Annotated in this window: 54 protein-coding genes and 7 pseudogenes (1 of these 61 cut by a window edge); 31 read left to right on the plus strand and 30 right to left on the minus strand. The window is 70.5% G+C overall.

Annotation, left to right across the window (positions count from 1 at the left end):
* Window positions 1–708 precede the first annotated feature (708 nt).
* From PV419_RS44935 to PV419_RS44945, 3 genes are all read left to right on the plus strand, one after another.
* On the plus strand, window positions 709–2,187 hold the full coding sequence (locus PV419_RS44935) for a helix-turn-helix domain-containing protein (protein WP_319699052.1): 1,479 nt from the start codon (window positions 709–711) through the stop codon (window positions 2,185–2,187).
* Window positions 2,188–2,455: 268 nt separating this feature from the next.
* On the plus strand, window positions 2,456–2,851 hold the full coding sequence (locus tag PV419_RS44940; RefSeq protein WP_319699054.1) for a hypothetical protein: 396 nt from the start codon (window positions 2,456–2,458) through the stop codon (window positions 2,849–2,851).
* Window positions 2,852–3,343: 492 nt separating this feature from the next.
* Complete coding sequence (locus PV419_RS44945; protein WP_319699056.1) at window positions 3,344–3,541, plus strand: hypothetical protein; 198 nt, start codon at window positions 3,344–3,346, stop codon at window positions 3,539–3,541.
* A gap of 17 nt (window positions 3,542–3,558) precedes the next feature.
* On the opposite strand, the pseudogene PV419_RS44950 reads toward PV419_RS44945, so the two are convergent.
* Both PV419_RS44950 and PV419_RS44955 read right to left on the minus strand, forming a co-directional pair.
* A pseudogene (locus PV419_RS44950) lies at window positions 3,559–3,642 on the minus strand (tyrosine-type recombinase/integrase); the annotation flags it as partial.
* Window positions 3,643–4,113: 471 nt separating this feature from the next.
* Window positions 4,114–4,692 (minus strand): TetR/AcrR family transcriptional regulator, encoded by a 579-nt coding sequence (locus PV419_RS44955; protein ID WP_319699058.1) that lies wholly within the window; start codon window positions 4,690–4,692, stop codon window positions 4,114–4,116.
* Between the two features lie 91 nt (window positions 4,693–4,783).
* On the opposite strand from PV419_RS44955, the gene PV419_RS44960 reads away from it, so the two are divergent.
* From PV419_RS44960 to PV419_RS44985, 6 genes and pseudogenes are all read left to right on the plus strand, one after another.
* Window positions 4,784–5,230: a DUF1772 domain-containing protein gene (locus tag PV419_RS44960; RefSeq protein WP_319699060.1), complete on the plus strand. Its 447-nt coding sequence runs from the start codon at window positions 4,784–4,786 to the stop codon at window positions 5,228–5,230.
* A gap of 181 nt (window positions 5,231–5,411) precedes the next feature.
* Complete coding sequence (locus PV419_RS44965; RefSeq protein WP_319699062.1) at window positions 5,412–5,762, plus strand: antibiotic biosynthesis monooxygenase family protein; 351 nt, start codon at window positions 5,412–5,414, stop codon at window positions 5,760–5,762.
* A gap of 140 nt (window positions 5,763–5,902) precedes the next feature.
* Window positions 5,903–6,289 (plus strand): VOC family protein, encoded by a 387-nt coding sequence (locus tag PV419_RS44970; protein WP_319699064.1) that lies wholly within the window; start codon window positions 5,903–5,905, stop codon window positions 6,287–6,289.
* Window positions 6,290–6,353: 64 nt separating this feature from the next.
* Window positions 6,354–6,529: pseudogene (locus tag PV419_RS44975) on the plus strand (transposase); the annotation flags it as partial.
* Window positions 6,530–6,706: 177 nt separating this feature from the next.
* Window positions 6,707–7,132 carry a DUF4267 domain-containing protein gene (locus PV419_RS44980; RefSeq protein WP_319699066.1) on the plus strand — a complete coding sequence of 142 codons (426 nt, stop codon included), beginning with the start codon at window positions 6,707–6,709 and terminating at the stop codon, window positions 7,130–7,132.
* Between the two features lie 74 nt (window positions 7,133–7,206).
* Window positions 7,207–7,619 (plus strand): annotated as a pseudogene (locus tag PV419_RS44985) (IS5 family transposase); the annotation flags it as partial.
* Between the two features lie 15 nt (window positions 7,620–7,634).
* Here the strand turns inward: PV419_RS44985 and PV419_RS44990 are convergent.
* Window positions 7,635–8,270, minus strand: a complete 636-nt coding sequence (locus PV419_RS44990) for a DUF4352 domain-containing protein (protein WP_319699068.1) — start codon at window positions 8,268–8,270, stop codon at window positions 7,635–7,637.
* Window positions 8,271–8,419: 149 nt separating this feature from the next.
* Window positions 8,420–9,139 (minus strand): annotated as a pseudogene (locus tag PV419_RS44995) (IS5 family transposase); the annotation flags it as partial.
* 165 nt (window positions 9,140–9,304) lie between these two features.
* Here PV419_RS44995 and PV419_RS45000 point away from each other — a divergent pair.
* Entirely contained in the window at window positions 9,305–9,493 is a 189-nt protein-coding gene (locus tag PV419_RS45000) for a hypothetical protein (protein WP_319699070.1), read from the plus strand.
* Window positions 9,494–9,502: 9 nt separating this feature from the next.
* Here PV419_RS45000 and PV419_RS45005 read toward each other — a convergent pair whose 3' ends face one another.
* The 7 genes from PV419_RS45005 to PV419_RS45035 all read right to left on the minus strand — a co-directional run bounded on the left by PV419_RS45005 (window position 9,503) and on the right by PV419_RS45035 (window position 17,132).
* A complete protein-coding gene (locus PV419_RS45005) occupies window positions 9,503–10,282 on the minus strand; it encodes an alpha/beta hydrolase (RefSeq protein ID WP_319699072.1) in 780 nt (259 codons plus the stop codon).
* Window positions 10,283–10,427: 145 nt separating this feature from the next.
* Window positions 10,428–11,060 carry a transcriptional regulator gene (locus PV419_RS45010; protein ID WP_319699074.1) on the minus strand — a complete coding sequence of 211 codons (633 nt, stop codon included), beginning with the start codon at window positions 11,058–11,060 and terminating at the stop codon, window positions 10,428–10,430.
* The gene (locus PV419_RS45015) at window positions 11,057–12,172 is read right to left on the minus strand and encodes a threonine synthase (RefSeq protein WP_319699206.1); all 1,116 of its coding nucleotides are present in this window, start codon (window positions 12,170–12,172) and stop codon (window positions 11,057–11,059) included. Before PV419_RS45015 ends, PV419_RS45010 begins: the two co-directional genes overlap by 4 nt.
* Before the next feature lie 97 nt (window positions 12,173–12,269).
* The gene (locus PV419_RS45020) at window positions 12,270–13,217 is read right to left on the minus strand and encodes an HAD family hydrolase (RefSeq protein WP_415925519.1); all 948 of its coding nucleotides are present in this window, start codon (window positions 13,215–13,217) and stop codon (window positions 12,270–12,272) included.
* Window positions 13,218–13,397: 180 nt separating this feature from the next.
* Window positions 13,398–14,288: a phosphatase PAP2 family protein gene (locus PV419_RS45025; RefSeq protein WP_319699076.1), complete on the minus strand. Its 891-nt coding sequence runs from the start codon at window positions 14,286–14,288 to the stop codon at window positions 13,398–13,400.
* Window positions 14,289–14,404: 116 nt separating this feature from the next.
* A complete protein-coding gene (locus PV419_RS45030; protein ID WP_319699078.1) occupies window positions 14,405–15,445 on the minus strand; it encodes a LacI family DNA-binding transcriptional regulator in 1,041 nt (346 codons plus the stop codon).
* A gap of 25 nt (window positions 15,446–15,470) precedes the next feature.
* Complete coding sequence (locus PV419_RS45035; protein WP_319699079.1) at window positions 15,471–17,132, minus strand: glycoside hydrolase family 13 protein; 1,662 nt, start codon at window positions 17,130–17,132, stop codon at window positions 15,471–15,473.
* A gap of 265 nt (window positions 17,133–17,397) precedes the next feature.
* Here PV419_RS45035 and PV419_RS45040 point away from each other — a divergent pair, with 265 nt between their 5' ends.
* The 4 genes and pseudogenes from PV419_RS45040 to PV419_RS45055 all read left to right on the plus strand — a co-directional run.
* Window positions 17,398–18,681: an extracellular solute-binding protein gene (locus tag PV419_RS45040; RefSeq protein WP_319699081.1), complete on the plus strand. Its 1,284-nt coding sequence runs from the start codon at window positions 17,398–17,400 to the stop codon at window positions 18,679–18,681.
* A gap of 12 nt (window positions 18,682–18,693) precedes the next feature.
* The gene (locus tag PV419_RS45045) at window positions 18,694–19,797 is read left to right on the plus strand and encodes a sugar ABC transporter permease (RefSeq protein WP_319699082.1); all 1,104 of its coding nucleotides are present in this window, start codon (window positions 18,694–18,696) and stop codon (window positions 19,795–19,797) included.
* Window positions 19,798–19,799: 2 nt separating this feature from the next.
* The gene (locus PV419_RS45050) at window positions 19,800–20,630 is read left to right on the plus strand and encodes a carbohydrate ABC transporter permease (RefSeq protein WP_319699083.1); all 831 of its coding nucleotides are present in this window, start codon (window positions 19,800–19,802) and stop codon (window positions 20,628–20,630) included.
* 72 nt (window positions 20,631–20,702) lie between these two features.
* Window positions 20,703–22,082 (plus strand): annotated as a pseudogene (locus tag PV419_RS45055) (alpha-amylase); the annotation flags it as partial.
* 58 nt (window positions 22,083–22,140) lie between these two features.
* Here the strand turns inward: PV419_RS45055 and PV419_RS45060 are convergent.
* Window positions 22,141–22,734, minus strand: a complete 594-nt coding sequence (locus PV419_RS45060) for a hypothetical protein (protein ID WP_319699085.1) — start codon at window positions 22,732–22,734, stop codon at window positions 22,141–22,143.
* Window positions 22,735–22,935: 201 nt separating this feature from the next.
* Here PV419_RS45060 and PV419_RS45065 point away from each other — a divergent pair, with 201 nt between their 5' ends.
* Window positions 22,936–23,463, plus strand: coding sequence for a DinB family protein (locus tag PV419_RS45065; protein WP_319699087.1), 528 nt, complete (start codon window positions 22,936–22,938; stop codon window positions 23,461–23,463).
* 16 nt (window positions 23,464–23,479) lie between these two features.
* On the opposite strand, the gene PV419_RS45070 is transcribed toward PV419_RS45065, so the two are convergent.
* Window positions 23,480–25,492 carry a hypothetical protein gene (locus PV419_RS45070; RefSeq protein WP_319699210.1) on the minus strand — a complete coding sequence of 671 codons (2,013 nt, stop codon included), beginning with the start codon at window positions 25,490–25,492 and terminating at the stop codon, window positions 23,480–23,482.
* Window positions 25,493–25,628: 136 nt separating this feature from the next.
* Complete coding sequence (locus PV419_RS45075) at window positions 25,629–25,901, minus strand: hypothetical protein (RefSeq protein WP_319699088.1); 273 nt, start codon at window positions 25,899–25,901, stop codon at window positions 25,629–25,631.
* Here PV419_RS45075 and PV419_RS45080 point away from each other — a divergent pair.
* Entirely contained in the window at window positions 25,900–26,892 is a 993-nt protein-coding gene (locus PV419_RS45080) for a hypothetical protein (protein WP_319699090.1), read from the plus strand. The two genes, PV419_RS45075 and PV419_RS45080, sit on opposite strands and share 2 nt — an antisense overlap.
* A 94-nt stretch (window positions 26,893–26,986) precedes the next feature.
* Here PV419_RS45080 and PV419_RS45085 read toward each other — a convergent pair whose 3' ends face one another.
* Window positions 26,987–30,121: an alpha-N-acetylglucosaminidase gene (locus PV419_RS45085; protein ID WP_319699091.1), complete on the minus strand. Its 3,135-nt coding sequence runs from the start codon at window positions 30,119–30,121 to the stop codon at window positions 26,987–26,989.
* Between the two features lie 172 nt (window positions 30,122–30,293).
* Here PV419_RS45085 and PV419_RS45090 point away from each other — a divergent pair, with 172 nt between their 5' ends.
* Together PV419_RS45090 and PV419_RS45095 are read left to right on the plus strand one after the other, a co-directional pair.
* Window positions 30,294–30,848 (plus strand): HXXEE domain-containing protein, encoded by a 555-nt coding sequence (locus PV419_RS45090; RefSeq protein WP_319699212.1) that lies wholly within the window; start codon window positions 30,294–30,296, stop codon window positions 30,846–30,848.
* 79 nt (window positions 30,849–30,927) lie between these two features.
* Window positions 30,928–31,611: a hypothetical protein gene (locus PV419_RS45095; RefSeq protein WP_319699093.1), complete on the plus strand. Its 684-nt coding sequence runs from the start codon at window positions 30,928–30,930 to the stop codon at window positions 31,609–31,611.
* On the opposite strand, the gene PV419_RS45100 is transcribed toward PV419_RS45095, so the two are convergent.
* The 4 genes from PV419_RS45100 to PV419_RS45115 all read right to left on the minus strand — a co-directional run bounded on the left by PV419_RS45100 (window position 31,593) and on the right by PV419_RS45115 (window position 34,361).
* Window positions 31,593–32,321: a hypothetical protein gene (locus PV419_RS45100; RefSeq protein WP_319699094.1), complete on the minus strand. Its 729-nt coding sequence runs from the start codon at window positions 32,319–32,321 to the stop codon at window positions 31,593–31,595. The two genes, PV419_RS45095 and PV419_RS45100, sit on opposite strands and share 19 nt — an antisense overlap.
* 157 nt (window positions 32,322–32,478) lie before the next feature.
* Window positions 32,479–33,138 carry a response regulator transcription factor gene (locus tag PV419_RS45105; protein WP_319699096.1) on the minus strand — a complete coding sequence of 220 codons (660 nt, stop codon included), beginning with the start codon at window positions 33,136–33,138 and terminating at the stop codon, window positions 32,479–32,481.
* Between the two features lie 87 nt (window positions 33,139–33,225).
* Window positions 33,226–33,426, minus strand: a complete 201-nt coding sequence (locus tag PV419_RS45110; protein WP_319699097.1) for a DUF397 domain-containing protein — start codon at window positions 33,424–33,426, stop codon at window positions 33,226–33,228.
* Window positions 33,427–33,437: 11 nt separating this feature from the next.
* A complete protein-coding gene (locus PV419_RS45115) occupies window positions 33,438–34,361 on the minus strand; it encodes a helix-turn-helix transcriptional regulator (protein ID WP_319699214.1) in 924 nt (307 codons plus the stop codon).
* A 92-nt stretch (window positions 34,362–34,453) separates the two neighbouring features.
* Here PV419_RS45115 and PV419_RS45120 point away from each other — a divergent pair, with 92 nt between their 5' ends.
* The 4 genes from PV419_RS45120 to PV419_RS45135 all read left to right on the plus strand — a co-directional run bounded on the left by PV419_RS45120 (window position 34,454) and on the right by PV419_RS45135 (window position 37,231).
* A complete protein-coding gene (locus PV419_RS45120) occupies window positions 34,454–34,888 on the plus strand; it encodes an ATP-binding protein (RefSeq protein WP_319699099.1) in 435 nt (144 codons plus the stop codon).
* A 104-nt stretch (window positions 34,889–34,992) separates the two neighbouring features.
* Window positions 34,993–35,208 carry a type II toxin-antitoxin system VapB family antitoxin gene (locus PV419_RS45125; protein WP_319699101.1) on the plus strand — a complete coding sequence of 72 codons (216 nt, stop codon included), beginning with the start codon at window positions 34,993–34,995 and terminating at the stop codon, window positions 35,206–35,208.
* A 48-nt stretch (window positions 35,209–35,256) separates the two neighbouring features.
* A complete protein-coding gene (locus PV419_RS45130) occupies window positions 35,257–36,636 on the plus strand; it encodes a hypothetical protein (protein ID WP_319699103.1) in 1,380 nt (459 codons plus the stop codon).
* Between the two features lie 220 nt (window positions 36,637–36,856).
* Window positions 36,857–37,231 carry a VOC family protein gene (locus tag PV419_RS45135; protein WP_319699216.1) on the plus strand — a complete coding sequence of 125 codons (375 nt, stop codon included), beginning with the start codon at window positions 36,857–36,859 and terminating at the stop codon, window positions 37,229–37,231.
* Window positions 37,232–37,281: 50 nt separating this feature from the next.
* Here PV419_RS45135 and PV419_RS45140 read toward each other — a convergent pair whose 3' ends face one another.
* The 3 genes from PV419_RS45140 to PV419_RS45150 are packed head-to-tail and all read right to left on the minus strand — an operon-like array spanning window position 37,282 to window position 38,718.
* Complete coding sequence (locus PV419_RS45140; RefSeq protein WP_319699105.1) at window positions 37,282–37,629, minus strand: VOC family protein; 348 nt, start codon at window positions 37,627–37,629, stop codon at window positions 37,282–37,284.
* 28 nt (window positions 37,630–37,657) lie between these two features.
* Entirely contained in the window at window positions 37,658–38,353 is a 696-nt protein-coding gene (locus PV419_RS45145) for a hypothetical protein (RefSeq protein WP_319699107.1), read from the minus strand.
* A gap of 26 nt (window positions 38,354–38,379) precedes the next feature.
* On the minus strand, window positions 38,380–38,718 hold the full coding sequence (locus PV419_RS45150; protein WP_319699109.1) for a putative quinol monooxygenase: 339 nt from the start codon (window positions 38,716–38,718) through the stop codon (window positions 38,380–38,382).
* 138 nt (window positions 38,719–38,856) lie between these two features.
* On the opposite strand from PV419_RS45150, the gene PV419_RS45155 reads away from it, so the two are divergent.
* Both PV419_RS45155 and PV419_RS45160 read left to right on the plus strand, forming a co-directional pair.
* On the plus strand, window positions 38,857–39,768 hold the full coding sequence (locus PV419_RS45155; RefSeq protein WP_319699111.1) for a hypothetical protein: 912 nt from the start codon (window positions 38,857–38,859) through the stop codon (window positions 39,766–39,768).
* A gap of 206 nt (window positions 39,769–39,974) precedes the next feature.
* Complete coding sequence (locus PV419_RS45160) at window positions 39,975–42,134, plus strand: hypothetical protein (protein WP_319699113.1); 2,160 nt, start codon at window positions 39,975–39,977, stop codon at window positions 42,132–42,134.
* A gap of 30 nt (window positions 42,135–42,164) precedes the next feature.
* Here the strand turns inward: PV419_RS45160 and PV419_RS45165 are convergent, their stop codons facing one another.
* The 3 genes from PV419_RS45165 to PV419_RS45175 form a co-directional block, all read right to left on the minus strand.
* Window positions 42,165–43,331: an ARPP-2 domain-containing protein gene (locus tag PV419_RS45165; RefSeq protein WP_319699114.1), complete on the minus strand. Its 1,167-nt coding sequence runs from the start codon at window positions 43,329–43,331 to the stop codon at window positions 42,165–42,167.
* Window positions 43,328–44,752, minus strand: coding sequence for a hypothetical protein (locus tag PV419_RS45170; RefSeq protein WP_319699116.1), 1,425 nt, complete (start codon window positions 44,750–44,752; stop codon window positions 43,328–43,330). Before PV419_RS45170 ends, PV419_RS45165 begins: the two co-directional genes overlap by 4 nt.
* Window positions 44,753–44,954: 202 nt before the next feature.
* Entirely contained in the window at window positions 44,955–46,232 is a 1,278-nt protein-coding gene (locus PV419_RS45175; protein WP_319699118.1) for a sensor histidine kinase, read from the minus strand.
* Between the two features lie 311 nt (window positions 46,233–46,543).
* Here PV419_RS45175 and PV419_RS45180 point away from each other — a divergent pair, with 311 nt between their 5' ends.
* On the plus strand, window positions 46,544–48,757 hold the full coding sequence (locus tag PV419_RS45180; protein WP_319699120.1) for an MMPL family transporter: 2,214 nt from the start codon (window positions 46,544–46,546) through the stop codon (window positions 48,755–48,757).
* Window positions 48,758–48,866: 109 nt separating this feature from the next.
* On the opposite strand, the gene PV419_RS45185 is transcribed toward PV419_RS45180, so the two are convergent.
* Together PV419_RS45185 and PV419_RS45190 are read right to left on the minus strand one after the other, a co-directional pair.
* Window positions 48,867–49,493 carry a winged helix-turn-helix domain-containing protein gene (locus PV419_RS45185; RefSeq protein WP_319699122.1) on the minus strand — a complete coding sequence of 209 codons (627 nt, stop codon included), beginning with the start codon at window positions 49,491–49,493 and terminating at the stop codon, window positions 48,867–48,869.
* A 103-nt stretch (window positions 49,494–49,596) separates the two neighbouring features.
* Window positions 49,597–49,851: a hypothetical protein gene (locus PV419_RS45190; protein ID WP_319699124.1), complete on the minus strand. Its 255-nt coding sequence runs from the start codon at window positions 49,849–49,851 to the stop codon at window positions 49,597–49,599.
* On the opposite strand from PV419_RS45190, the gene PV419_RS45195 reads away from it, so the two are divergent.
* The 3 genes from PV419_RS45195 (at window position 49,850) to PV419_RS45205 (ending at window position 50,919) form a co-directional block, all read left to right on the plus strand.
* A complete protein-coding gene (locus PV419_RS45195) occupies window positions 49,850–50,221 on the plus strand; it encodes a 5-carboxymethyl-2-hydroxymuconate Delta-isomerase (protein WP_319699125.1) in 372 nt (123 codons plus the stop codon). The two genes, PV419_RS45190 and PV419_RS45195, sit on opposite strands and share 2 nt — an antisense overlap.
* An 85-nt stretch (window positions 50,222–50,306) precedes the next feature.
* A complete protein-coding gene (locus PV419_RS45200; RefSeq protein WP_319699127.1) occupies window positions 50,307–50,450 on the plus strand; it encodes a hypothetical protein in 144 nt (47 codons plus the stop codon).
* 169 nt (window positions 50,451–50,619) lie between these two features.
* Window positions 50,620–50,919 carry a hypothetical protein gene (locus PV419_RS45205; protein WP_319699129.1) on the plus strand — a complete coding sequence of 100 codons (300 nt, stop codon included), beginning with the start codon at window positions 50,620–50,622 and terminating at the stop codon, window positions 50,917–50,919.
* A gap of 15 nt (window positions 50,920–50,934) precedes the next feature.
* Here PV419_RS45205 and PV419_RS45210 read toward each other — a convergent pair.
* Both PV419_RS45210 and PV419_RS45215 read right to left on the minus strand, forming a co-directional pair.
* A pseudogene (locus PV419_RS45210) lies at window positions 50,935–51,080 on the minus strand (trypsin-like serine protease); the annotation flags it as partial.
* 23 nt (window positions 51,081–51,103) lie between these two features.
* Window positions 51,104–51,685: pseudogene (locus tag PV419_RS45215) on the minus strand (hypothetical protein); the annotation flags it as partial.
* A gap of 122 nt (window positions 51,686–51,807) precedes the next feature.
* Between PV419_RS45215 and PV419_RS45220 the strand changes: the two are divergent.
* The 3 genes from PV419_RS45220 to PV419_RS45230 all read left to right on the plus strand — a co-directional run bounded on the left by PV419_RS45220 (window position 51,808) and on the right by PV419_RS45230 (window position 53,889).
* Complete coding sequence (locus tag PV419_RS45220; RefSeq protein WP_319699130.1) at window positions 51,808–52,257, plus strand: SPW repeat protein; 450 nt, start codon at window positions 51,808–51,810, stop codon at window positions 52,255–52,257.
* A 229-nt stretch (window positions 52,258–52,486) separates the two neighbouring features.
* Window positions 52,487–53,302, plus strand: a complete 816-nt coding sequence (locus PV419_RS45225) for a carbon-nitrogen hydrolase family protein (protein ID WP_319699132.1) — start codon at window positions 52,487–52,489, stop codon at window positions 53,300–53,302.
* A gap of 95 nt (window positions 53,303–53,397) precedes the next feature.
* Window positions 53,398–53,889, plus strand: a complete 492-nt coding sequence (locus PV419_RS45230) for an inorganic diphosphatase (RefSeq protein ID WP_319699133.1) — start codon at window positions 53,398–53,400, stop codon at window positions 53,887–53,889.
* Here PV419_RS45230 and PV419_RS45235 read toward each other — a convergent pair.
* Window positions 53,886–55,003, minus strand: the 3' portion of a protein-coding gene (locus PV419_RS45235; RefSeq protein WP_319699135.1) for an ABC transporter ATP-binding protein. The gene runs 808 nt beyond the window's last position; the window shows 1,118 of its 1,926 coding nt (coding positions 809–1,926); its start codon lies beyond the right edge, outside the window; the stop codon is at window positions 53,886–53,888. The two genes, PV419_RS45230 and PV419_RS45235, sit on opposite strands and share 4 nt — an antisense overlap.

Consider the following 55,003-nt stretch of genomic DNA (forward strand, 5'->3'; position numbering starts at 1 on the left):
TATCCCGAGACGCTTCGCGGCCTTGGACATGCGCAGCAACTCCATACCCACAACTATACGTGCACAACACTAAGGATGACTAATGAAGTTGATGAGCCTGCGCTGCGGGCCGAGGCGACGGCGTGTTCCCGGAGCGTCCGCCCCAGCCCGGTGCCGATCACCCCAGGTTCGGGGAACAGGTCTGCCAGCTCCCGCCGCGACCACACGACCTGCGGCTTCTCGCCCGCCTGATGCCATTCCCGAGGGTTAAGGTATGCCTGCGTGGTGGCCAAATCCTCATGCCCCAGAAGCCGGGCGGCGATGTGGACGGGGAGTCCCCCGGTGAACGCCTCGGTCGCGAAGATGGAGCTTGTGTCCGCAGAGGCCGTGTGCAGTCGGAGTCCTGTCGTGATGAGGCGAACAACGGGCAGGGCCCAGAACGCGGCAGCGGTGACCGCGAGTTCGTCTTTCAGGGCCTCGGTGTAGGCGAGCCGGAGTGGCTAGGACGGGCTTCGGTGAGAGCATCGGGGCGGACCGACGTGGCCCACCTGCGGGTGAGGCCTTCGTCATTCTGATAATGGAAGGTTTCACCGTAGGATCGGGCGCTGCATGAGCGGGCCGGCCAGGCACTCAACGAGCACCGCGCGGAGATCCGCCGGTACTCCAGGTTCCGGGAGTGCGCGCTGGCTGACTCGGACAAGGCGGCCGACAAGCTGGCAGGGGAGGGCCGTGCCGACACCTCAGGTACTCGATGAGTTGCTGCGCCAACTGAAACCTCGTGTCTGCCAAGATGCCGATCTTAATCCGCAGACGCTGATTGACTGGTTGGGGCGGCAGCTCGGCGCGGAGATCGCCCTGGTAGACCGCGCGGGCAAGGTGGAGCTGTCCACTGCCCGGCTTGCGCCGGACATCCTTGCCAGTCTCCAGCTGGTGCTGACGCAGTTATCAAGCGGACAGCTGGCCGCTGCGGCCTCGCAGGTGGGCGTGTTCCATGTGCGGTGCGAAGCGCTGGGACGGCAAGTTCCGCGTCCGGTGCTGGTGGTGGGCAGCCCGTTACCGCTGACGCGGGAGGCCCTGGCGCTCGCATCCCACGTCGGCTCCATGATCGAGGTGTTGCGACGAGCCCGGCAGGCCGACGACCTCGCACTCCGCTATCAGCAGGCGGCAACGCGGCTGCGCCTGGCGGTCTTCATGGCCCTGATGACTGGAGAACTGACTCTGGCCCGCCGCATGACGGCCGGTGCCGTTCCGCCGTTGCTGGACGCTGAACGTCTGCGCATCCACCTGCTCCGCTGCCCGCCCTCAGACCGCGACAGGCTCATCGACGCCTACCAGGATGCGTCCGGCTATCACGGTCGCGGCTTGATGGTGCGTTGCCCTGTCTACGACGATCACCTCATCTGTCTCCTGCCCATGGACCACGACGGCGACAGCGCGGACGGCGGCCTGGCCGCGCCCTTGCAGGCGCTGGTGCGAGACAACCCGGACTACGCGCTGGGCATCAGCGCCCCCATGCCCTTGCAGGCCACTGCCCATGCCTACGATCAAGCCCGCCATGCCCTGGCCGTCGCCTGCCACACGCCCGACCGGGTTGCCGACTACCACGGCCAGCCACCGCTGGCCGGACTGCTCCCTCGTCGACAAGCCCTCGCCTGGGCCCGTGCCTTCCTGGAGCCGATCAGGGAAGCCCCCCGGCTCACCCTCGACATCACCAGCCTTGCCCTGAACTTTCCCCGCTCCGGTGTGGCTCGGCTGCTCGACGTCAGCCGCAACACCGTCACCGCCCATCTGAGGCGTGTCCAAGACGCCCTCGGCCTCAACCTGCAGGACCCCCGCAGCCGCGCCGAACTCGCCCTGGCCCTGGCGATCACCGACCTCCCGTTACCCGACGGCAACGCCGCAGCCGAGCATGTGCCAACGCCTTCGGCGGACAGTCTGCTGTCCACCGAAGCGGCCATCACCTGGGCCCACGCCTTCCTCCAACCCCTGCAGCTCGGCACGGACCGCACCGTGCACCAGACCCTGCGAGCCTGGATCGAGGCCGACACCGATGCCCAGCGAACGGCCCGGAACCTCGGCATCAGCCGCACTACCGTTCGCGCCCACCTGCGCACCGCCGAACAGCTCCTGAAACGCAGCCTCCAGACCCCAGGCCCCGGCACCCACGAACTGGTCCACGCGTTCCGCATCGCCGACCGTGCACCGTGAACAGCCGCAACCCCGCAACTGCGCACCGTGCGCATTGCCCGCCACCCACAGCCCTCCCTACAGTCTGCTTCACCCGGCCTGCGATGACTGTCCGCAGGGCGACGAGCCGGCCACGGAGTGGCTGTGCACCCGGAGCCAGGCCGAACACCAGCACATTGAGGTCGGACGTTCAACCTGGACAGTTAGAGGTACTCCGCTTCAGCGCGGCACCCGGACATGGTGAAGCCCTGATGCACCGTGATGGCAATAACTACGAGGGGAACGCACTATGAAGAAACTGACCGCCCTGGCCATGACCGGCGCGATCGTCGGCGGCAGCCTGCTGGTCACCACGACACCTGCCGCCGCAGCCACCTGTTACGGCAGCGCAAAGAACTATGTCTCGACCGCCGGGGGATCCGTCCACCCCAAAGGCAGCGACTTCTTCAAGACGACGAGCAACTGCGCCGACATCAACATCAGGGTGAACGGGTTCGGCACACCCAAGAAGGTGAAGGTCTGCTTCTATCACAGCAACAACACCCTCAACTACTGCCAGAGCAGCTACAGCACGTACTACCCGGGGGACTCGTGGTGGGAGATCGCCACGGATGTCAAGGATGGCGTCAAGTTCCGCTTCTCGTTTGAGGAGGCCGGATACAAGAACTTCGACTGGGCGGCGTAAAACCGAGCTCTGCCCAGCGCCGGGAACGGGTGGGAGCGCCTATGCTCCCACCCGTTTCTCGTCGTGGTCTGGATCCTGCTGGAGGTGGTTGACCATCTGGATCTCAGCAGTCTCGAGGCGCGCTATTCGCTCGGCGGGGCCGGCCCAGGTGCTGCTGGTTTGCGCGAAGGCCGGACTCGGCCGACTCGGCACGATCGCGATCGACGGCACGAAGATCGCAGCGAGCGCTGCCCGGGGCGCGTCCTGCCGTCGCAAGTGGCTCGAGGAGCAGGTGGATGCCATTACCGCAGAGGCTGACGCAGCCGACGCAGCCGACGCAGCTGACGCAGCCGACGCAGCCGACGCAGCCGACGCAGCCGACGCGGCCGAAGACGCCAAGGCCGCGGACACTGCTCGCTTGGGTGAGACAGCACGGCAGCTGCCAAGGAGCGGGCGAGGGTTGCCCGAGCGCGCGAGGGACGAAGCGGTCGAGTCTGTGCGGCCGAGGACGGCGTGGCTGCGGCGAACTTCGACTTGCTGGAGGGCCAGTTCAGCGACGGGTGCGGGCAGGTCCACTGGGACGGCGCCGAGGCGGGTGGGGACGGCTCCGTCCGTCTCCTCGACGTGGTCGACGGTGAGCCGGGCGATCGCTGTGGGCCACTGGGCATAGAGAAGCAACAGCAGGCCGGCGAAGCGGCCTCGCCCACCTGATGCAATTCCCGAGGGTTGGTGTAGAGCGAGGTGGTACTGGCGTGCTCGTGGCCGACCTGCTCCTGGACGAAGCGCGGGTCCCAGCCGTCCTCGATCAGGTGGTGACGTAGGACAATTCGGGGGGCTCGGCCTGGTCCTCAATGCCGCCGTGCTCTCGACAACGCGCTACCTCGACGCCGCCGTCGACCACCTGCGGGCCCTGCCGCCCGAGGAGCGGGAGCATGACGTCCTGGACGAGGATGTGGCCCGGGTCTCCCGCTGAAGCACGCCAACCTCAACTGCGTGGGCCGCTACAGCTTCGCCGCCCGCCCGCCACGCGAGGGCCTGCGCCCACTGCGTGACCCGGCGACCGTCCACCTCGACGAGGACGACGAGGGCACCGGCGAATGACGTGGCGGGTCGTGATCAATGAGCATCGCAGCTTCCGGGGCGGGTGCCCGTCTGGGTACGGGGCCGGGCGATCTGCGGCTGCGCCGTGTGGGCGCGAGTGGCCAAAAGCGATGCCGCAGGCGGGCAGCGGCGGGCTCCGAGGGCCCAGGGGGGCCCGGCTGTGTGCCCGCCGGGATGGTGTGTCAGACCGTGGCGAGCCGGTCCACCAGCAGCTCCACCCTCGGCTCGGCGTCCTCGGGCAGCAGCCGTCCCGTCCGGGTCAGGGTCGCGAGGCCGTGCAGGGCCGCCCAGAACGTCTCGGTGAACAGCGCCGGGTGGACGCCGTCACCGGCGACCTCGCCGAGGGTCTCCAGCAGGGCGGCGAAGGCGTCCTTCAGCGGCTCCGGGGTGTCCTCCTGCGCGTACGCCAGGCCGCCGTCGAGCTGGAAGATGGCGTCGTAGACGGCCGGGTTGTGCTCGGCGAAGTCGAGGTAGGCGCGGGCGAGGGCGGCGACCCGGGCGCGCGGACCGTCCGCGGCGGAGGTCGCGGCACGCACCGCGACGGCCAGCTCGGTGGCGCCCTCCAGGGCGACGGCGCCGATGATCTCGCGCTTGCCGCGGAAGTGGCTGTAGAGGACGGGCTGGCTGTACTCGATGCGCTCGGCGAGGCGGCGGGTGGTGACCGCGTCCCAGCCCTGCTGCTCGGCGAGTTCGCGGGCCGTCGCCACGATGAGGCGCTCGCGGACCGCCCGTTCGCGCTCCTTGCGTTCCTGTACCGACATGCTTCGAATCCTAGCACCGCTAGACAAGCGGTCGGTAGTAGTACTAGCGTTGCCTCATCATCTAGCAGTACTAGATACCGAGAGGGTCGTCATGCTCAACGCACTCGAGGTCGTCACCACCGTGGTCGTCGGCGTGATGGTGGGGGTGGAGTTCTCCGTCGCCTTCGTCATGAACCCGATCCTCAACGCCCTGCCCGAGGACAGCGGCCAACTCGGCCACGCCCACGGGGGCCGGATGCTCGGCGCTGTGATGCCGGTCTGGTACATCGGCTCGCTTGTCCTCGTCGCGGTCTGGGCCGTCGCCGGATGGCACCGCGACGGCGCCGGCCTCGTCGTCACCGCCGGCGCGCTGCTGATCCTCAGCGTGATCATGTCGATCCTGCTGCTCGTCCCGATCAACAACCGGGGCAAGACGTGGACCCCTGACAACCGGCCCGAGGACTGGAAGGAGCAGCTGAACCGCTGGAACCGCTGGCACTACGCCCGCGTCGCCGTCATCATCGCCGCCTTCGCCCTGCTGGTCGCCGCCCTCGCCTGAGCCCGCGGGCTCACCCGCCCGGTCGTCAGCCGCAACCGCTCGGCCCTGCGCCCGAAGTGCGGCACCGCCACCTCCATCTACATCCAGGGCCCGGACACCAACATCCTCGAACTCCGCTGGCATCCGCAGGACGCGGGCCCCAGCGACACCCACTGACCGATAGCCAGTGGAAGTACCGAAAATGGCCACGCTGCAGAGTCTTGACCCGCACGCGCCGATGTTCGCGCAGTTCAAGGAGAAGACCGGGCCCATCGTCCTGGCCAACACCTTCTTCGTCCCGAAGGAGAGGACTGAAGCGTTCCTGGCCCTTTTTCGCAGGCAGGCCGAGTTCATGAAGGCTCAGCCGGGATTCGTCTCCCTGCAGATGCACAAGGGAACGGCGGACAGTCGGCTTCTGATGAACGTCGCGGTCTGGGAGTCGACCGAGGCGCTCGCCACGGCGTTCGGCAGCCCGGAGTTCCAGCGCATGGCGGCCGAGTTCCCCGACGACATCGTGTCGTATCCGCACATCTTCGAGCAGATCGACGAATGACACGGCAGCTGTAGCAGGGGGAGGGCAGCCGGGGAAGCCCTGCCCTCCCGCGGGCAGTCACGCATCCATGCACCATGCCGGGTCGCCGAGGCCGCCGAGCACCCCACCACGCGTAACCCCGTCCCTGAAAAGGAGCCACTATGGCCGTGGAACTGAATCACACCATCGTCCCCGCCCGTGACCCGCAAGCCTCGGCGCAGTTCCTGGCCGAAATCCTCGGCCTGAGTGTCGATCCGCCGGTAGCGCACTTCACGCCGGTCACGCTGGCGAACCAGGTCAGCCTGGACTACGACCAGCTGGACGACTTTGAGCCACACCACTACGCGTTCATGGTCAGCGAGCAGGAGTTCGACGCCGCCCTCGCCCGCATCCAGCACGGTGGAATCACCCACTACGGCGATCCCGCATGCCAGGAGCTTGGGCAGATCTATCACAGCAAGCGCACCAAAGGCCGCAGGGGTACTTACTTCCACGACCCCGACGGACATCTCATGGAAATCCTCACCCCGGGCGGCGCCGGGTCATGAGGCCGATGGCGGCCCAGCGGATCATGGCTTCGCTGGTGGCGGGATCGCGTTCGTCGTCGCGACCGACGCGGTGCTGTGCGCGGACGGTCCGGTGGCACACCGGTCGACCTGACGCTGCTGCCCGAACACCGACGGGGGCACGGCGGGCCGTACGGCGATCTCAACCGGGGCCGCATCGACGGCGACCGGCTGCGCGTGCTGCTGGCCGGGCTGCCACTGCCGCGCTCCCCGGACGGCCGGCCGGCCACCGACATCCCAACATCCGGGAATGCAACTGCCGTTCAGATCCCACAACCGTGATCCCGGCGAACCACGCCCCTCGATCAGCCGCGCACGCGCGGCCTGACCAGGCCCCACAGGACTCCGCAAGCTCCACGAAGCTCACCAAGCCGACGTAGACTCGCAAGGAGAAGAACAATGTCGCTGAAGAAGATCAACACCGTCCTGGCCGCCGCCTTCATCCTCTTCATCCTCTGGTTCGGGACGGAGTTCATCCTGAGCCCGGAGACGACGGCGCCGGGCTTCGGCCTGCCGAGCTGGCCGTCCGGCGACGGCGACGGCTTCCTGATCATCAAGGGAATCCGCGACGTCGTCATGGCCCTGGTCCTGGGCATCCTGCTGGTCACGGGCCACCGCCGGGCGCTGGGCTGGGTGCTCCTGGTGGAGGCCCTCGCCGCGTACGGCGACATGGCCACCGTGCTGGCCCACCACGGCTCCGTGGCCACCGCGCTCGGCGTCCACGGCCTGACCGCGACACTGATGGTGGTCAACGGCCTGCTGATAATGCGCGAGACCCGCAAGGCCGCGGCCGCTCCGGCAACGCCCGTCCCGCAGCCCGCCTAACGCCGCCTTGGCGCGTTGTCGGTATTCGCCTTCCCCCGCCGAGTCCGCATCCGGCGCCCGGTGCCGGCTGTCGGCCTCTGGCTTTCGTCCTCACTGCCGGACAGGCAGGCGATGCACCCGCCTTCACCGAGGTCATGGCCCGCCTGCGTGTTCCCCGCCGACGGGGCCGGCCGCGCACCAGACCGGACGTGGTCCTGGCGGACAGGGATATTCGTCCCGCGCGATCCGCGAGCACCTGCGCCGACGCGGCATCCGGGCCGTGATCCCCGTTCCGGCGGACCAACGCGGCCACCGACTGCGACGCGGCAGCCGAGGCGGCAGACCACCGGCCTTCGATCGCGAGACCTACAAGCAGCGCAATACCGTCGAGCGGTGCATCAACCGCCTCAAGCAGTGGCGAGGCATCGCCACCCGCTACGAGAAGACAGCCACCATCTACCTGGCCGGACTCCACATCGCCGGCATCTTCCTCTGGTCCGCCCGATGATCCAAACGAAACCGCCTAGTCGAGGGTCCACTTGCCCGTGCGCTCGGGGTCCGGCCCGACCTTTTCCATCACGTACGTCACGGACGTGATCTTCGCGTCCTTCGGCACCTCAAAGACGATCCAGCCGGAGACCCGCTGACCCGGCTTGACGTTCAGTTGGAGGCCGCCAAGGGACTTGCCGATGGTGGGGCTTCCGGGCTTGCCCTGATATCCCTGCCCGTTCGCGTCGTAGACCATCGCCTCCGCGAACCCGGAGTCCTGGTAGGTGCCGGTGCCGGTCTCGACGATGGTGAACTTGGCGGCCACGAGGTGGTTCCCGGCGGCAGGCTCGGGTGCGCCGAGCGCCGGCTTGGCGTTGTTCTCGAACTTCTCCAACGTGAAGTCGGCCTCGATCGTACCCGTGCCGTTCAGACTGCCTTCCATCCCCACCAGCTTCAGGGTGTCGCCGAGCTTGCCGACCGGCGCCTGCGTGCTGCCGGCGGTGGCGCCGGGCGACTGCTCGCCGGTCGGCTGGGCGGTGCTGCTGGAGCCGGCGCCCTTCGTGGGCCCCGTGGGCCCGGCCTTGTCGCTGCCCCCGTCCGAACCCCCGCATGCCACAAGGGTGGCGGTGAGCGTGACGACCGCGGCGGCAACCGCGATGGAACGGCGCATGGAATCCCCCCGTACATTCCCGATGGACCAGGTGAGTATGACGACTGATCCAGGTCAGTGTGTCGATGCCTGGAATCCTTGTACAGATCGGTGGTGCGGGGAACGGCCGTTCTGTAACCGAACTGCACCAGGGTCCGTCTTCCAACGGATCTTACCCAGAGCAGGAAAGACGCGAGTGTGACCGCTGCTTCGTAGGAGGTGGCGGTCTTCTCGTATCTCGTGGCGATGCCGCGGAAGCCCTTGAGCCGGTTGAAGCAGCGTTCGATGGTGTTGCGTCGGCGGTAGGTCTCGCGGTCGAAGACTGGCGGCCGCCCGCCGCGGCTGCCGCGATTGTGACGGTGCTTTTGCTGGTCGGTCTTCTCGGGGATGGTGTGTGCGATGCCGCGTTTGCGCAGGTAAGCGCGGAGGCCGCGGGAGCTGTACGCCTTGTCCGCGATGATCTGGCCGGGTCGGCAGCGTGGTCGGCCAAGGCCGAGACGAGGAACCCGAATGCGCTCCAGCAGGGTGCGTGCGCAGATGCTGTCGTGTCGTTGGCCCGGTGTCACGAGGATGGCCAGGGGACGCCCGCGGCCGTCGCAGGCGAGGTGGATCTTGGTGGTCAGTCCGCCGCGGGACCGTCCGATGGCATGGTCGTCGGGTTCGCCGGCCGGGGCCCCTTTTTGCGGCCCCCGGCCGCATGCTGGTGGGCTCGCACGATCGTGGAGCCACCGAAACCGCCCAGTCGAGGTCCTCATCGGTGTCGGCCTGGGCCATCAGAGCGGTGAACACCCGCTCCCAGGTGCCTCGACGGCCCACATCCGCAGCCGGTTGTAGACGCCGCGCCAGAGCAACGGCTCGATCCGTGCCCACTGCGCATCAGTCAACGACACATCAGACCAACGATCCGATGATCCAAACGACACGCCCTACGGGCGGCCGGTGCTCGCGCCGATGACCACGGTCCGCGCTCAGTACGCGGAGGAGATCTGCGGCCCGCTGCGGGCGGCAGGGGTGCCCGTGCACCACTTCTTCCTCAAGGCCTCCCCCGGAGGTCCTTGCACGCGGATCCGGCGCGTGACGAGGAGGTCAAGCAGTGGTGCAAGGCCCAGATCCCGTTGCGTACGGCCGTGGCGGACGCGCTGCCCGCGGACACGGTCTTCCTGGACGGGGAACGGCCCGTGGGCGAGTTGGCGGACGAGGCGTTGGCCCGGGTGGGCGGGGCGCCGCGGCCCGATGGCGGATAACGCGGCCGGTCAACCCTGGACAGGAGCCGCGAGTGCCGCCGCCGTGGCGCGGGCGAAGGCTTCCGGGTTGTCCAGCATGATGTTGTGTCCGCAGTGCGGGATGGCGACGACGGACACTCCGGCCTCGGTGAGAGCTTCGGTGCCCGGGAGCGGGGCGTCGGCTTCCGGGAGCAGGAAGGTGCGGGGGATCTTCAGGTCCAGCAGAAGTTCACGCATGGTGGGGACGGTGCCGCGGGTGAGGTGGACGGCGCTGCGGTGCAGCGCCTCCCGGCCGGCCAGGCGCATGGTGGACCACCAGTGAGGGCCGACCCGGTCGCGGACCTCTTCCCAGCCGCCCGTGAGGAACTCCTCCTCGGTGTAGGCGGCGATACCGCTGCTGCCCGAAGAGCCGGGCGTGCGGGGGATCGGGTCGAGGTTGGCGTCGATGAGGACCAGGCGGGAGACCAGGTGGGGGTGGCGGGCGGCGAGGACGATGGCGACTGAGCCGCCCATGCTGTGCGCGATCAGTTCGGCGCCGGTGACACCCGCGCGGGTCAGCGCCGTGGCGAGCGCGTCGGCGTGTGATTCCAGCGTGTAGTCGAAGCCCGTAGGCCGGTCGCTGATGCCGTGACCCAGCAGGTCGATCAGCAGCGAACGGTGGCCGGCCAAGAGGGGGTGTACCGCGATCTCGGCGAAGTAGGCGGGCGAGGTGGCGCCCAGGCCGTGCACATAGACGCGTGTCGGCTCCTGTCCGGGCAGCTCGACCCACCGGATCCGGTCGCCTTCGGGCGTTACGGCGGCGTCGCGCATGGTCTGCTCCCCTGCGGTCGGGATCGGTGGAGAGACGAGAATAGACACACCAGAGGACCCTGGACGCCGCCGGCGGAGAGCCAGGGCCGCGGTTGAGCGTGTGGTCGGCGGAATTGCGCTGGTCGACAACCCACACAGGGCACGTCTAGCCGGGTGAGCGGAGGTAGTTGTAGACCGTCGCCCGGGAGACGCCCAGCAGCTCCGTCACCACCTGCACGGAGTGCTTGACCTGCAGAAAGCCGCGGGTCTTGAGGGATCGTACGAGCTCCTTCTTCGCGGCGGAGCCGAGGCTGCGCGGGGTGTGGCCGCGGGCCGCGGCGAATTCCTCGATGACGGTGCGGAGTTCGTCGGCGGTGCGGGCGCGCAGGGTTTCGGTGAGGGGCTGTTCCTGGTCGTCGGTCCTGACCAGGTTGTTGAGGCTGCGGGCGACGCTGGCGAACAGCGAGACGTCGAGGTTGAGGCAGATGGCGGCGACGTACTCGCCCGCGCTGTTCTTGATGCCGATCGAGGTGCTCTTGGCCGGGCGGCCGTCGGGGAAGCGGCTGGGGTAGTTCTGGACGATGTCCGGGAAGCCGGGGGCCTGGATGCGGGCGATGCCGAGCTCGGTGGCGGGGTCGCCGACGGAGCGGCCGGAGAGGTTGTTCTCTATGGCGCGGATGGCGTGTTCGGGGTCGCGCAGATCGTGCAGGACGACCTCGCACAGGCCCGGGAACATCCGGCCGATGGCGACGACGATTTTCTCGGCCTCGCGCAGGAGCAGGTCGTCCTCGGCGGTCATGGTGTGCCTCTCTGATCGGCGAAGAGGGCGCCCATCGTGGTCGCCGCCTTGAGCCCCGAGCCCGTCAGCAGCACGACGGTCGTCTCGCCCGGGCGGATCGCGCCCCGGGCGCGGAAGACGTCGATCGCGGCGGCCGCGGTCGCGCTGGTCGGCTCCGCGTACAGGCCCATGGCGGCCAGCCGGCGGGCCGCGGTGGCGATGTCGTCCTCGGGGACGGCCGCCATGTCGCCGTCCGAGCGGCGGACGGCATGGACGACCTCCGGCAGCCGGATGGGTTCGCGGATGGCGGTGCCCTCGGCGATGGTGGGGGCGAAGGGGGCGGGGCCCTGCGCGTGGAACGCCGCGTGGATGGGGGCGCAGTTGGTGGGCTGGGCGACGAGCAGCCGGGGGCGGCGCCGGATCTGGCCGGAGGCCAGCAGCTCGGAGAACCCGATGTCGCAGCCCAGGACGGTGGAGCCCGCGCCGGCCACGGTGACGACATTGTCCGGGGCCGCGAAGCCCAGGTCCTCCCACAGCTCGTACGCGAGGGTCTTGGTGCCCTGCAGGAAGAAGGGGTGCCAGTTGTGGCTCGCGTAGTACGTACGCTCCGACCGGCGCAGCGCCTCCGCCGCGGTGGCGTCCCGGTCGCCCGGGACGAGCTCCACCCGCGCCCCGTACGCGCGGCTCTGGAGCACCTTGGCGGGGGAGGTGGCCTCGGGGGCGAGGATCGTGGCCCGGATTCCGGCCGCCGCGCAGTACGCCGCGACGGAGGCGCCGCCGTTGCCGGAGCTGTCCTCGATGACCTCCGGCACGCCCCGCTGCGCGAGCAGGGAGATCATCACGCTGGTGCCGCGGTCCTTGAAGCTGCCGGTAGGGCTGAACCACTCCAGCTTGAAGTGGACCGGGACCTCGCCCCAGGCCTTGGCGACCAGCGGGGTGCAGCCCTCGCCGAGCGACACCGGCGTGGCGGTGTCCATGGGCAGGGCCGCGCGGTAGCGCCACAGCGAACGGGTGCCGGCGTCCACGTCCTCGCGGGTGATGCCGGGCAGGGCGGAGACGGTCAGCGGGGCGCCGTCGTCGCCGCACCAGCGCGGGTCGGTGAGCGGGTAGCGGGCGCCGGACCGCTCGTCCAGGTAGTGGGGGGCAGGGCGGTCGGGTTCGGCGTGGTCGGGTTCAGAGTGCACTTTGGAAATTCTGTTTAGTTGTGGAGGATCGGTCAAGAGTGCCCGGTCAGGGGCGGCCGTACAGGCGCTCCAGCACCGCCGCCACCCCGTCCTCGTCATGGTCCGGCGCCACCTCGTCCGCCACGGCGATCAGACCCGGGTGCGCGTTGCCCATCGCGACCCCGTACCCGGCCCACTCCAGCATCGGGATGTCGTTCGGCATATCGCCGAAGGCGATCGTCTCCGCGGGTGAGAAGCCCATGTGTGCCGCCGCCCGCCCCAGCCCCACGGCCTTGTCCACCCCCGCCGGCAGCACCTCGATCATGCCCTTCTCGGAGTGCGTCACCGACACCTCGTCCCCGCCCGCCAGCGCCGCGGCCGCCGCGACCCGGCCGTCGGGCAGCTCGCGGTGGCGCATCAGCACCTTCTCGATCGGCTGCGCCCACAGCTCCTCCCGGCTGCCCACGAGCCCCCAGCCCGGCCGCACCCGGTCCGCGAAGCCCGGCGTGATCACGAAGCGGTTCTCGGGTGCGGCGGTGACCACCGCCAGCTCCAGCGGGCGCCCGCCCAGCTCCTCCTCGGTGCGCTTGACCACCGCCCGGGCCAGGTCCAGGTCCAGCGCCGCGGAGGCCAGCAGCCGGTCCGCCGAGGCGTCGTACAGCTGCGCGCCCTGGCCGCATACCGCGAGCCCCTGATAGCCGATGGCCACCAGGAACTCCCGGCAGGAGGCGGCGGGCCGGCCGGTGACGACCAGATGGCGCGCCCCGGCCCGGTCCGCGAGGACGAGCGCCGCGCGGGTACGGGCCGAGACGGTCAGGTCGGTGCGCAGCAGCGTGCCGTCGAGGTCGGTGGCCACGAGCCGGAAGCGCGACCCGTCGCAGGCCGGGCCGGGCGCGGAGCCCGAGCGGGGCCGCGGTAGCCGGAGTGCCGTGGTGGGTAAACCATCCGAACCGGTGAAGCTGTGCCCGGTGGCGGAGGGTGCGGGCGTGACTGGCGTGGCGTCGGCGGTGTGCACGTGCCGGTGTCCCTTTCGTGTCCTTGGGCCCGCGGCAGTGCCCCACAGGTACGAGCGCGGGTACGCGCGCGACGCGGACCGCCGCCCTCGCGCGATGGTCGCGCCGGTGATCGAGCCCCTGAATGCTGAGCCAGGATGGCGGCTCGCGCGGGTCCGATCAAGCGGCCTTGACAGCCGCGCTCACGCCGCCTTCAGTCCGGCCTCCGGTTCGGCCTCCACCCGCGCCGCCGTGACCTGCCTCGGCAGCCGGTAGGAGAGCCTGCCGTACCACAGCCGCGACAGGGCGAAGCCGAACAACAGGCAGACGACGCCGCCGATGCCGTCCAGCCAGAAGTGGTTGGCCGTCGCCACGATCACCACCAGCGTGGCCGTCGGGTACAGCAGCCCCAGCGCCTTCACCCACACCGGGCGGGCCAGCATGGCGATGGTGATGCCGCACCACAGCGACCAGCCGATGTGCATCGACGGCATCGCCGCGTACTGGTTCGACATGTTGGCCAGGTTCCCCGAGGCCATCGACCCCCAGGTGTGGTGCGCCACCACGGTGTCGATGAAGTGCCCCCCGGTCATCAGCCGGGGCGGGGCCAGCGGGAAGAAGTAGTAGCCCAGCAGCGCGACTCCCGTGGTCGCGAAGAGCACCAGCCGGGTGGCGGCGTAGCGGCCCGGGTGCCAGTGGTAGAGCCACACCAGCACGCCGAGGGTCACGATGAAGTGCAGCGTGGCGTAGTAATAGTTCATTCCTACGATCAGCCAGCCGACCGAGTCGATCGCGTGGTTGACACCGCTTTCGAAGGCCATGCCGAGCTGGTGCTCCCAGTCCCAGATCCACCCGGCGTTGCGCAGCGCCTCGTGCCGCTGCTCCGGGACGGCGTTGCGGATCAGGGAGTACGTCCAGTAGCTGACGGCGACGAGGAGGATCTCGAACCAGAGCCGGGGTCTGCGGGGGGTGCGCAGCCGGTCCAGGAACGTAGGGGGTGGCGCCGGACGTGCGCCGGTCTCCGCTCTGGTTCCCTCGATGGGTGACGGAGTGGCCGTCCGGCTTGCCAGAGTCCTCACAGTCGCTTCACCCATAGGGCAACAGTCTGCCAGAAAGCGGCCCAGCGACAGATCCTCCTTCAGTCCGGTCTTGGCGTCTTATGTCCTACTCCGGCCCGCCCCACATGCGGCGCAGTGGGGCGTGCGCCCGATTATGTCCCCCCGCCCCGCGCCCCCGCCCCGTGGGCCGAGGCCGTGGAGCCGCGGACCACCAGTTCCGGGAGGAAGACGAACTCGCTGGGCGGGGCCGGGGTGCCGCCGATCTCCTCCAGCAGGGCCCGCACCGCGGCCTGGCCCATCGACTGCACGGGCTTGCGGATGGTGGTCAGCGGCGGGTCCGTGAAGGCGATCAGCGGCGAGTCGTCGAAGCCGACCACCGAGATGTCCCGCGGCACGGCCAGGCCCTGCTGCCGGGCCGCCCGAATGGCGCCCAGCGCCATCATGTCGCTCGCGCACACCACCGCCGTGCAGCCGCGCTCGATCAGCGCGCCGGCCGCCGCCTGGCCGCCCTCCAGCGTGTACAGCGAGTGCTGGATCAGCTCCTCGGACTCCTCGGACCCGACACCCAGCTGCTCGTGCATCGCGCGCTGGAAGCCCTCGATCTTCCGCAGCACGGGTACGAACCGCTTGGGGCCCAGCGCCAGCCCGATCCGGGTGTGCCCGAGCGAGGCCAGGTGGGTCACCGCCAGCAGCATCGCCGCCCGGTCGTCGGGGGAGATGAAGGGCGCCCGTACCTTGGCGGAGTACCCGTCGACCAGGACGAACGGCACGCCCTGGCCGCGCAGCTGGTCGTAGCGCTGCATATCGGCGCTGGTGTCCGCGTGCAGCCCGGAGACGAAGATGATCCCCGCCACCCCGCGGTCCACCAGCATCTCGGTCAGCTCGTCCTCGGTCGAGCCGCCCGGGGTCTGGGTGGCCAGCACCGGGGTGTAGCCCTGGCGGGTCAGCGCCCCTCCGATCACCTGGGCGAGCGCGGGGAAGATCGGGTTCTCCAGCTCGGGGGTGATCAGGCCGACCAGCCCCGCGCTGCGCTGCCGCAGCCGTACCGGCCGCTCGTATCCGAGCACGTCGAGTGCGGCCAGAACGGATTCGCGGGTGGTCGCCGCCACGCCGGGCTTGCCGTTCAGGACGCGGCTGACCGTGGCTTCGCTGACCCCCGCCTGGGCCGCGATGTCAGCGAGTCGTGCGGTCATGGGGCTGGACTGTACCGGTCGCATATCAGATTGCCCACCACGCGCAGGAATCGGCGGGAATGCGCACCGTACCCGCCCCGTATTCGAGCGGGGCCGAGGACAGCAGCGCACGCCCGGGGATGGGCAGTTCCACCGCTTCCCCCAGGGTGTTGAGGGTGCACACGAACCCCCGGCGGGAGAGCGCGAGCACCCCCTCGGGGGCGTCCAGCCAGTCCATCGGGCCGTCGCCGAGGCCGGGCACCTCCCTGCGCACCGCGAGCGCCGCGCGGTACAGCTCCAGCGTAGAGTCCGGGTCGCCGGTCTGGGCCTCGACCGACAGATCCCGCCAGTCCGCGGGCTGCGGCAGCCAGCTGCCGCCGGGGCCGAACCCGTACGACTCCCCGTCGCGCGACCAGGGGATGGGCACCCGGCAACCGTCCCGGAAGCCGTCCTGGCCGCTCTCGTGGAAGGTGCGGAAGAAGGCCGGGTCCTGGCGGCAGTCGTCCGGCAGGTCCGTGACCTCCGGCAGCCCCAGCTCCTCGCCCTGGTAGATGTACGTCGAGCCGGGCAGCGCCAGCATCAGCAGGGCGGCGGCCCGGGCCCGGCGCAGGCCCTGGGCGGGGCTGTCCTCGGTGTAGCGGGTGAGGTGCCGGACCACGTCGTGGTTGGAGAGCACCCAGGTGGTGGGGGCGCCCACGGAGGCGGTCGCGGCCAGCGAGTCGTCGATCACCTCGCGCATCGCCGCCGCGTCCCACGGGCACCTGAGGAACTGGAAGTTGAAGGCCTGGTGCAGCTCGTCGGGGCGCACGTACAGGGCCAGCCGCTCGGAGGTGGGGGCCCACGCCTCGGCGACGCCGACCCGCACCGTGCCGCCGTGCTCCTGGCTGTAGGAGTCCAGCAACCGCCGCCAGGAGCGGTGGATCTCGTGCACCCCGTCCTGGTCGAAGAACGGCAGCACCTGCGCGCCGATCAGCTTGGCCTGCTCGGTGTGGCCGATGTCGGGCAGGCCCGCGGCCTTGACCATGCCGTGCGCGACATCGATGCGGAAGCCGTCCACGCCCAGATCAAGCCAGAACCTCAGGATGGACGCGAACTCCTCGGCGACCTCGGGGCAATCCCAGTTGAGGTCGGGCTGCTCGGGTGCGAAGAGGTGCAGATACCACTCGCCGGGGGTGCCGTCGGGGTCGGTGGTGCGGGTCCAGGCGGGGCCGCCGAAGACCGACTCCCAGTCGTTGGGCGGCAGCTCGCCGTCCGCGCCCCGGCCCGGGTGGAAGTGGTAGCGCTCGCGGGCCGCCCCCCGAGGCCGGTCCGCGAGCGCTTCCTGGAACCACACGTGCTGGTCGGAGGTGTGGTTCGGCACGATGTCCACGATCACCTTGAGGCCCAGCTCATGGGCGGTGCGCACCAGGTCGTCGGCGTCGCTGAGGGCGCCGAACAGCGGGTCGACGGCGCGGTAGTCGGCCACGTCGTAGCCGCCGTCGGCCTGCGGCGAGGCGAAGAACGGGGTCAGCCAGACCGCGTCCACGCCCAGTCGGGCCAGGTGCGGCAGCCGCTCGCGGACGCCGCGCAGGTCCCCGATGCCGTCGCCGTCGCTGTCGGCGAAGGACCGCACGTACACCTGGTAGATGACGGCGTCGCGCCACCAGCCGGTGCCATTGGACGGCTGCGCGGTCTCGGTCTGGGGGGAGGTGGTGAGCTCCTGGGTCATGCCGGTGAAAGTAACAGCTCTGCAATGCCTTGCGGAAGAGCTTGCAGAGGCTCATCGGCGCCTGTCGGGGCGGTCCGGGGGCGCCCGCCGGGGCACTCCGGCGCAGGTGTCAAGCGCTCAGGGGGCTACTGGAGGGACACGTGGAGGTAACGATCCCGAGTCCTTGCAGAAATTTGCCGCAAGGTCTTTCGGCTGGTTTGCATCCCTGTTACGTTCCTCGGCAACTCGGCGCCGCGATGGCGCGGCCGGCTATGGAGGAGTTCAGATGCGACGTGGCATAGCGGCCACCGCACTCGTCGCGGCGATGGCGCTCGCGGCGACCGCGTGCGGCGGTGATGATGGCGGCAGCGGCGGGGGCAAGAAGTCGGCCGGGGAGATCTCCGGCACCGTGACGTACTGGGACACCTCGAACGAAGCCGAGAAGGGCACCTACAAGAAGCTCGCCGAGGACTTCAGCAAGAAGTACCCGAAGGTCAAGGTCAACTATGTCAGCGTGCCGTTCGGTGACGCGCTGAACAACTTCAAGAACGCCGCGGGCAGCGGCGGCTCCGGCGCCCCCGACGTGCTGCGCGCCGAGGTCGCCTGGACCCAGGACCTCGCCAACATCGGTTATCTGGCCCCGCTGGACGGCACCGCGGCCCTCGACAACGAGTCGGACTACCTGCCCAAGGCCGCCGCCGGCACCAAGTTCAAGGGCAAGACCTACGCCGTGCCGCAGGTCATCGACACCCTCGGTCTCTTCTACAACAAGAAGCTGCTGAAGGAGGCCGGCGTCGAGCCGCCGACCAGCTGGACCGAGCTCAAGGCGGCCGCGAAGAAGATCAAGCAGAAGACCGGCAAGACCGGCCTCTACCTGCGCGGCGACGACGCCTACTGGTTCCTGCCCTTCATCTACGGCGAGGGCGGCGACCTCCTGGACACCGGCGCCAAGAAGGTCACCGTCGACGACGAGGCCGGTGTCAAGGCCTTCGCGACCGCCCGCGACCTGGTCAAGTCCGGCGCGGCGGTCACCGACGCCACCGATGGCTGGGACAACATGCAGAACGCCATCAAGAACGGCGACGTCGCGATGACCATCAACGGCCCCTGGGCGATCGAGGACACCCTGGCCGGCAAGGCGTTCAAGGACGACAAGTCCAACCTCGGCGTGGTCCCCGTCCCGGCCGGCAGCAAGGCCCAGGGCTCCCCGCAGGGCGGCCAGAACCTCACCGTCTACGCCGGGTCCAAGAACCTCGACGCCTCCTACGCCTTCGTCAAGTACATGAGTTCGGCCGAGGTCCAGGCCAAGACCACCGAGAAGCTCAGCCTGCTGCCGACCCGCGCCTCGGTCTACACGAACAAGACGGTCGCGGCCAACGCCAACGTCAAGTTCTTCAAGGCGGCTGTGGACAAGGCCGTCGAGCGCCCCTGGATCCCCGAGGGCAACAGCCTCTTCCAGGCGATCCTGGTCGAGTTCCCGAACGTGGTGACCGGCAAGACCTCGCCCGAGAAGGCAGCCAAGTCGGTCGGCGCCGCGTACCGCAAGCTCCTCAAGGGCGACTGGAAGTAGGGACTGGCGACGATGGCTGTCGAGACCGGGCAGTCGGCAGGATCGGCCGCGGGCGCGGAGGGCGCCCGTGGCCGGGTCCGCGAGACCGCCGAAACCGACAAGACCGGCCAGGCCGGCAAGGCCGATAACGCCGGCAAGGCCGAGAACACCGGTACGAGCGGCAAGACCGGCAAGGCGGGCAAGCGGCCCCCGGGCCGGGTCCGCAACGCGCTGGGCCGCCACTGGTACGCCTGGGCCATGGTCGCGCCCGTCGTGCTCGTGATCGGGGTGATCATCGGCTATCCGCTGGCGCGCGGCATCTATCTGTCGCTCACCGACGCCAACGAGGCGAACGTCGAGCGCAACATCGGGATGAACCACATCCCCGCGACGTACAAGTTCGTCGGCCTGGACAACTTCACCGCGATCCTCAAGGACCCGATCTTCTGGGACCGGCTCATCTGGACCGTGACCTGGACCGCCGGCTGCGTCGCCCTCACCTTCGCCATCGGCCTCGGCCTGGCCGTCATCCTCAACCGCAGATTCGCCGGCCGCACCCTCTACCGGTCGCTGCTGATCCTGCCCTGGGCCGTGCCCGCCTTCGTCTCGGTCTTCGCCTGGCGCCTCCTCTACAACGAGAGAAACGGCATCCTCAACAAGATCCTGGACGGCGGCGGCATCGACGCCGTGCCCTGGCTCAACGACCCCACCATGGCCAAGATCTCGGTGATCGCCGTGAACATCTGGCTCGGGGTGCCGTTCATGCTGGTCGCGCTGCTCGGCGGACTGCAGTCCATCCCCGGCGAGCTGTACGAGGCCGCCGAGATGGACGGGGCCGGGCCCTGGCAGCGGTTCCGCCACATCACCCTGCCCGGGCTGCGCTCGGTCAGTTCCACGGTGGTCCTGCTCTCCACCATCTGGACCTTCAACATGTTCCCGGTGATCTTCCTGCTCACCCGCGGTGGACCGGGCGACAGCACGGAGGTCCTGGTCACGTACGCCTACCGGCTCTCGTTCGTCAACAGCCCGCGCGACTTCGCGGGCGCCTCGGCATGGGGCGTGCTCATCCTGCTGATCCTCATGCTCTTCGCGGCGGTCTACCGCCGCGCACTCCGCAGGCAGGGAGAGGTGTGGTGACCATGCGCGACCAACGACGTTCCCCGCTGGCCTCGGTCGGGCTGCACGCGACCCTCATCCTCGCCTCCGCCGTCGCGGTCTTCCCGCCGCTGTGGCTGCTGGTGACCTCCTTCAAGCCGAAGAGCGAGGCGTTCTCCACGGATGTGGTGAAGAGCCCGACGCTGGACAACTACCACCACGTCCTCGCCGATACGAAGTTCCTCACCTGGTTCGGCAACTCGCTGTTCATCGTGGTGATCACGACACTGCTCGGCGTGTTCGTGGCGGCCACCACCGGATACGCCGTCAGCCGCTTCCGCTTCCCGGGGATGCGCCCGCTGATGTGGCTGCTGCTGATCACCCAGATGTTCCCGGTGGCCATCCTCATCGTCCCGCTGTACAACATCATGTCGACGCTGGGCTGGCTCAACCAGCCGGTGGCCCTCATCGTCACCTACCTCACCGTCGCCGTGCCGTTCTGCGCCTGGATGATGAAGGGCTTCTTCGACACCATCCCGGTGGAGATCGACGAATCCGGCCGGGTCGACGGGCTCAACCCCTTCGGCACCTTCTGGCGGCTGGTGGTGCCGCTGGCCAAGCCGGGCCTGGCGGTGACCGCGTTCTACACCTTCATCACGGCCTGGGCCGAGGTGGCGTACGCCTCCGCCTTCATGACGGGGGAGGAGAACCTCACCCTCTCCGCCGGGCTGCAGACCTTCGTCAACCAGTACACCTCGGACTGGGGCTCCATGACCGCGGCCGCGGTCTTGATCGCCATCCCGGCGACGCTGGTGTTCTCCTGGGCCCAGCGCCACCTGGTCGCCGGGCTCACCGCCGGCGCGACCAAGTCGTAAGGCCGACCGAGGCTCGATCGTCTTCTGCAATCCCCCCCACAAGCAGCAGTCCCCCCACAAGCAGGAGGAACGATGGCCAGCAGACCCCTCGCGGCCGCCCTCGCCCTCGCGGCGGGCGCGGCCCTGCTCATCGCCCTGCCGGGGCAGGCGCAGGCCGCGCCGCCCGGCGACAAGGACGTCACCGCCGAACTCTTCGAGTGGACATACGACTCGGTGGCCAAGGAGTGCGCCAACACGCTGGGACCGGCCGGTTACGGCTATGTCGAGGTGTCCCCGGCGACCGAGCACATCCAGGGCGGCCAGTGGTGGACCTCGTACCAGCCCGTCAGCTACAAGATCGCCGGACGGCTCGGTGACCGCGCCGCCTTCAAGAACATGATCGACACCTGTCATGCGGCGGGCGTGAAGGTCGTCGCCGACGCCGTCATCAACCACATGTCAGCGGGGTCCGGCACGGGCACCGGCGGCTCCTCGTACACCAAGTACACCTACCCGGGCATCTACCAGCCCCAGGACATGGACGACTGCACCGCGCAGATCAGCAACTACCAGGACCGCGGCAACGTCCAGCGCTGCGAGCTGGTGGGCCTGGCGGACCTGGACACCGGCGAGTCGTACGTACGCGACCGGATCGCCCAGTACCTGAACGACCTGCTCTCGCTCGGCGTCGACGGCTTCCGGATCGACGCGGCCAAGCACATGGCGGCCGAGGACCTGGCCGCGATCAAGGGCAAGCTGAGCGACCCGAACGTGTACTGGAAGCAGGAGGTCATCTACGGCGCGGGCGAGGCCGTCTCGCCGACGGAGTACCTGGGCAACGGCGACGTCCAGGAATTCCGCTACGGCCGCGACCTCAAGCGCGTCTTCACCAGCGAGAAACTGGCCTACCTCAACAATTTCGGCGAGGGCTGGGGCTATATGGCCTCGGGCAAATCCGGTGTCTTCGTCGACAACTGGGACACCGAGCGCAATGGCTCCACCCTCACCTATAAGGACAACGCCAACTACACCCTCGCCAATGTCTTCATGCTGGCCTGGCCGTACGGATCCCCGGACGTCCACTCCGGCTATGAGTTCTCCGACAACGACGCCGGGCCGCCCAACGGAGGCACGGTGAACGCCTGCTGGCAGGACGGCTGGAAATGCCAGCACAAATGGCCCGAGATCATCAAAATGGTCGCCTTCCGCAATGCGGCGCGCGGTACGGCCGTCACCAACTGGTGGGACAACGGCAACAGCGCCATCGCCTTCGGGCGCGGTGAGGCGGCCTACGTCGCCATCAACCACGAGAGCGGCTCGCTGACCCGGACCTTCCAGACCTCACTGCCTGCCGGCGACTACTGCGACGTGCAGAGCGGCAAGGACGTCACGGTGGGCTCCTCCGGCCAGTTCACCGCGACCCTCGGCGCGAACACGGCGGTGGCCCTGCACGTGGGCGCGCGGAGCTGCGGCTGAACTTTGTCTGCCGGAAGCGGAGCCGCACATCGAGGGATGTGCGGCTCCTTCGCCGTTACGCGGGCTTGGTGCGGACGAACACGTCGGGGTTGCCCTCGCTCCAGTTGAAGGTGAGGGTCTGGCCGCCGTTGCTGACCTGGGCCGTGCCGTTCGTGCTCTCGCCCCCGCAGGTGAAGGTGGCGGCCATGGAGGCGTTGATGGTCCCCGAGCAGGTCCCCTTGTTGCCGTTCGCGGACATGGAAGTGCCGCTGATCCTCAAGGTGATCACGTTGCCGCTCGAGTCCCGCACCGGGTAGTACCAGGTGCCCTGGACGCTCGCCAACTTGCTGGGGGTGGCGGGCGGGGCCGCGGTCGTGCGGCTCGGGACCGGGGCCTTGGCCGGGGCGCTGGTGGTGCGGCTGGGGACCGGGGCGGCGGTCTTGCTGGGGGCCTTGCTGCGGCTCGGGGTGGCCGTCGGGCTGGAGGACTTCATGTCGCCCGAGGCGCCGGTGCCGGAAGCCGCGGGCTTGCCTGTGGCCTTGGACTGACTGGCGCCCTTGTCGTCCTTGGCCGGCGCCGCCGACGTTCCGTCGCCGTCGCTGCCGCAGCCGGTCAGGGTGAGTGCCAGCACCGCGACAGCGGTGGCGGCGATCGAAGTCGTTATCCGCACGAGAAATCCTGCCGTAGCCAAATCAATATCGGAATTCCATGGACGCTGGCGAGCCTTCCACACGCGACAAGACGAAATCCAGCGGTCAAACACGTTCTCTGGATCAGTTCCGCTGAACTGCGGGTAAGGAACGACATTCCGGGCCCTTTCGCCCCGGAAAATCGGTTTCGGGTACGGGTGATGGTGTGTCAGGGTCGTCGGATGGATACATCCCCATCCGATCTGGCGCGCCGGCAGTTCGACTTGACCTGGACCCTGTTCGAGTACCACGTGGAGCGGCTGGAGCCGGAGGACTTCCTGTGGGAGCCCGCCGATCACTGCTGGACCGTGCGTCAGCAGCCCGACGGGAGCTGGGTGCCCGACTGGGCGGACACCGAACCCGATCCGGTGGCGATCCCCACGATCGGCTGGCTGAGCTGGCACATCGGCTGGTGGTGGAGCGTGACCCTCGACCACGCACAGGGCCGGGCGCCCCGGGACCGCACCGAGGTCACTTGGCCGGGTGATGGGAAGGCGGCCATCGAGTGGCTGCGCCGCCTGCGCGCGGACTGGCTGGCGGTGCTGGACGGGCTCACCGACGCCGACCTGGCCGCCGTCGCGCCTTTCCCCTGGCGACACGACCCCGAGCACAAGGTCGCCCACATGCTCGGCTGGGTGAACTCCGAACTGATGAAGAACGTCGCCGAGATCGGGCAGCTGCGGATGCTGCGCGCCGCGTCACCGCGCTGAGATCATCGCGCTGAGATCACCGCAGCGCCGGCAGCCGCCCGCCGGAGGCCAGGCGGCCGCTCAGCCGGGCCTGGTCGCCCGCCTGGGCGGGCAGCGTCAGCAGCCGTCCCGCAGCCGTGCCCCGGACGTCGCCGCGCGCCGCGACGGAGGTCACCTGGCTGCTGCCCGCCGCCAGCAGATACCACCGCCCGGTGCGCGACTTCCACAGCGCGCCCGCCAGCACCCGCGGCGCGCGCGGCCCGCAGGCCGGGGAGCCGTCCGCGCTCGCGACGACCGCGGCCGGGGCAGCCGGGTCCGTGGCCGGGGGCTGGAACTGGGCCAGCACCCGGCCGCCCGCGCCCCGCCAGGTCTCCGCGCGGGTGCACACCCAGTCCGCCGCGCCGCCGCCCTCGGGCAGCCGCTGGGCCGCGAACCGCCAGGCGTTGACCGCGCGCACGCCCCGCGAGTGCAGCAGTGGCAGGCGGCAGGCGGTGTGCGCCCAGGCCGCGCGGGCCCTGGCGCCCGCCACGTCCCGCGGCCCGTCGAGCCGCCCTCGCCCGCCCGGAGAGCCGTACGTCAGCCGGGCCGGGACGATCTCGCCCAGGTCCGTCACCAGCCGGGAGCCCAGCCGCAGCGCCGTCCAGCTCTCGCAGTCGGGCGTCTGCCCCGAACCGCGCACCAGACCCGCGCCGCCCGCCCGCACCGGCTCGGTCACCCCGTCCGCGGCCAGGCGCAGCGGCCGCGCGGCCTCGTCGGGCCGTACCAGGTCGCGTACGGAGGGGTGACGCACCCAAGGGGCCGTCAGATAACGGACGTTGCCGTCCGCGCGGGTGGCGACCAGCCCGGTCGAGGAGGCCGCGTCGGCGGCGTCGGCCCGCGCGAAGTCCAGCGCCACCGCGCCGCCGTCGCCCCGGCCCGTCTCCGCGTACCGCACCACCCGCAGCCCGTCGTACAGCAGCACCACCGTCACCTGGTCCACCTCACCCGCGTACAGCAGCTGCGGCGGCCCCGACGGCGGGCCCGACTGGGTGCCGGGCGTGGCCGACACGTGCACCGAGCGGCCCGGCCGCGCCCACACCGCCAGCGCGCGGCGGAGCAGCGGCGTGTCGTCCCTGCGGTCGCCACGCGCGGGCCAGGACGAGAAGTCGGCGCGGGTCGCGGTGCGCCACGTGTCGGGCGCGGCGCGGGTCAGCTCGGCCGGGTCCAGCGCCCGCTCCGAGGACGGGTTCCGCGCGTACGAGGGCGCGGCCGCGCCGCTGGGGCCCCAGCCCTCGCCGGGCAGACCGAGCAGCGTGCCGCACACCACCAGCGCCGCGGCGGCGGCGAGCGCCGCCCGTACGTGCTGGCGGCGCCGCAACAGATCGGTGGGCCGGGCCTGCAGCGCACAGGGGTCGAACTCGGGGGACTCCAGCAGCGCCCCGTCCCGGCTGCCCGCCGGGTCGTCCACCGTGTCCGCCTCGGCGAGCGCGCCGCGCGGATCGGCGACCCCGGCGGCCTTCAGCACCTCGCGCGCCTCGCGGTCGCCCATCCGCTCCAGCTCGCGCAGCACGTACGCGGCGCGGCCGGGGCCGGACAGCTCCGACAGCGCCTTGTCCAGGGCGAGTTCATCGGCCCCGCCCGGGCGCGGGACCAGCCGCAGCCCCCACACCCGGGGCAGGGCCGGCGCCAGCGGCCCGCGCCGCCGCCGCGCGGCCCGCAGCGCGCCGCGCAGCACCCGCAGCCGTACGAAGGCATACCCGCCATCGCCCGCCGCGCCCGCCGTGTCCTCCGGCCCGCGCTGCCCGGGCACCCTGGGCCCGGCTCCGGCCTCGGCCGGGGCCGCCACCGGGTTCTCGGCCTCGGCGCTCGCCCGGCCGCGGGGCAGCGCGCGCTGGGCGAGCGCATGGGCCGCCAGCACCCTGCGGGTGCGCCCCATGCCTGGCGGCAGCACCAGGTACCCGAGCCGCACCAGGCGCGGGTAGTGCTCGACGATGGCGGCCTCGGCCTGCTCGACGTCGATGAGGGTGGGGGGATCGCCCGGGAGGTCTGCTGTCGCCTGCTGCTGCTCCACGGTTGGAGAACGAGCGCCGGATGTGTTGGTCACCACCGGCTCCCCGGCGCCCTTGACCACGGCGGCTTGATTGTCGCCTCGGCGAATGTCGGCGGGAACCGGCTTCTCGCTGCGAACAGTTGAGGGTGAGGCGCCTTCAGAAACCGGTCCGGGAGCCGCCTCCGACGTCCATCTGAAAGGCCGTACACGTGACAATGTTCGACAGCAGCCGCGGCGTCCGCGGTGCGATCGTGGTGAGTGCCGCGATCCTGGTCGCCGCGAGCACGACCTCGGCGTTCGCCGCCGCCTCGACCTCGTCCGGGAGCTCGCCGCGCGCCTCGGGGTGGAGCGAGTCGCAGGTGACGCCGGGTGACGCTTCGCCCATCAGTTCGACCCGGCCCGACGCGCGAACCACCTGGGTGGCCGGCATGCGGTTCGTCCCCAGAGGGGACAGCGTCGCCTTCGTGCCCACCCTGTGGGAGCGTGACGAGCGGAAGGGCCCGGGCTGGAAGCGGGTGCGGACCGCGCCCGTACCCCAGTCCTTTGACATCCGGTTCAACGACGTCGACGCCTCTTCGCCGCGCAACGCCGTACTGGGCGGTGACTATGCCGAGGAAGCCGGTGGTGTGGTGACACAGCGCTGGAACGGCAGGGACTGGAAGTCCGCGGTCGCTCCCGTGCCCCGAGGGACCATGAGCGCCGGATTCCTCTCCGTCGACACCCGCGCTCCCGGCGACGCCTGGGGTGTGGGCTGGGCGCAGGTCCCCGTCACGGAAGGCGACTCCCGCAGCGTGGGCCTGCTCCGGCACTGGGACGGCACCCGCTGGAAGGCGCAGAAGCTCCCGGACGTCGGTGCGGGCGAGAGCGGCGGCTGGAATTTCGAGAGCGTGGCCGCAGTCGCGGCCGATGACGTGTGGGCGGTGGGCAGTACGTACGACGCCGACTCCGCGGAGCCGCTGCTGCTGCACTATGACGGTGCCCGCTGGAGCAAGGCCCCCGCTCCGGACATCGATGCCACACGCGCGGGCCTGAGCGCGGTCGCCGCCGGGCCTCGCGGGCAGGTGTGGGCCGTGGGCCAGGTCAAGAAGCCCGACGGCTCCTGGGAGGGGCTGGCCCTGAGATACGACGGCAGGAAGTGGGTCGACGTCCCGCTGCCGAAGGGGACCGGGGAACTTCGGTCGGTCACGATCAGTCAGGGTTCCCCCGTCGTGCTGGCGGGTGCGACGGACGACACCCCCAGCGCGGTGCTCCGCCGCACCGGCGGACAGTGGGTGTCGATGGACCTGCCGAACGGCGGTGCCGAACCGCTGGAGGCGATCGGCGTCTCGGCCTCGGGCCGGACGATCGACGTCACGGGCGTGTACCCGCCGGGCGACTCCCAGCAGGTGGGTCCCGGAGTGGTGCTGACCGCGCGCCGGTAGCGGCGCCCGAGCGGGGGACGGGCGGGGGACGGACGGGCACTCGCCGTCCCCCGCTTCCGGTCACCGTGTCACCAGACCTGAAGCTCCCGCGCGGTCACCCCACGCGCCACCCGCTGAACTCCACCGTCCCGCGCGCCACGTTCCCCCCATGCGTCGCGCTCATGAAGATCCCCACGTCCTGCGCGGAGCCGGAGCCCCCCGGCGCCGTGACCGTCGCCACCGTCCGCCAGGTCGTCCCGTCGTCGGTCGACAGCTCGCCCTTGTACGAGGTGGCGGACGCGCGCGTCAGCCGCAGCAGCACGGGCGCCTTGACGCCGGTGATCCGCTTGTACGCGTCCAGCGTGCCGTCCCCGTTCGTGTCGTACGACAGCACGACCCCGTTGGACGGGGTGGCGGCCAGGTTCACAAAGCCCAGGGAGCCCGCCGTCGCCAGGCTGTCGCGCGCGATGATGCCCGCCCGCGCCCATGCGCCGGTCACGGCCTGGCTGTCCACCTTCACCGTGACGGCGGTGCCGACCGCCAGCGCCCCTTCCCGGTACACCGACCCGAACTCGGTCGTCGCCTTCCACAGGTCGCGCCCCGCCCCGTCGATCGCGAAGCGGTCCGACAACTGGCCGAAAACCGCGCCGTTGTTGGTGACCGTCTTCAGGCCGGAGTCCAGCGGCCCGGCCACCCACAGGGTGCCGGTGCGCAGCAGCCGCACCCGGTCCTCACCGCGCGGCCCGAACTCCACGCCGAGCCGGTACGGCAGCGGCTTCAGCGGGTCCTGGAGCGGCTCGTCGGGCGCGGTGGCCCGCCAGTGGACCTCGCCTGTCCTGGCCGCCGGGATCGAGCGGAGCCAGGTGTCGCCCTGCGGCTTCGGGTCGAGCCCGGTCACGGTCAGGTCGAAGTCGACCCGGCCGGTGGCGCGCAGCCCGTTCATGTTGCGCAGGGCCGCGGCGATGTCGGCGGCGCCGCCGGGCGGTACCTGGGGCGGGGTGGTGGAGACGGTGGCCGTGCCCTGGTACGGGGCCTTGGCCAGCGCCTCGTACACCCGGCGTGCCGTGCGGTGGGCGTCCGTCGTGGGCCGGACCGGGTAGCTCTTGCGCTCGCGCGTCCAGGGTTCCTCGACCGCGAACCAGTCGAAGTCGCGCGGCTCGCGCCCCTCGGCGAGCGCGTCCTCCAGCTCGTCCAGGTAGCTCTGCCACTGCGGCAGGTGGAAGTCGCCGATGAGGCCGTTCCAGTCGCGGTTGGCGTAGTTGGCGAGCTTTCCGGGGGCGTCCGCCGTGACCCGGTCCGCCCAGGTGGTGATGAGGGTGCGCGCGAGGTGTTCGAAGTGCGCGGCCTCCGCCTCGTTCGACGCCATCCGCTTGGCGTCCTCCAGCCAGGGCCCGAGCAGGAAGCCGCGGTGCGCGCCGGTCATGTCGTCGCTCAGCCGCATCAGTTTCAGCCACAGCCGGGCCAGTACCCGGAAGGTCTCCAGGTCCTTGCGCTCGTACGCGTCGTGCAGATGCGGGATCAGCGTCCAGGAGCGGTCGGCGAGCGCCTGACGGGCGATGTCGGTCAGATCGTGGCGGTAGGCGTCGGAGTCGCGCAGCGCCGGGCGTACGTTCAACAGCGCGGCGAAGGCGGCGTCGAAGTCCGCCAGGTCGAAGGCGGGGATACGGGTGGCGTAGTTGGTGCCGGAGCGCGCGGTCACATCGGGGCGGGCGGAGAAGACCGAGTCGTGCGGGCGGCCGTCGGAGCTGGTGATCTGGTACGCGGTGTCGCGCAGCGCCGCGTACGCCTGGCGGCCCCGCTCGTCCCGCCCGCCCAGCCGTACGTCCGCGTACGTACGGAACCACTCCTCGCGGTCCACCGCCGTATCCCGCCACGCCAACTCGCTGAACAGCTCGAACGCCGCCGGATCGCGCCCGACCGCCTCCGCCATGTAGGCGGTGCCGACCAGCTTGCTGCCCGGCTTGTCGCGCCACTGGGTGAACCGCCGCGCCCAGATGTGGGTCTTGGCGCCGATCGTGGTGCGGCCGCCGAAGTTCGGGATGGTGCCGAAGGCGTACGGCACCGAGCCCCAGTCCTTCTCCCGGTCGCCGATCGAGTCCAGGTCCGAGAGGCCGTCCACCACCAGCATGTGGTCGTGGTTCACGGCGTCCAGCAGCTCCCGGCGGGGGTTGGCCTGCCAGCCGAGGATCACCCAGATCGCGCCGGGCCGGGCGGTCTGCAGGGCGGTCTCCACGGCGCGGGCCGCGCCGGCCACCGGGACGTCCCCGGCGGCGCCGCCCTCATGCAGCAGATCCATCTTGAACAGGTCGCACTCGCCGAACAGCTCCTGCTGGTGGCGGTAGAACGCGGCGGCCACCTGCCGGAACGGCTCGGTGCGCGGATCGAGCCAGTCGGGGCGCTGGAGCCCGTTCCAGGTGCCCTGCGGGACCGTACGCGCCCCCGGGTTGCGCTCGACGAACCCGTCCGGGACGGTTCCGAAGTAGCCGGGGAACACCGGCCGCATGCCCAGCTCACGCAGCCGGTCGGCGATCTTCTGCCCCAAGTCGATGCGCTTGGCCAGCAGCTCTGGGCTCACCGGCCCGCCGTACTCGCTCATGTTCTGCAGCAGCCACCAGGGCTGGTGGGAGGGCGCGGGCAGCCAGGCGCGCGCCTCCTCGTCGGAGTAGCCGAAGTCCTTGAGGAGGAGGTGGTAGACGGCCTCCTGCCCGGCGGTGACCAGCAGCTCGTTGCAGCCGTGCAGGGCCGCGACGTCGATCAGGTGCTCCCAGTGGTCCCAGCCGGCGAACGGCGCGGTGTAGCCGTCGTGGGTGTCGTTGAACGCGAAGCGGTGCGGGAGCGCGGTGGACTGTTCGACGCGGCCCCGGGGCGCGGGCAGCGTCTTGGGCAGGTCCAGCTGGTCCCCGGCCCAGGTGATCAGGGCATGACAGGTGTACTTCAAATACCAGTGCACGCCCGTGAGCAGCACCGCCGGGCTGGTCCCCGCCACCTCGATCCGCCCCGGCCGCCCCGAGACCTCGAACCGCTCCTCGCCGCCCTCGCGCTCCAGCGGCACCAGGCGGAACTGCTCGGCGTGCTCCGGCAGCAGGCGCTTCAGCGCGGCGCGCGCGGGCGCGGTGTCGAACACGGCGCCGTCCTCCGCGGTTTCTCCTGTGTTGTCCGTCCCTTCGGCCGCCGCCGGGCCCCCGAGGGCGGCCCCGACGCCGAGTGCTCCAGCGGTTCCGATCAGCGTGCGTCTGCTCAGATCGCTCATGATGCCCCCAATGACGCCCGGCCCGGGCCAACGGTCGTATGTGAGCGGCACGTTAACGAGGGTGACGGGGTGCCAGCAATGGTGCGTACGAGACGTCACCCTGTTCGCGGCAGGGGGCTCCCGGGGTCCGGGACGCGTGCTGCCAGACTTCTCATCCGTGAGCGGAAACACGATGACCACTGACGGCAAAGGGACCGGCCCTTGCGTCACTTTCGGACTGCTGGCCGCATGGGCGGTCCATGACCTGGAAGAGGTGGCCACGGTGCCGGGCTGGGCCCGCGCCCGGGTCCCCGAACTACGGAAGCGCTTTCCCCAGGTGCCCGAGCGGGTATGGCAGCGCCTGGCATCCGTCGACGGCCGCGAATTCGCGACGGCCGTCGCCGGGATGGCCGTCATCGTGGCCGCCGCCGCTGCCGAAGGACACCGCACCGGCGGACGTTCCCCCTTCTTCCAGGGGGCCCTCAACGGGTTCGGGCTGCACGGCCTGGTGCATCTGGCGCAGGCCGCGGCCGTCCGCGGATACACACCCGGTGTGGTCACCTCCCCGCTGGTCGTCATCCCCTTCACCCTGTGGGCCCGCGGCCGGCTCCGACGAGCCGAGGTGCTGCGCCCCACCCGGCCACGTGACGCGGTGCAGGGGCTGGCCCTCGCCGCGGCGGCCACGGCCGGGACACAGATGGTGGCGCGACGGCTTCTCAGCCGGGGCGGCACGCCGTCCCGGACTTGATCGCCGCAGGGGATCCCGCGGAAGCTTGCCCCGTCGGCGGGAGCGAGCGATGTCGGACCCAGGGGGCATCCTGTCGACCATGGATGGGATCGAAACTCGGCCGCTGCGCGACCGCCACGAACTCGACGAGGTGTTGCGCACCGGCTTTGACTTGATCAAGGCTGTCGCTCCGGGGCTCCGGTACCGGCTCGTCGGCACGGCAGCGGCTCGCCTGCAGGGCGTCGACCTGCCGGTGGGCGATGTCGACATCCTCGTCGACCGACGCCAGGACGTCGACGCCGTCGCCGAAGCGCTGGCGGACTTGCCGTGTGTGACCGCTCCGCAATGGCTCGCATCGGCCAAGCAGTACTTCGCCTGCTACAGCCTGGACGGCGTCGGATTCAGCGTCAGCACGGTGGAAGTACCGTGCGACGAGGATGGGTGGGAGTGCCAGGGACCCGGCCCCTGGCAGCACTACGCCACCGTGGACTGCGGCGGGCACCGCATCGAATGTGTGCGGCTGGAGCTCCGGCTGACCACCGAGTTCCTCCGCGATCGCCCTGACCGGTATCAGCCGCTCCTGGCCCACCTCGGCGCTCACGGCGCCGACCTCGAACTCCTGCAACAGAGCATGACCGTGCGCAGGGTCCCTGAGACGCTCGCGCGCCTGACCCGAGAACTTCAAGCAACCGGCAGGTGCCCAGGTGCTCACGCCATCGTTCACCGGTCCACCACGGTCAGACCAGCTCAGCCGGCTGAGGGAGGTCAGAGGACGATCTCGTAGCGAACGGCCGGCTCGGCGCGGCCGGCGGATTCCAGGTGGACGGCCGCGTCGGGGGGCAGCCCATCGCGGATGTCGGGAAATCGGGCCCGCAGGCGGGCCAGCGGCTCGTTCTGCTCGGCAACGTTCGATAGCTGGGGGAGGCCGGCGAGCGTGGCCAACGCGCTGTCGAGGACGGCCCGGACGCCGCGCGCGTGGTAGGCGAGGGGCAGCAACTGGTCCTTCATCTCGTGACCGAGGTGGAGCTCGATGCGTTGGCCGGCGTAGGCGGCCGCGAGGAACTCCTGCACGTCGCCGCCGGCCAGGCTCATCGGCGTCTCGAACGCCAGGCCCTCGTCGGCGAGCACGAGTACGGCCCGCAGCAGGCCGTACTCGCCGAGCTGGTGACCGTGAAGGAACAGCGTCGGCTCGCCGGTCGCGAGGGCATCGTGCACGCTGTCCAGGTTCCGCCGGGTCTCCCTGGCCAGACACAGGACAACGGCCGCCCGTCCGCCCAGGCCGACGTAGCAGGGGGTGTCGAGCCGACCGTGGTGCAGGTTGTGGTGCATCGAGACGCCGTCAGCCGGGCCGTGGTAGCCCGGCATGCTCCGCCGCATCATGGCGGCGCCCAGGTCGGTCTCGCTGGGCTCGGTGATCGGCGGCAGCCGGTGGCCGCCGACGAGCAGGCCCTCGCGGGGGAGCGGCACCTCCCGCGCGACACTCGGATCGCGCACCGCGACCGTGATAGGCGGCTGTCCGTCTGCCCTGCCCGCTGGGGCCGGGGAGCCGGCCGCGCGCTGCTTCGATTTCCCTCGGAACCATGCCATGGCGAGACGGTAGCCGTCTCACTCCGGGAGGGGTCCCCGCCGTCTCTCGCGACTACCCATCCGGCTAATCCCGAGCATGCCCCCGGTCGAGATAGGCCAGCACGGCCAGCACCCGGCGGTTGTCGTCGTCGGACGGCGGCAGGCCGAGCTTCCCGAAGATGTTCGAGGTGTGCTTGGCGACCGCCCGCTCGGTGACGAACAACTGCGCGGCGATGGCCGCGTTGGACCGCCCCTGCGCCATCAGCTCCATCACCTCCCGCTCGCGCGGCGTCAGATTCCCCATCGGCTTGTCCTGCGACCGCCGGTCCAGCAGCTGCGAGATCACCTGCGGATCCATCGCGGTCCCGCCCGCCGCCACCCGCCGCACCGCGTCGATGAACTGATCGGCGTCGAACACCCGGTCCTTGAGCAGATACCCCACCCCACCGCTCCCGTCGGCCAGCAGCTCCCGCGCGTACAACTGCTCCACATGCTGCGAGAGCACCAACACCGGCAACCCCGGCCGAGCCCGCCGCGCCGCCAGCGCGCACTGCAGCCCCTCATCCGTGAACGACGGCGGCAGCCGCACATCCACGACGGCGACGTCCGGCTTCAGCTCGGCGAACGCGCGGGTCAGGTCGGGCCCGGTGTCCACGGCCGCCGCGATCTCGAAGTCGTAGGCCTCCAGCAGCCGGACCAGACCGTCCCGCAGCAGGAACAGATCTTCGGCGAGGACAACGCGCACGGCGGCTCCAAGACTTCATCGGGCCCCCGGGGCGGGGGACTTGACCGAATCCGACGAATGTACCGCCGAGAGGTGAGTGGGGGCTGATCAGCGGCCCGGACGGTCGAGGGCGCCGGTTTTTATGGTGCGGAGGAGTGCGCGGAGGGCGGTGGGGGTGGTGGCTATGACGGTGTTGGGGTCGTCGCTTTCTCGGAGGTGGGGGGTGCCGGTGGGGCCGGTGGCGACCTCGAGGCAGTTGACGGCTCCTCCCTCGCTGAAGCTTGACTTCCGCCATATCAGCCGAGACATCGATGCCTCTCCTAGAGCAGGGGATACAGGATGCGCTGGATCAGCCCCAGCGAGTTCTTGGCGATGCGGGTCTCGGGCGCCGCCGTGGCGTCGATGGGAGCCAGCGCCATGGCTTCCAACCTAGCGAAGTGCCCGTCGTACCTGGCGAAGGAGGCCGCGTCTTCCAAGTACAGCGTCTGCTCGACGTGCGAGACGAGCGTCGTGCTCAGGTCCGCCACCTGCGGTTCGATCATCAGGAAGCCGGTGCCGAAGGCGATGCGGCCGTCGAAGGGCAGGATCTGCAGCGTCACGTTCGGCAGCCGGGATGCTTCAACCAGCCGCAGCAACTGCGCGCGCATCAGCTCGCGGTCCCCCATGGAGGGGCGTAGCGCGGCCTCGTGAATGATCGCGTGGAACCGGGGAGCGTGCTCGCCGGTGAGGATCTTCTGCCGATCCATCCGGAACTCGACCGCGGCCTCCTGCTCCTCTGCGGAGAGCCGTGCGTACCCGTCCCGATGGACGGCCTCCGCGTACTCACGTGTCTGCAGCAGGCCGGGGATGAACATCGGCTCGTAGTTCCTGAGGCGCACCGCCTCGGCCTCTGATTCGGCGAGATCGAGGTACGGCTGCTGCAGACGCTTGCGGAACCCGCTCCACCACCCCTTGCCGGACGACTGCTCCATCTCGATCAGAGCTTCGATAAAGGTGCTATCGCTGACACCCGACTCGGCTGCCAGCGCCCGCAGCCGCTCCACGCCGATCGTGGTGCGCCCTGCTTCGATGTGGCTCAGCTGCGGCTGCTTCATGCCGAGCCGCGCCGCCATCTCGTACGAAGACAGGCCACTCCGCTCGCGCATGCGGCGCAGCTCCGCCCCCAGTCGTCGCTGCCGATATGTAGGGCTGCTTCTGAGTCCCACGGTTCTCCCTTCCCTCGGGCCAGTCCACCGCGCAACCACCCAATTGGGCAAGAAGGTTGCAGTGATGGCACCTGTAAGTCTACGGTGAGTATGGCGCCAGTCACGCAAGGTACTCACCTGGAGGCTGCCACATGCGCACGCCAGAATCGCCTTGGTCCTACGGCCTGTTCATCCCGCACGACCCGCGTGCGGTGGGCGTCGTACGAGCCACCATCCGCCACATCCTCAAATCGGCCCGTCTCGACTGCCTCGTCGACACCGCCGAACTCCTCGTCTCCGAGCTGACGACGAACGCCCTGCGCAATACCGCCACCGACTCGTACGTCAGCATGGACTGGCAGCCACAGCCCCCGGACTTCCGCGTCACCGTATGGGACTCGGGCTCGGCCCTGCCCCAGCGCGTGCAGGCCGAGGTCGACGACGAGGGCGGCCGGGGGCTGGCGCTGGTCGAGTCGTGCTCGGACGACTGGGGCGTGGTCGACTACACCGACAAGGACGCGGGCGTCACCGGCAAGGCGGTGTGGTTCGCCCTCGCGCCGCCGAAGCCTGAGGAGCAACCCAGCTGAGCGCAAGGGGAAGGCTTCCGCACGGGGGCGCCCCTGTAGAGGGCGCCCCCGCGCACCCAGGGGACTCGTTCCTCTCCGGAGAGTGGGTTGAGATGTCTCGCACCGTGATCGATCTCGATGACGAAACGACCGAAGAGTTGATGCGGGTGTACAACGTGAAGACCAAGGCGGCGGCGGTGCGCCGTGCCATGGAGGAGGCGGCCAAATTGCACCGGCGAATGGAGTTCATGGACGCTATCGACAGCGGCACAGTCGACCTCACCTACGATGCGCGTGTCGTCAACGCCGCGCCGGGAACCGTTCTCGCGGATTCCGCGTGATGTCCTGACGTGCGACTGGCTGCTGGTGAGCGACCAAAGGGGGATCGGGTGAAGGCTCGGGTGCGGGCGATGGTGGGCGTGGCGGTGTCGCTCTCGGTGGCGCTGGTGGCGTGCGGTCCGGAGAAGGAGAAGGAGTACACGGGGGCGGAGCCTTCGAAGGGGTCCGCAGCCGACGCCGCGCGGTTCGCGCCGCTGGTGCGGCTCGCCAAGGGGGAGTCGCTGATGCCGATGGACGCGACGCGGTTCATCGGGCGGTCCGCGCTGCGCTTCGACCACGACGGCTTCTGCCGTGACGAGCAGCCGGTGGCTGATCCGGCCGACCCACGGCGGTTGGGGAGTGCGAGCAAGCCCTACCAGCACCAGGACGTGGAGCCGGGGAAGGCGTCGTCCAAACCGGTGTCCTGCCCCGGGCACGGGGGGAAGTGGCACGCCTCGACCGAGGTCGGCGGTGGTTTCTACCTCGACCCGCCGAAGGAGGTGCGCAAGGGCGAAGGCACCGGCGCGCCGGTCTACTGGGAGTACCACAAGCACAAGACCGACCCGGCGCGCGGGGCGTATGTGTACTGGTTCTTCTACGCCTACAACAACCTGGTTCCGGGCAACAGGCACGAGGGCGACTGGGAGCGCGTCGCGGTCCAGTTGCGTGACGGCAAGCCTGAGGCGGTGACGTTCGCGAAGCACGGCAAGGATACGTGCAGCGTGAAGTGGTCGGAACTGGATCCGCAGGACGGGCATCCGACCGTGTACTCGGCGCGTGGTTCACACGGCTCCTATCCGACTGATAAGGACCACTGGGTGAATGGCATGCGCGACCGGCCCTCGAAGGGCGGCGCCGAGTGGCGCACATGGGACAACGTCCGCCCCGTCGACGGCGAGCCGTGGTGGGGGTACGCCGGGTGGTGGGGCTCGCAGCAGCATGTGAACGGCTTCAACGGGCCGATGGGCCCGTACCCGAAGCGTCAACTGCCGGGCATCTTCACCAACAACAGTTGTGGGGGCGGCGACAAGGCGCCGACGGATCCGCCCAAGGACCAGCCCACGGAACAGCCCACAGATCAGCCCACGGACCAGGCCGCGCCCAAGACCAAGGAGGGGGCGATCCGGCGGTACGAGCAGTATCTGCACGCCGTGGGCCGGGAGGACATCAAGACGGTCTGCGAGGTGGCCGGGCCCGCGGCGAAGCAGGCGGAGGACCAGGGGTTCGGTCCGTGCACGTCCACGTTCCTCGTCACGTTCCAGATGATCTCGCCCACGCAGAAGAAGGCTCTGCAGACCGCGACGGTGGACCCGCAGAAGGTCGTCGTGCGATCGCCCGACAAGATCGACATCCCGGCCGCGGCGGTCAAGGCCTCTGTCACCTTCTCCGAAGGCGAGATCGGGACCTCCACCCTGGAGTACATGAAGGACGACTGGTTCATCACTGACTGAGCGCGTGTGGCGCGCTGTTGTCGTAATCGACAAGATCCAGTAACGTCACCCGACGTGAACACCGGACCGGCATCGCGCCACACACGGATCGGCTATCCGGTGGAGGTCTGACCGCACGGTGGGTGCGCAGAAAGCACCCCCTCAGTTCGGCACGTGGACCTCCCCGCGCTCGTGCACCGAGAGTCCCTTCTTCGTGTCGAGCAACAGCGAGGTCAGCCGAATGACAGTTTCGTTCAACCACACCATCATCGCCTCCAAGGACCGCAACGAGTCGGCTCGGTTCTTCCGGGATCTGCTGGAGATTCCGGAAGCACCGTCTTGGGGCCCGTTCACCAACATCCAGCTCCCCGACGGCGTGCTGCTCCAGTTTGCCGAGCCGCCGGTGGACATCCAGATGCAGCATTACGCGTTTCTGATCGACGACGAGCTCTTCGACCGGGCGTACCAGCGGCTCTGTGATGGCGGGATCGAGCACTGGGCCGATCCGCAGATGCAACGCCCCGGTGAGATCAACAACGGGCACGGCGGCCGAGGGGTGTACTTCAAGGACCCCGCCGGTCATGCGATTGAGCTGATCACACGCCCGTACCTGTAGCCGGGAGAGTCCCTGGTCGGGCGCCGAACATGGCACCCGACCAGGGCGTGTCAGCGGTGGCCCAGGACGTTGACCACGCGGCCGCCTGGGTCGCGGACGAAGAAGCGGCGGACGCCCCACTCCTCGTCCTGGAGGGGGTGGACGATCTCCGCGCCGACCTCGCGCATCGCCGCGTACGCCGCGTCCACGTCGTCCACCTCGATGCTCATGTCGGGCGAGACGGGTGCGGTCTTGTCGCTCGTCATAAAGCTGACCTGGGCCGCCGGGGTGGTGGGGGAGGCGAGGGTCATGATCCAGCCGTGGTTCATGACCTGCTCGAAGCCCAGCCGGCCGTAGAACTCCCGGTTCCGCTCCATGTCCTCGGAGTGGACAATGGGCATGACGCGGCGAATGGTCATCGGCAACTCCTGTCTGCGAACGGCGACATTACGCGGTGTTGGCCGCTCGCCTCATTCTCCTCCGCAACACCACGGAGCCCACCAGCACTCCCAGACCCGTACCCCAGACGGTCAATGAGGCAGTGGCGGATTCGTTGACATGGTCGCCGCTACCTTCCGGCGCGGGCAGATCGGCGGTCGCGAAGTGGGGGAGCAGCAGGAGGCCCACTCCGACCGTGGCCAGCACCGCCCAGCCCATGCGCTCGCGGCGCGGCGAGCGGGCGGAGAGCAGGGCGGCGGCCGTCAGGGCGAGGGCGCAGCCGAGGGCGGGGAGGACGGTGTGGACGAGCCATTCGGAGAGCAGGGGCCGCCAGTACCACTCCGCGTCGGGCCTCGGCTCGTCGAAGTAGTACAGGGTGCGGGGCTGGGGCGGGCCCGTGAAGTCCCGGACGGTCCCGGGGGCGGCGCCGGCCAGCAGGCCGCCGGTGAAGGCGAGGCCCGCCACGCAGGCCCGGCTCCCTCCGGGCGTGGACGTTTTCCCGAGCCGCAGGAACCAGATCGCGCACCAGCCCGCCAGGAGACCCAGCGCGACCCCCTTGGCCGCGCCGTAGCCGATCGGCGTCCAGACGTTCCAGGGGTAGTTGGCCATGTGCTCGGCGCGCCGGCTCCCCGCCAGGCCCCAGACGACCGAGCCCGCCGCCACTGCCCAGGGGACCACTCCGGCGGGGCGTTTTCTTTCGTTCATCGTCAAGGCGGACGCGCCCGCCGTCCCTATGGTTGCGGGTAGTCGCTGATCATGGTGTTGAAGTAGCCCTCGGGGAGTTCTTCGAGGTAGTCCAGCAGGTTGGCCAGGAAGTCGCGCAGCGGCGGGCGGGCGTTGTGGCGGTCGAGGTCTTCCTGGGAGCGCCAGACCTCGTACAGGAAGAGCCGGCCGTCCTCGTGCTCGTGGAGGTGGTATTGGAGGTTGCCCTCTTCCTGCCGGGTGGGTTCCACGAGGGAGGACAGGAGCTGTCTGACCTCGTCGGCGCGGTCCGGCTTGGGGCGCAGGAAGCCGTAGAGGGAGAGGGGCGCTTGCGTGGTCGTCGTCGTGGGTGTCGTGGTCGTCGTCATGCGGCAACGCTAAAGTCTGACATCAGTGTGAAGGTCAAGTCCGGTGGCGCCCGTATGCGGAACCCGGCACACTCCTTGTCGCGTCCCGTTGTGTGACGTCTGTTCAGACCTTCTGTCATGGGGGAGAGTTCACCGCGCATGAGCTACAACCAGCCGCCGCCAGGACCGTACGGCCCGCCTCCGGCACAGCCGCCGGGCCCGCCCCCCGGCCAGCCCCCGCAGGGCGGCCCGAATCCGTACGCGCAGGGGGTCCCGAACCCGGCCCCGAGCCCGTACGCGCAGGGCGGCGGCGGCCCGTACGCCCCGCCGCCGCAGCCCGGCTACGGCTATCCCCAGCAGTCGCAGCCCGGATACCCGCCGCCGGTCCCGCCCGGCATGCCACAGTCCCCGCAGAGCGGTGGCGGCAAGGGCAAGACAGGCCTGGTGATCGGCGCCGTGGTCGTGATCGGGGCGATCATCGGGGGTGTCGTGCTGCTGGGGGGCGGCGACGACGGGAAGGTGACCGACGACGGTAAGGACTACAGGCTCACCGCACCCCGGACCGTGCTCGGCGAATACACGAGTGACTCGGACGACAGCACTGCGCAACCGCTGGACGACGAGGAAGCGAAGGCGTTCGGCCTGACGACCGGCACGGGGGTGAACGCGGATTGGGCCACCTCAGGTGACGCGAAGAAGCTCGAGATGCTGGGTGCCTACGGGGAGGTGAAGGACCCGGAGAAGTCCGTCGACGCCTTCTTCGGCAACCTGAAGACGAGGAGCGAGAGGGCGGGCAGCGAGGACAGCGACGCCCTGTTGGTGGGCAGCCCGGAGCGTAAGTCGCCCGAGGGGTTCGAGAACGGCGTCATGAAGTGTCAGATCATCCGGGCCAAGGAGGAGCCGGACCCGGATGAGCCCAACTCGCTGGCGCTGTGCGCATGGGCCGATTTCGACACGGTGGCCGTGGTGGTTCCGCATGAGGGGGCGAAGAACCTGACGCTCGACGAGTCCGCCAAGATCGCCGCTGATCTCCGCAGGGAGGTGCGGGTGGAGGTCCCGAAATCGTCGTGACGCACGTCATGGGTGAGGCGGGTCACAAGGAAGTCATGGTGGATGTCGCCCGATTTTCCCTTTCCTTGTGACGGCATTCTTTCGACATTGTGAACCGGGCCGTGAAAACGGCCCGTTCCTCCAGGTCAGAGGTACTGTCGCGATTCGACCGACGTACCACCTGATGCTCAGCCATGGGGGAAACCGTGCTCACGTACCACCAGGTCATGACAGTCGACCTGTCTTACCTGGCGACCGCGGCCAAGCAATGGACGGAGGCCGCGAAGCAATTCTCGGACGTCCAGAAGCTGTATCAGGAGCGCGTCAAGTCGGTCGGCACGGACGGTAGCTGGACCGGCCAGGCGAATCTCGTCAGCCAGATCGGCATGGACGTCACGGACGAGCAATTCACCGCTGCGCAGACGGAGGCGAAGGCAATGGCCTCGATTCTGCGGGACGCGCACAGCCAGTTCGTGGAGCTGCGCGGGAAGGTGAAGTCCGCGGTCGCGGACGCGGTGAAGGCCGGAATGAAGGTCTCGGACGCCGGCATCGCGAGTTACGACTTCTCGAAGCTCAGCGAGAAGGAAGCCTTCACGATGCGGCACGATCCCGGCCTGCGCACGACCGAGCAGTCGTGGACCGAGTACATCGCGGCGGCGGTCAAGGCGGTCGACGACGCCGACCAGGGCGTGAAGCTCGCGCTGAAGGCGGCCGTGCGGGATCCCGACCCCCTCGACGGTGCCGTCAACGGCTTCAACGACAAGGCCGAAGGCGACATCGAGAAGGTCGAGGCCAAGGAGGCCGAGGACCTCGCGACCAAGCTCAACTCCGGCGACAAGCTGAGCGGCAAGGAGATGGCCGAATTCCGGCGGCTGTTCCGGGACAACGAGCACGACAAGGCGTTCAGCCAGACCTTCCTGGCCGGTCTGGGCCCCAAGGGCGTCATTCAGCTGAACAACAAGTTCCACAGCCTCGGCAAGGGCGATGACAAGAAGGACTTCACCGCCCTCCAGACGGGCGTGGCGACCTCGATCGCCACGGCCACCAAGTCGCCCTCCGACCCCTTCTACCAGAAGTGGCGCGAGGGCCTGCGCAAGGTCGGCGACGAGAACTTCGGGAAGAAGACGAACCCGCTCACCGGCTACCAGTCGTTCGTCGACCTGATGACGCACGGCAAAAGCTACGGGAAGCAGTTCCTCACCGACGTCGGCGACGACATCATCACCCTGGAGAAGAAGGACGACTTCGGGACCAGCCGGTGGACGCAGTGGGGCGCGGGCCACAAGGACTACAGGGGCGATCCGCTCGACACCCTGCTCGGCATCATGGGCAAGCAGCCCGATGTCGCGACGTCCTACCTCGACCCCGGCGCGGACGGCGGGAACGAACGCCTGAAGTATCTGCTCCAGGACCGTGACTGGCCCACATGGGACACCACGGCGGGCGGCCCCGTCACCGTCCCCGGCGGGAACGTCTTCTCCATGGACGACCCGCTCAACCGCCTGGGCCTGGGGGCCGCGCTGGAGGCGGCCGCCACCGGCAGTGTTCCGGGCACCGAGCATCTGCTGGGCGGGCACACCGAGGCCGAGGCGCGGGTCATGCACGACACCATCACGCTGCTCAACAAGGACTGGAAGGGCGACGAGATGCCCGCCAACCTGCGGTCGAGCCTGGGTCACATGCTGGTGGACTACACGTCCGACACCCACGAGATCCTGTCCCGCACCAACGAGAACTACAAGGTCAACGCGGACGGCAGCGGGGTGTGGAACGACGACGGCACGGTCCGTATGGCCGTGTCCCCCGAGGAGCTGTCCCGCATCATGCGCGGCGTGTCGGAGGACCCCGCCGCCTACGCCGGGATGTACGACGCCGAGCGGCAGTACGCGGCGCAGACGCTGGCCGGAACCGACTTCAACCACCCGAACGACCGCACCGCCGCCATCAACGCCGCCTCCTCCACCTTCGGCTTCTACGACGGGGTCAGCTCCGATATCGCCTTCGACAAGAGGGACAAGGCGGTGCAGTGGGCCTCGGACGTCCGGACGGCCGCCTTCACCGTCCCCGCAGTCGCGTTCAACTTCGTTCCGTCGTCGCCTGCCGCCGTGCCGGTCCTCGGCAACGTGGTCCAGTCCATCCTCTACGTGGGCATGTACGAGTGGGGCAAGGACCAGGTCGCCCAGGCCGGCCAGACGGCGATGCTGGAGAACATGAAGACGTTCGACGTCGGGCAGCGGCAGGTGGACGCCCTCGTCGTGGGCTGGAGCAAGGAACACGGGGAGGACGCCGACAGCGGCCTCACCAGGACCCTCGTCGGCTCCGGCCAGGAACGCCACGACAGCGCGCGGCGGGAGGCGCTGCAGGCCCTGGGGCGGCCGGGGTTCTAGGCGGCCGGTCAGAAGCCGTCAGGGACCCCGTCAGGGAGCCGTCCGGCGGGCCGCCGCGCGGTAGTGGTCGCGGATGTCCTGGCGCAGCAGCGCGCCGAACCCCGCCTGCTCCACCCGGGAGGCGAGCTGGTCGCGGCTCACCCCCAGGGCGTCGGCGGTCGCGCCGAAGTGCCAGTCGTGGGCCGCGAGGAGGGTGAGCAGATGGCCGCGCCGGGTCTGGGCCTCCGAGAGGCGGAAGGTCTTGAGGTAGGCCAGGCGGCCGTCCTCGTGGGTGATGGTCTCGCCGATGTGCTGCTCGGTGTTGCGGTGGAAGGGCGGCAGGAAGCGGGACAGGGTGAAGGGCCCCATCGTGCGGACGCGCTGGAGGGTGTACGACGCGTCGAGCAGCCCGCCCGCCATGGTGTGGTCGTGGAACTCGGCCCACTCCCGCTGGTGCCGGGCGGCCTCCGCCCGCAGCTCGGCCAGCGAGCCCACCGCGCTGTCGCGGATCCGGGCCCGGAACTCCGGGACCGGGCCGTGCAGCGTGGTGTAGTGGTGGATCAGCTCCCCGAAGAGGTCCAGGACCAGCGAGGGGTGCAGGGCCCGGTAGTCGTCGGGGTGCGGCACCACGAAGGTGGCGGCGAGGGCGTCGGCCGCGTAGACCATGACCCCGCACTGGCCGGGGTGGATCTCGAAGAGCCGCAGCGCATCGCGCAACCCCTCCACCTCGGCCCCGACATACGCCTGCTCGACCCGCGGGGACAGACCGCGGCTGACCGCCCGGTGCGACCACTCCTCCCAGACCACCTCGGGGCCGCCGAAGTGCAGCGCCAGATAGCCCTCCAGGGCCAGGTGGAGCGGCAGGAAGCGCACCCGGTTCTTGTCGACGCGGCGGGCCATCCGGCGGTGGAAGCGGAGCGGCACGCACGGGGGGCGCGGCCCGTGGGCGTCCCGCTCCAGTTGGGTGCCGTAGGAGGACGCGGGGGAGCCGTCGTCGGTCCAGGTCGCCACGTAACCGTGCGGGATGTACGAGCAGTACGCGGTGCGCCGGTCCACCGCGACGGCGGCGAAGTCGTCGCCGTAGAGCCGGTCGTCCAGGCGCAGGTCGGCGATCGGCTCGTCGCGCACCAGCGGCACCAGGCGGATCGCGCCCCACACCTGGGAGGGCAGCGCGGTCAGGCCCGTGAGCGCCACGAGCGGCGCCGTGTCCGCGGTCACCGATCCACCTCCAGAAAACTCCGTACGCGGGCGTTCACATGCGTCCACAGCTCGGCCGCGCGGGTGCGGCCCTCCGCGAACTGGGCGAGCTCCACCAGGGCCGGGAGGTCCTCCGCGTCGCGGACCCCGACGGTCGGCACCTCCCGCGCCAGCCGCCGTACGTCGAAGTCCTCCGCGTCGTACACCGGGTTGAGGTGCACCACGCTGGTGCGGCCCTGGGGGTCCAGCCGGGTGCGCCATATTCGCAGCACCTCGCCGGCCAGGCCGGGCGGCGCGTTGTCCCAGCCGTCGGAGACGATGACGAGCCGGTCCGGCCGGTGCTCCAGCGCGTCCAGGACGCGGGCCCCCAGCGGCGTCGGGCCCAGCGGATACGTCAGCAGCGCGTCGGTGCGCCCGGACAGCCACAGCGGAATCAACTCGCCGGCCAGCGCCTCCAGCAGGAAGTGGCAGCCCAGTGCCACCGCCAGCGGGCGGCGCCGCTTCTGCGCCGAACCGAAGGCCGAGAAGCTGTCGTCCAGCACCGCGGCCACCCGGCCCCAGCTGCCCGTGCGCGGGCCCGCGGTGCGTCGCGCGGCCGCCCGCAGCGCGGCGGTCAGCTCCTCGCGGCGGCGGACGCGGTCGTCCAGGGGGAGGGAGAGGACATAGCTCGCCAGCCGGGTCAGGGGCATCGCGGCCAGGTCGCCGGCCACCGCGTCCGCCCGGTGTTCACGGGCCGACTCCTGCAGCCGCAGCCGCTCCAGCCGGGTCAGCCGCGGGGCGATCCGCTCCAGGAAGGCGCCCCGGTCGATGCCGTGCTTGACCGCGAACCCCTCGGCGACGGTGTACGGCAGCTCGTACAGCGCGCTTTGGGTGTAGTGGGCGCGGCGCCAGGCGTCGAACAGGGGGGTGGAGAAGCCGGTCCTGCGGGTGTGCGGCGCGAAGAGGAAGAGGCCGAGCTCGGTGTCGAGCGGCAGATGGGCATGGCGGGCGGCGGCCTTGACCCCGGCGCGGTACTTGACCGCGTCGAGGGCCGGATCGGGGCGGGCCGCCAGCCAGTCCCGCATGATGGCCCGGGTGCGGCGGTTGTTGACCCCGGCCCGGCGCAGCTCGCGGAAGAGCCGGTACACCCGCTGCGGCGGAAGCAGGGCCAGCCGCCCGGCGATCAGCCGCCCCTCGGTGCGGCGCTGCTCGGGTGACGCCTCGGAGGCGGTCTCCAGCAGCCTGCGCACGATCAGTGCCGCGTTGTGGTGGTTGATGTCCAGCGCGAGCGTCGCCGCGTACAGCTCCCGGTAGTTGCCGAGTACATACGCGTGCAGGAACTCCAGCGACATGCGCTGCTGCCATTCGCCGGAGCGGAACTCCCGCTGCCCGGTCGAGGTGATCGCCGCGTTCATGAACAGCAGCAGGTCCTCGGCCGCCACGAGGTCGGTCCGGTTCTCCATCGAGGGGCTCCCCCTGGCGGCATATGTGCGGGTGTCGGCCGGGGAATGGGGGCACGAACTGCGAATCATCGCTTAACAGGCGGGTTCCGGAAGTCGCACCGGAGTCCCGCGGCCGACTGTGGCACGCTAACACCCGCGTCGTACGCTCCGCCCCCCGGTTTCGGGGTCCCTCGGACAGCGGCTCACGCAGACAGCCGTGGTCTCAGGCAGTGGGGCGCGGGGCGGAGAGCCGGCAGGGTATCTCGATCGTCACCATCGTCGGCCCGCCGACCGGGCTGCTGATGGCCAGCACCCCGTCGAAGGTGCCCAGCCGCCGCTGCACTCCGCTCAGCCCGGAGCCCTCCGCGGCGGACGCCCCGCCCTCCCCGTCGTCGGTCACCGTGATCCGCAGGGCGCCGCTGTCGTGATGGACGTCGATCCACACCCGCTCGGCGCCGGAGTGCTTGGCCGCGTTCGTCAACAGCTCGCTGATCGCGAAGTACGCCGCCGACTCGACCGGCTCGTCGGCCCGCCCCGGGAGGTCCGCCTCCACCTCCACGGACAGCGGCATCCGCAGCGCCAGGGCCCGCACGGCGTCACCCAGGCCCCGCTCGGCCAGCACCGGCGGATGGATGCCGCGGACCAGGTCGCGCAGCTCGGCCAGCGCCTCGGCGGAGCTGGCGCGGGCCGCCGCGAGCAACTCCTTGGCCTTGGCAGGGTCCTTCTCCATGAGCGCCTCGACGGTGCCCAGGCTCATGCCCATGGCGACCAGACGGGCCTGCGCCCCGTCGTGCAGATCCCGCTCGATGCGGCGCAGCTCGGCGGCGGAGGTGTCGACCGCGTCATGCCGGGTCTCGGTGAGGTGCTGGACCCGCTCGGCGAGCGTCATCCGCGGCGTGGGGGCGAGGAAGGCCCGGCCGACCAGGAAGTGGGCGCGCAGCAGAACGGGGGTGGCGAAGACGCCCAGGACGAGGAAGCCACAGCCCAGCAGGGCGGCGTAATTCGCGGTGGACTGGGAGGTGACCGGGATGAACCCGTACCAGTAGGTGCCCGCCGCGTGCACGATCGGCCGCCAGGTGCCCAGCGCCAGGACCCAGCCCTCCACCCCGTACGGCATCAGGACAAAGGCCAGCAGGGCCACGACGGTCCCGGCGGTCATGTCGATGAGCAGCCACAACAGATCCCGCCAGGTCGCCGGGTCCTTCAGCAGCAGGGAGCAGCGCTCCACCACGCCCACGACCCCGCCGCGCCGGTCGGGAGGCAGGGGGCGGTACGGCAGCGGGATCTGGACGCCGGACCAGCGGGCGGCCATCAGCCGTCGGTGATTGGCATGGGCCCGCACCGCGCCGAGCAGCGGCGGGGTGGTGAGCACCCCCAGGCCCAGGGGGATGAAGGCCAGGGAGACCACCAGCAGCGTGAACAGCGTGATCGACCCGGCCAGCGAGGCGATCGCGAGCCACAGCCCACGGGCGGCGGCCACCAGCGCCTTGCGTACCCTCATTGGACATCTCCCTGACGCCGCTCCCGCGGGACCCGCGCCGGGGCCCGCACCCGGCGCGGGACGCTCCGCACGGCCGGACGGTTCAAGTCTGGCGGACCCGCCCGCCGCGGTCACTCGGCCCTGCCCCCGTCCCGGGGTATACCTAGCCCCACCCCTGGGACTCTCCTTTTGCTTCAGCCGATTGGGGACTTGTGCGGCTGGGGCGCGAGCCCGCCTTTTTCTAGCGTCGATGACGTGACCTCAACAGTCCTTTCAGTCCGTTCAGTCCTGTCGGTTCCGTGCAGGACTCACACCTCTCGGGGGGAGACGCGATGAGCGCAACGAGGCGGGGCCTCGCCGTACGGCTCGGCGGGTGGAGCACCCGGCACCGCAAGACCGCGATCATCGGTTGGCTGCTGTTCGTCGTGGTCGTCGCGGTCGTCGGCGGCATGTCCGGCATCAACGAGATGACCAACTCCGAAGGCGGAACCGGCGACTCGGCGCGCGCCGAGAAGATCCTGGAGGACGCCGGGCTCAAGGATCCCGCGGGCGAGATGGTGATGTTGCGCAGCGCCGAGCCGGACGGCTGGCGGACCGCCGCGAGCGACCTCACGGCGCGGTTGGAGAAGTCCGGTGAGGCGGTACGGATCCAGCCGCCGGTGCGCTCCGGGAGCGGCCGGGAGGGGCTGGTCAGCTTTGAGATGAAGGGCGACGCGGACACCGCGGGGGACCGGATGGAGCCGGTGCTCGACGCGGTGGACAAGACCGGCGATGCCCATGAGGGCATCAGGCTGTACGAGTTCGGCGACGCCACCTTCGCGCACAGCCTGAACGGCATCCTCTCCGGCGACCTGAAGACGGCCGAACTCACGGCCGTGCCCCTGGCGCTGGGCATCCTGCTGGTGGTCTTCGGCGCCCTGGTCGCCGCGCTGCTGCCGGTGTTCCTCGGGGTGACCGCCTGCATCGGCACCTTCGGCCTGCTCGCGCTGGCCAGTCACAAGCTGCCGCTGTTCTCCAGCACCCAGTCCGTGATGTTCCTGGTGGGCCTGGCCGTCGGCGTCGACTACTGCCTGTTCTACCTGCGCCGCGAGCGCGACGAGCGGGCCGCGGGCCGGGACGCCGAGACCGCGCTGCGTATCGCCGCGGCGACCAGCGGACGGGCGGTGCTGGTCTCCGGCATCACGGTCATGCTGGCCATGTCGGGCATGTTCCTGTCGGGTCTGCTGCTCTTCAAGGGCTTCGCGGTCGCCACCATCCTGGTCGTCTTCACCGCGATGCTCGGCTCGGTGACGGTGCTGCCCGCGATGCTGTCCTGGCTCGGCGACCGGATCGACGCCGGGCGGGTGCCGCTGCGGGGCCGCCGCAGCAGGAAGGGCGTGCACGCCAGCGGTGGCATCTCCGGCCGGCTGATGAAGCCGGTGCTGGCCAAGCCGGGTCTGTTCGCGGTCCTCGCCGGCGCGGTGCTGCTGGCCCTGTGCGCCCCCGCGCTGGGCATGAAGACCGAGCAGCTCGGCATGGAGAAGCAGTTCGGCAAGGACTCGAAGCTCACCGTGGCCTTCAAGGAGATCACCGGCGCCTTCCCCGGAGGCCCCGCCCCGGCCGAGGTGATCGTACGGGCCGACGACGTCTCCTCGCCCCGCTTCCAGGGCGCGGTGGCCGACCTGAAGAAGAAGCTCGCCGCCACGGGCGAGTTCGGCAAGACCGTCAAGGTCGAGCTGTACAAGGACAAGGACGTGGCGCGCATCGAGGTGCCGCTGGCCGGCAACGGCTCCGACGACGCCTCCAAGCACGCCCTGCGCACCCTGAAGGACGACCTCGTCCCGCAGATCCTCGGCCCGGTCGCGGACAAGGCGTACGTGGGCGGCGAGACGGCCGCGAACGTCGACTTCAACGATCAGCTCGCCGACGGCTTCCTTCCGGTGCTCCTGTTCATCGCGGCCGTGACCTTCCTGCTGATGCTGGTCTGCTTCCGGTCGCTGCCGATCGCCATCACGGCGATCCTGCTCAACCTGCTGTCGGTCGGGGCCGCGTACGGCACGATGACCGCCGTCTTCCAGCACGGCTGGGGCGCGGAGACGCTGGGCATGGAGCCGGCCGGCGCGGTCGAGTCCTGGATGCCGCTGTTCGTCCTGGTGATCCTGTTCGGGCTGTCGATGGACTACCACGTGTTCGTGGTGTCCCGGATCCGTGAGGCGCACGAGCGGGGCCTGAGCACCCGGGAGGCGATCCGCGACGGCATCCGGTCCACGGCGGGCTCGATCACCGGAGCGGCCGCCATCATGGTCGCGGTGTTCGCGGTCTTCGCCCTGCTGCAGATGCAGGACATGCAGCAGATGGGCGTCGGCCTCGCGGTCGCGGTGCTGGTGGACGCCACGCTCGTCCGGATGGTGCTGCTGCCCTCGGTGATGGCGCTGCTCGGAGAGCGCAACTGGTACCTGCCGCGGGCGCTGTCCTGGCTGCCGCGCCTCGATCACGGCGGGCACGACGAGGAGCCGCTGCCGCCCGTGGCCCAGGGCCACCAGCCGCCGGTGTCCCTCGGCCGCTGATCTCGCGAACGATCAGCCCGCCGCGCCGGATCAGGCCGTATGCCGCCTGACCCGGCGCGGCGGGCGTCGTGCTGCCGTGTGAGCGTCCGCCGAATGAGTGCCGGCCGCCTCAGGCGGTCGGCACGTACTTGTAGCCGACCCGGCGGACCGTCACGATCGTGCCCCGGTGCTCGGCGCCCATCTTCCGCCGCAGCCGGGCGACATGGACGTCCACCGTCCGCCCGTCGCCGACGTGGCCGTACCCCCACACCGTGGTCACCAACTGATCGCGGGTGTGCACTCGGTGCGGGTGCGCCACCAGGTGGGCCAGCAGCTCGAACTCCAGATACGTCAGGTCGAGCGGCCGCCCGGCGACCTGCGCGGTGCGCTGGTCGGGGTCGATCCGTACGAGCTCGTCGCCCGTGGCCGCGCCGCCCTCCCCGGCCTGCCCGATCTGGCCGGCCTGCCCGGTCTGGCTCGCCGCCGCGGTATCGGCGGCGGGGACGAGCACGAGATAGCCGACCATCGGCGGCTGCCCGGGGAGCGTGGGCAGCGTGTGCGCGGGAGCGGGCAGCCAGGTGGCGCCGGGGTGCAGCAGCTCGGCGACCGGCGGCACCTCGTCGGGTGCGACGGCGCGCAGCCGCTGCCGGTGCGGATAGGAGTGCGGAGGGGAGGGACGGCCGGGGGTGGTGGCCGGGGCGCCGGAGGGGGAAGCGGAGGAGACGGCGGAAGCGGACAGACTTCGGACGTTCGTCATGGGATTCGGCTCTTTCGCGCTCAAGGGGCGTCGGTGGACGTCGTGCGCGCGGGCTGGGCCGCCGGGGATCACCGGGGCAGGGCGGCTGAACGGTCGAATGCCGTCAGCGGCCGAGCGAGCGGGCCCGCGCATGCGATGCGCGGCAACACTCGCGGTCGAAGTGGTGCGCCTGCCGGGACGGCCAGAACGGCTTGAGGTCGAGGGGACCCGTCGCGGCGTCATGAAGGCTGGCCATGGACCTATTGAAGCAGACGACCGGCCCCCGGCGCTCGCCGCGGTGGCGGGGTGCGACGATGCCCACATAACGGGTCCGCCCGAGCGCGGCCCGCCACGACCCCGTAAGGAGCGCGTTCCCCATGCCGCACATCGTCGTCGAGTACTCCGACACCCTGACCGAGGCCTTCGACCGGCGCGCCTTCGGCCTCGCCCTGCACCCGGTCGTGGCCAAGACCGTCGACACTCAGGTCGCAGGCTGCAAGACCCGGTTCCGCCGGATCGAGGAGGCCGTCCTGGCCGACGGCGCCCCGCACCACGCCATGATCCATATCGAGGTGGCGATCCTGTCCGGCCGGGACGCCGAGACCAAGCGGGAGCTGTCCGGCGCCGTGCTGGAGGTCGCGCGCGCCCATCTGGCACCGGTGGCGGGGCTGACCGTGCAGACCACCGTCAATGTGACCGACCTCGATCGCGCCTGGTACGCCAAGCACGAGCAGGTCTACCCGGCCTGACCGGGTCAGGGTTCCGGGTACCAGCACCCCGACCGCGCCGGGGGCCCTGCGTGACCCGTACGACCCGTACGACCCTCCGCGGCCGGTGGAGGTGGCGGCGCTCTTCCCCGAGATCGTCCCCTTCCGGCGCGGGGCGACCGGTCCCGTGCTGCAGCTGTACGCGGCCGATGTGCCCGACCTGCCGTTCCCGCCCGGCACGGATCTGCTCCAGCTGCTGTGGTGCGCGTAGGACCACGAGCGCTACTACGCGCCCTGGCCCGAACTGCGCCGGCGCGTGGAGTATCCGCAGTGGGACCTGCCCGAGGAGCTGTCCCAGGGCCTCGGGGAGCGGTTCGACCGGCTGAAGGAGGAGAGCGGCTGGTCGTACTGGTACGCGCTGTTGGTCGCCCCCCGTCAAGTTGGGCGGCTACCCCACCTGGACGCAGCATCCCGACTGGCCCGACTGCCCGGACTGCGGGCGCCGGATGGACCATCTGCTCACCGTCGACAGCGTGGAGTTCGACGGCGGGTCCGCGAAGACCTGGCTGCCCGTCGAGGACCGGCCGCCCGCAGGGGAGATCGGCGACCTCCCCTACGAGCGGCGGAACGCCGTGCAGCGGGCCCCGGGCCTGATGATCGGCGACATGGGCGGCGTGTACGTGTTCATCTGCCCGCGCTTCCCGAAGACGCCGTACGACCACCGGTCCGACGCCAGCTGAACCGGCGGCGCGAACCTACGAGTTGACCTGGGCGGCCACCAGCGAGGAGAAGGTGGTCAGCCGGGTGTAGACGCCCGGGGCACCGGCCGCCGCGCAGCCGTCGCCCCAGGAGGTGATGCCGACCGGCTTGCCGCCGATGACCAGCGTCCGCCGCGTCCGCCGCGTGCGGCTCGTGCTCCCGGTGCTCCCGGTCCAGCAGACCCAGCGCGGCGGCCTCGGCGCGGCCCGCCGCGCGCAGCAGCGCGACGGTGGGGCGGTCGGCGGCGCTCGCGATCAGCAGCGTGCGGCGGCCCGCCGTGGGCAGGGCGCGCAGCCGGTCGAGGACCAGGTCGCGCACGGCGGGCGGCACCGGCAGCGGCTCGCGGGGGCGAAGCGCCGCGCACGACTCGGCGCTCGGCTCCGTGCCCGACTCAGTGCCCGACTCGGCAAGCGCGCGGGCGAGTTGGAGGGCGAAGAAGGGATTGCCGCCGCTGGCGCGGTGGATCTCGCGCAGGACGGAATCGGGGAGTGCCGCGTGTCTTCGTGTTCCCAGTGGTGCTTGTGCCCCAGCCAGGCCGCCGACGGACAGCTCCGCGGCCAGGGCGCGCAGCACGGTGGACTTGCCGATACCGGCCGGCCCCGGCGGCAGCACGCTGCCGCCGCGCGTCAGCTGCTCGCGCCCGCGCGCCAGCAGTTCGCCGCGCCCGGCCACGGGCTCCGGGCGTGGTCCCGAACGCCATGCGGAATGCCATGCGGGATGCGGCTCGGAATGCTGCTTCACGGGCATAACCCCTCCCTCGCCGCTCAAACAGACATCTACCTATAAATCAAGGCGAGGCGCACAATGGTGGTGCGGCATCGCGCCGCACTGCGCGGTCAGACTTGCATGGATCGAAGGAGGCGAGTCGTATGGCCGACGTCTCACGTCACAGGAGTGATATCACGCGCCACCCCGACGTAACCGAGATGCGCGAGCGCTACGCACGCATGCTTGGTGCGCGGGATGTTGTCTTCGTCGACGGGCCGGTGCTCCTGACCGGTCTCTACTTCGCCATCTCCCCCTGGGTGATCCACTTCTCGGGCACCCGCCCCGACCTCACGGTCAACAACCTCATCCTGGGCATCTGCGTGGCCCTGCTGGGCGTCGGCCTGACCACGGCGCCGCGCCGGATGTACAGCCTGTGCTGGGCGATGTCCGCGATCGGTGTATGGATGATCATCTCTCCTTGGGTGGTCACACGATTCCCCGACGCCGGAATGATCTGGAACAACGTCGTTGTCGGCGCCATCACGTGCGTGCTCGGACTGGTCGCGGCCGGGGTGCTGATGCGCACCGGCCGGGAGACGCGAGAGGCGTGAAGTGACAAGGGCCGTCGGCCGCATGACCCCACCGGTCGTGCGGCCGACGGCCTTCGCCTGATGGCTTTCCGCTGACGGACTGCCAGTTCCCGCCCCGAGGCCCGGGGTCGGCGTCCCCGAGATACGGCCGAGATGCACGGGCCGGACAATGAGCGCACCCCCGGGGCGTCACGTACACACCCGTAGGGACCACTCGAGGCTACGTCCAGGGAATGAGGCAGATCGCATCATGCGTATCGCACTGAGCCAGATCGTCAGCGGCCCGCGCCCGGAGCGGAACCTTGCCGCCCTTCGGGAGCAGGCACACCGCGCCGCCGCGGCCGACGCCCGCCTGATCGTCTTTCCCGAGGCCGCCATGGCGTGCTTCGGCACCCCGCTGGGGCCGCTCGCCGAGCCGCTGGACGGCCCGTGGGCCACCGAGGTCCGGCAGATCGCCAAGGACACCGGTCTGGTGGTCGTGGCGGGCATGTTCACACCGGCGCCCCACGGCCGGGTGACCAACACCCTGCTGGCCACCGGCCCCGGGGTGGAGACCTCGTACGACAAGATCCACCTGTACGACGCCTTCGGCTACGCGGAGTCCGACTCCGTCGCGCCCGGCTCGAAGGTGGTGACCTTCGACCTGGAGGGCGTCCGGATCGGCCTGGCCACCTGCTACGACGTGCGCTTCCCCGAGCTGTTCCGGGCCCACGCCGACGCGGGCGCCCAGCTCTCGCTGCTGCCCGCCTCCTGGGGCGCGGGGCCCGGCAAGCGCGAGCAGTGGGAGCTGCTCATCCGGGCGCGGGCGCTGGATGCCACCGTATGGCTGGCCGCCGTGGGCCAGGCCGACCCCGCGGCCACCGGCACCCTGGCGGCCGAGGCGGCCGACCCGGCGGCCCCCACCGGCATCGGCCACAGCGCCGTGGTCGGCCCCGACGGGACCGTGCGGCAGCGGCTGGGGGCGACCCCGGGGCTGCTGGTGGCGGAGGTCAGCACCGACGAGGTCACGGCCGTTCGGCGCAAGGTGTCCGTCCTGGCCAACCGGAGGCTGGGCCGGAACATGTGACGTACGGGCCGCTCCGAGCTGCCCGTACGGCGCTCCCGGCGCACACTGGAAGCGCGCGCCGGGAGCGCCAGGAGTGACCGGGGGAGGAGGTCGCGATGGAGTTCGACGTCGTCGTGGAGATCCCCGAGGGATCCCGCAACAAGTACGAGATGGACCATGAGTCGGGGCGGATCCGTCTGGACCGGATGCTGTTCACCGCCACCAAGTACCCGGCCGACTACGGCTATATCGACCACACCCTGGGGCGCGACGGCGACCCGCTGGACGCCCTGGTCACGGTGGGTGAGCCCACGTTCCCCGGGTGTGTCATCGAGTGCCGGGCCATCGGGATGTTCTGCATGAGCGACGAGAAGGGCCCGGACGAGAAGATCCTGTGCGTCCCCGCCCACGACCCGCGCTACGCCAATGTGCAGGACATCGGCGATGTCCCCGAGTTCGACCGGATGGAGATCACTCACTTCTTCGAGGTCTACAAGGACTTGGAACCCGGCAAGTCCGTCGAGGGCTCCCACTGGGAGGGCCGCGACCAGGCCTACGCGGAGATAGCGGCCTCGCGGACCCGGGCGGCGGAGTCGGCCCGGCCTTAGACGTCTGGGACGCCCCGGTCGTTCTGAAGGGTCCACAGCTCCCGGAACAGCCCGGGAGAGTCGACCAGTTCCGCGAAGGTGCCCTGCTGGATCACCCGGCCGCGGTCCAGGACCACGATGCGGTCGGCGACGGCGACGTTCGCCAGGCGGTGGGTGACCAGGACGACCGCGCGGTCCTTCGCCAGCCGCCGCAGTCCCGCGAAGACGCGGTGTTCGGCGCGGGCGTCGAGGGCGCTGGTGGGCTCGTCCATCACCAGCAGTCCGGCGGGCCGGTGGAAGGCGCGCGCCAGGGCGATGCGCTGCCATTGGCCGCCGGACAGCTCCACCCCGCCCCACCACTGCCGGGCCAGCAGGGTGTCCAGGCCGCTGCGCAGCCCGTCCAGGATCTCGTGCGCCCCGGAGTGCACGGCGGCTTCCCGTACCGCCTCGTCCCCGCCGTGCGGCTGGCCGAGGGTGATGTTCTCGCGGGCGGACAGCGGCCAGTGGGCGTAGTCCTGGGGTACGACCGCGGTGTGCCGCCACAGCGCGTCCGGGTCGAGGTCCCCGGTCTTGGCGTCGTCCCAGGTCACCGCGCCGCTGGAGGGCAGATACAGACCCGTGAGCAGCTTGCTCAGGGTGGTCTTGCCGGAGCCGTTCTCGCCGACCAGGGCGAGGACCTCACCGCGCCGGACCTCGACGCTCACCTCGTCCAGGGCCGGCGCGTCCGACTCCGGGTACCAGTAGGTGACCGACTCGGCCCTGACCACCTTCGGAGCGGACGCGACCCGGCCGCCGCGCCGCATCCGGTGGCCGCCCGCCTCCTCGATGAACTCCGCCCAGTCGTCCAGATACAGCCCGGTACGGAACAGCCGGGTGCCGTATCCCACCATGCCGCGCAGCGAGGAGCCCACCGTGCGCAGCGCGAAGACCGCGGTGCCCGCCGAGGCGACGGACATCCGCCCCGAGCCCAGGAGCAGCGCCAGCGCCGCCCACACCAGCCCGGAGGCCACCCCTCCGGCCAGCGCGCCCAGCACCGCGAACCGTGCCCCCCGGTGGGCTGCCCGGTCGGTCGCGGCGTCGACCCGCGCGCCGATGGCGCGGTAGCGGTCGAGCAGGAACGACGCCATGGTGCCCG

It is taken from the genome of Streptomyces sp. ME19-01-6 (genome assembly GCF_033793745.1).
GTDB lineage: Bacteria > Actinomycetota > Actinomycetes > Streptomycetales > Streptomycetaceae > Streptomyces.

What these genes read in the sequence shown, in the direction of transcription:
- PV419_RS45005 (WP_319699072.1), bottom strand. Translation starts at nt 10,282, where the DNA reads ATGCGCGACGCCGCCGTAACGCCCGAAGGCGACCGGATCCGGTGGGTC.
- PV419_RS45110 (WP_319699097.1), bottom strand. Translation starts at nt 33,426, where the DNA reads ATGTCTCGGCTGATATGGCGGAAGTCAAGCTTCAGCGAGGGAGGAGCC.
- PV419_RS45045 (WP_319699082.1), top strand. Translation starts at nt 18,694, where the DNA reads ATGGCTGTCGAGACCGGGCAGTCGGCAGGATCGGCCGCGGGCGCGGAG.
- PV419_RS44980 (WP_319699066.1), top strand. Translation starts at nt 6,707, where the DNA reads ATGTCGCTGAAGAAGATCAACACCGTCCTGGCCGCCGCCTTCATCCTC.
- PV419_RS45030 (WP_319699078.1), bottom strand. Translation starts at nt 15,445, where the DNA reads ATGACCGCACGACTCGCTGACATCGCGGCCCAGGCGGGGGTCAGCGAA.
- PV419_RS45040 (WP_319699081.1), top strand. Translation starts at nt 17,398, where the DNA reads ATGCGACGTGGCATAGCGGCCACCGCACTCGTCGCGGCGATGGCGCTC.
- PV419_RS45085 (WP_319699091.1), bottom strand. Translation starts at nt 30,121, where the DNA reads ATGAGCGATCTGAGCAGACGCACGCTGATCGGAACCGCTGGAGCACTC.
- PV419_RS45170 (WP_319699116.1), bottom strand. Translation starts at nt 44,752, where the DNA reads ATGGAGAACCGGACCGACCTCGTGGCGGCCGAGGACCTGCTGCTGTTC.
- PV419_RS45180 (WP_319699120.1), top strand. Translation starts at nt 46,544, where the DNA reads ATGAGCGCAACGAGGCGGGGCCTCGCCGTACGGCTCGGCGGGTGGAGC.
- PV419_RS45150 (WP_319699109.1), bottom strand. Translation starts at nt 38,718, where the DNA reads ATGACGACGACCACGACACCCACGACGACGACCACGCAAGCGCCCCTC.
- PV419_RS45220 (WP_319699130.1), top strand. Translation starts at nt 51,808, where the DNA reads ATGGCCGACGTCTCACGTCACAGGAGTGATATCACGCGCCACCCCGAC.
- PV419_RS45195 (WP_319699125.1), top strand. Translation starts at nt 49,850, where the DNA reads ATGCCGCACATCGTCGTCGAGTACTCCGACACCCTGACCGAGGCCTTC.
- PV419_RS45120 (WP_319699099.1), top strand. Translation starts at nt 34,454, where the DNA reads ATGCGCACGCCAGAATCGCCTTGGTCCTACGGCCTGTTCATCCCGCAC.
- PV419_RS45145 (WP_319699107.1), bottom strand. Translation starts at nt 38,353, where the DNA reads ATGAACGAAAGAAAACGCCCCGCCGGAGTGGTCCCCTGGGCAGTGGCG.
- PV419_RS45230 (WP_319699133.1), top strand. Translation starts at nt 53,398, where the DNA reads ATGGAGTTCGACGTCGTCGTGGAGATCCCCGAGGGATCCCGCAACAAG.
- PV419_RS45065 (WP_319699087.1), top strand. Translation starts at nt 22,936, where the DNA reads ATGGATACATCCCCATCCGATCTGGCGCGCCGGCAGTTCGACTTGACC.
- PV419_RS45095 (WP_319699093.1), top strand. Translation starts at nt 30,928, where the DNA reads ATGGATGGGATCGAAACTCGGCCGCTGCGCGACCGCCACGAACTCGAC.
- PV419_RS45175 (WP_319699118.1), bottom strand. Translation starts at nt 46,232, where the DNA reads ATGAGGGTACGCAAGGCGCTGGTGGCCGCCGCCCGTGGGCTGTGGCTC.
- PV419_RS44960 (WP_319699060.1), top strand. Translation starts at nt 4,784, where the DNA reads ATGCTCAACGCACTCGAGGTCGTCACCACCGTGGTCGTCGGCGTGATG.
- PV419_RS45185 (WP_319699122.1), bottom strand. Translation starts at nt 49,493, where the DNA reads ATGACGAACGTCCGAAGTCTGTCCGCTTCCGCCGTCTCCTCCGCTTCC.
- PV419_RS45075 (WP_319699088.1), bottom strand. Translation starts at nt 25,901, where the DNA reads ATGCCGGCCACCCAGGTGGTTCGCGCGTCGGGCCGGGTCGAACTGATG.
- PV419_RS45090 (WP_319699212.1), top strand. Translation starts at nt 30,294, where the DNA reads ATGACCACTGACGGCAAAGGGACCGGCCCTTGCGTCACTTTCGGACTG.
- PV419_RS45140 (WP_319699105.1), bottom strand. Translation starts at nt 37,629, where the DNA reads ATGACCATTCGCCGCGTCATGCCCATTGTCCACTCCGAGGACATGGAG.
- PV419_RS45050 (WP_319699083.1), top strand. Translation starts at nt 19,800, where the DNA reads ATGCGCGACCAACGACGTTCCCCGCTGGCCTCGGTCGGGCTGCACGCG.
- PV419_RS45225 (WP_319699132.1), top strand. Translation starts at nt 52,487, where the DNA reads ATGCGTATCGCACTGAGCCAGATCGTCAGCGGCCCGCGCCCGGAGCGG.
- PV419_RS44990 (WP_319699068.1), bottom strand. Translation starts at nt 8,270, where the DNA reads ATGCGCCGTTCCATCGCGGTTGCCGCCGCGGTCGTCACGCTCACCGCC.
- PV419_RS45010 (WP_319699074.1), bottom strand. Translation starts at nt 11,060, where the DNA reads ATGACCGCCGAGGACGACCTGCTCCTGCGCGAGGCCGAGAAAATCGTC.
- PV419_RS45160 (WP_319699113.1), top strand. Translation starts at nt 39,975, where the DNA reads ATGACAGTCGACCTGTCTTACCTGGCGACCGCGGCCAAGCAATGGACG.
- PV419_RS44955 (WP_319699058.1), bottom strand. Translation starts at nt 4,692, where the DNA reads ATGTCGGTACAGGAACGCAAGGAGCGCGAACGGGCGGTCCGCGAGCGC.
- PV419_RS45035 (WP_319699079.1), bottom strand. Translation starts at nt 17,132, where the DNA reads ATGACCCAGGAGCTCACCACCTCCCCCCAGACCGAGACCGCGCAGCCG.
- PV419_RS44940 (WP_319699054.1), top strand. Translation starts at nt 2,456, where the DNA reads ATGAAGAAACTGACCGCCCTGGCCATGACCGGCGCGATCGTCGGCGGC.
- PV419_RS45080 (WP_319699090.1), top strand. Translation starts at nt 25,900, where the DNA reads ATGCGGTTCGTCCCCAGAGGGGACAGCGTCGCCTTCGTGCCCACCCTG.
- PV419_RS45155 (WP_319699111.1), top strand. Translation starts at nt 38,857, where the DNA reads ATGAGCTACAACCAGCCGCCGCCAGGACCGTACGGCCCGCCTCCGGCA.
- PV419_RS45025 (WP_319699076.1), bottom strand. Translation starts at nt 14,288, where the DNA reads ATGGGTGAAGCGACTGTGAGGACTCTGGCAAGCCGGACGGCCACTCCG.
- PV419_RS45190 (WP_319699124.1), bottom strand. Translation starts at nt 49,851, where the DNA reads ATGGGGAACGCGCTCCTTACGGGGTCGTGGCGGGCCGCGCTCGGGCGG.
- PV419_RS45135 (WP_319699216.1), top strand. Translation starts at nt 36,857, where the DNA reads ATGACAGTTTCGTTCAACCACACCATCATCGCCTCCAAGGACCGCAAC.
- PV419_RS44965 (WP_319699062.1), top strand. Translation starts at nt 5,412, where the DNA reads ATGGCCACGCTGCAGAGTCTTGACCCGCACGCGCCGATGTTCGCGCAG.
- PV419_RS44970 (WP_319699064.1), top strand. Translation starts at nt 5,903, where the DNA reads ATGGCCGTGGAACTGAATCACACCATCGTCCCCGCCCGTGACCCGCAA.